At 56.8% G+C, this 57,671-nt stretch carries 52 protein-coding genes and 1 pseudogene (1 of these 53 running past the window's edge); 23 read left to right on the top strand and 30 right to left on the bottom strand.

Features of this window, described 5'->3' with window-relative positions:
• On the bottom strand, window positions 1-166 hold the start of the coding sequence (locus CIW50_RS27825; protein WP_149534399.1) for a DUF2130 domain-containing protein. 1,133 nt of this gene lie to the left of the window's left edge; only the first 166 of its 1,299 coding nucleotides appear in the window; the start codon lies at window positions 164-166; its stop codon lies off the left edge, out of view.
• Window positions 167-428: 262 nt separating this feature from the next.
• Window positions 429-674: a DUF2188 domain-containing protein gene (locus CIW50_RS27820; protein ID WP_149534398.1), complete on the bottom strand. Its 246-nt coding sequence runs from the start codon at window positions 672-674 to the stop codon at window positions 429-431.
• A gap of 183 nt (window positions 675-857) precedes the next feature.
• On the opposite strand from CIW50_RS27820, the gene CIW50_RS27815 reads away from it, so the two are divergent.
• The gene (locus CIW50_RS27815) at window positions 858-2,051 is read left to right on the top strand and encodes an AAA family ATPase (RefSeq protein WP_149534397.1); all 1,194 of its coding nucleotides are present in this window, start codon (window positions 858-860) and stop codon (window positions 2,049-2,051) included.
• A complete protein-coding gene (locus CIW50_RS27810; RefSeq protein ID WP_149534396.1) occupies window positions 2,044-4,554 on the top strand; it encodes a S8 family peptidase in 2,511 nt (836 codons plus the stop codon). Before CIW50_RS27815 ends, CIW50_RS27810 begins: the two co-directional genes overlap by 8 nt.
• A gap of 364 nt (window positions 4,555-4,918) precedes the next feature.
• On the opposite strand, the gene CIW50_RS27805 is transcribed toward CIW50_RS27810, so the two are convergent.
• Window positions 4,919-5,203 (bottom strand): hypothetical protein, encoded by a 285-nt coding sequence (locus CIW50_RS27805; protein WP_149534395.1) that lies wholly within the window; start codon window positions 5,201-5,203, stop codon window positions 4,919-4,921.
• 217 nt (window positions 5,204-5,420) lie between these two features.
• Window positions 5,421-7,277, bottom strand: a complete 1,857-nt coding sequence (locus tag CIW50_RS27800) for a PAS domain-containing sensor histidine kinase (protein ID WP_172980493.1) — start codon at window positions 7,275-7,277, stop codon at window positions 5,421-5,423.
• A gap of 389 nt (window positions 7,278-7,666) precedes the next feature.
• Between CIW50_RS27800 and CIW50_RS27795 the strand changes: the two genes are divergently transcribed.
• Entirely contained in the window at window positions 7,667-8,632 is a 966-nt protein-coding gene (locus tag CIW50_RS27795) for an alpha/beta fold hydrolase (RefSeq protein WP_149534393.1), read from the top strand.
• Window positions 8,633-8,743: 111 nt separating this feature from the next.
• Here CIW50_RS27795 and CIW50_RS27790 read toward each other — a convergent pair whose 3' ends face one another.
• Window positions 8,744-9,274, bottom strand: coding sequence for a DUF302 domain-containing protein (locus CIW50_RS27790; protein ID WP_149534392.1), 531 nt, complete (start codon window positions 9,272-9,274; stop codon window positions 8,744-8,746).
• Between the two features lie 232 nt (window positions 9,275-9,506).
• Between CIW50_RS27790 and CIW50_RS27785 the strand changes: the two genes are divergently transcribed.
• Window positions 9,507-9,980 carry a hypothetical protein gene (locus CIW50_RS27785; protein ID WP_246664494.1) on the top strand — a complete coding sequence of 158 codons (474 nt, stop codon included), beginning with the start codon at window positions 9,507-9,509 and terminating at the stop codon, window positions 9,978-9,980.
• Window positions 9,981-10,111: 131 nt separating this feature from the next.
• On the opposite strand, the gene CIW50_RS27780 is transcribed toward CIW50_RS27785, so the two are convergent.
• Complete coding sequence (locus tag CIW50_RS27780) at window positions 10,112-10,750, bottom strand: response regulator transcription factor (protein WP_246664493.1); 639 nt, start codon at window positions 10,748-10,750, stop codon at window positions 10,112-10,114.
• Between the two features lie 85 nt (window positions 10,751-10,835).
• Between CIW50_RS27780 and CIW50_RS29260 the strand changes: the two genes are divergently transcribed.
• On the top strand, window positions 10,836-10,991 hold the full coding sequence (locus tag CIW50_RS29260; RefSeq protein WP_172980488.1) for a hypothetical protein: 156 nt from the start codon (window positions 10,836-10,838) through the stop codon (window positions 10,989-10,991).
• A gap of 87 nt (window positions 10,992-11,078) precedes the next feature.
• Here CIW50_RS29260 and CIW50_RS27775 read toward each other — a convergent pair whose 3' ends face one another.
• The gene (locus tag CIW50_RS27775) at window positions 11,079-11,441 is read right to left on the bottom strand and encodes a response regulator transcription factor (RefSeq protein WP_149534390.1); all 363 of its coding nucleotides are present in this window, start codon (window positions 11,439-11,441) and stop codon (window positions 11,079-11,081) included.
• A 251-nt stretch (window positions 11,442-11,692) separates the two neighbouring features.
• On the opposite strand from CIW50_RS27775, the gene CIW50_RS27770 reads away from it, so the two are divergent.
• A complete protein-coding gene (locus tag CIW50_RS27770; RefSeq protein WP_246664492.1) occupies window positions 11,693-13,288 on the top strand; it encodes an MFS transporter in 1,596 nt (531 codons plus the stop codon).
• A 26-nt stretch (window positions 13,289-13,314) separates the two neighbouring features.
• Here CIW50_RS27770 and CIW50_RS27765 read toward each other — a convergent pair whose 3' ends face one another.
• Window positions 13,315-14,844 (bottom strand): DHA2 family efflux MFS transporter permease subunit, encoded by a 1,530-nt coding sequence (locus CIW50_RS27765; protein ID WP_172980495.1) that lies wholly within the window; start codon window positions 14,842-14,844, stop codon window positions 13,315-13,317.
• Between the two features lie 133 nt (window positions 14,845-14,977).
• Complete coding sequence (locus CIW50_RS27760) at window positions 14,978-16,153, bottom strand: HlyD family secretion protein (protein WP_246664491.1); 1,176 nt, start codon at window positions 16,151-16,153, stop codon at window positions 14,978-14,980.
• Between the two features lie 130 nt (window positions 16,154-16,283).
• Here CIW50_RS27760 and CIW50_RS27755 point away from each other — a divergent pair, with 130 nt between their 5' ends.
• Window positions 16,284-16,943: a TetR/AcrR family transcriptional regulator gene (locus CIW50_RS27755; RefSeq protein WP_349636762.1), complete on the top strand. Its 660-nt coding sequence runs from the start codon at window positions 16,284-16,286 to the stop codon at window positions 16,941-16,943.
• A gap of 33 nt (window positions 16,944-16,976) precedes the next feature.
• Here CIW50_RS27755 and CIW50_RS27750 read toward each other — a convergent pair whose 3' ends face one another.
• Both CIW50_RS27750 and CIW50_RS27745 read right to left on the bottom strand, forming a co-directional pair.
• Window positions 16,977-17,543, bottom strand: a complete 567-nt coding sequence (locus tag CIW50_RS27750) for a TetR/AcrR family transcriptional regulator (RefSeq protein WP_149534387.1) — start codon at window positions 17,541-17,543, stop codon at window positions 16,977-16,979.
• A gap of 174 nt (window positions 17,544-17,717) precedes the next feature.
• The gene (locus tag CIW50_RS27745; protein ID WP_172980492.1) at window positions 17,718-18,248 is read right to left on the bottom strand and encodes a MarR family winged helix-turn-helix transcriptional regulator; all 531 of its coding nucleotides are present in this window, start codon (window positions 18,246-18,248) and stop codon (window positions 17,718-17,720) included.
• A 411-nt stretch (window positions 18,249-18,659) separates the two neighbouring features.
• Here CIW50_RS27745 and CIW50_RS27740 point away from each other — a divergent pair, with 411 nt between their 5' ends.
• Window positions 18,660-20,207 (top strand): porin, encoded by a 1,548-nt coding sequence (locus CIW50_RS27740; protein ID WP_149534385.1) that lies wholly within the window; start codon window positions 18,660-18,662, stop codon window positions 20,205-20,207.
• 111 nt (window positions 20,208-20,318) lie between these two features.
• Here CIW50_RS27740 and CIW50_RS27735 read toward each other — a convergent pair whose 3' ends face one another.
• Window positions 20,319-20,909 carry a TetR/AcrR family transcriptional regulator C-terminal domain-containing protein gene (locus CIW50_RS27735; protein ID WP_149534384.1) on the bottom strand — a complete coding sequence of 197 codons (591 nt, stop codon included), beginning with the start codon at window positions 20,907-20,909 and terminating at the stop codon, window positions 20,319-20,321.
• 356 nt (window positions 20,910-21,265) lie between these two features.
• On the opposite strand from CIW50_RS27735, the gene CIW50_RS27725 reads away from it, so the two are divergent.
• The 6 genes from CIW50_RS27725 (at window position 21,266) to CIW50_RS27700 (ending at window position 26,548) form a co-directional block, all read left to right on the top strand.
• Window positions 21,266-21,784: a MarR family winged helix-turn-helix transcriptional regulator gene (locus CIW50_RS27725; protein ID WP_149534382.1), complete on the top strand. Its 519-nt coding sequence runs from the start codon at window positions 21,266-21,268 to the stop codon at window positions 21,782-21,784.
• Window positions 21,785-22,022: 238 nt separating this feature from the next.
• Entirely contained in the window at window positions 22,023-22,892 is an 870-nt protein-coding gene (locus tag CIW50_RS27720) for an alpha/beta fold hydrolase (protein ID WP_172980491.1), read from the top strand.
• The gene (locus tag CIW50_RS27715; RefSeq protein ID WP_246664490.1) at window positions 22,889-23,320 is read left to right on the top strand and encodes a hypothetical protein; all 432 of its coding nucleotides are present in this window, start codon (window positions 22,889-22,891) and stop codon (window positions 23,318-23,320) included. Before CIW50_RS27720 ends, CIW50_RS27715 begins: the two co-directional genes overlap by 4 nt.
• A 237-nt stretch (window positions 23,321-23,557) precedes the next feature.
• Window positions 23,558-24,406, top strand: a complete 849-nt coding sequence (locus tag CIW50_RS27710; protein WP_172980490.1) for an alpha/beta fold hydrolase — start codon at window positions 23,558-23,560, stop codon at window positions 24,404-24,406.
• 42 nt (window positions 24,407-24,448) lie between these two features.
• Window positions 24,449-24,997 (top strand): carbonic anhydrase, encoded by a 549-nt coding sequence (locus tag CIW50_RS27705; protein WP_149534379.1) that lies wholly within the window; start codon window positions 24,449-24,451, stop codon window positions 24,995-24,997.
• Window positions 24,998-26,548, top strand: a complete 1,551-nt coding sequence (locus CIW50_RS27700; RefSeq protein WP_349636761.1) for an MFS transporter — start codon at window positions 24,998-25,000, stop codon at window positions 26,546-26,548.
• A gap of 19 nt (window positions 26,549-26,567) precedes the next feature.
• Here CIW50_RS27700 and CIW50_RS27695 read toward each other — a convergent pair whose 3' ends face one another.
• Window positions 26,568-27,518, bottom strand: coding sequence for a GlxA family transcriptional regulator (locus CIW50_RS27695; RefSeq protein ID WP_149534377.1), 951 nt, complete (start codon window positions 27,516-27,518; stop codon window positions 26,568-26,570).
• A 384-nt stretch (window positions 27,519-27,902) separates the two neighbouring features.
• On the opposite strand from CIW50_RS27695, the gene CIW50_RS27690 reads away from it, so the two are divergent.
• The 3 genes from CIW50_RS27690 to CIW50_RS27680 all read left to right on the top strand — a co-directional run bounded on the left by CIW50_RS27690 (window position 27,903) and on the right by CIW50_RS27680 (window position 30,443).
• Complete coding sequence (locus tag CIW50_RS27690) at window positions 27,903-28,775, top strand: alpha/beta fold hydrolase (RefSeq protein WP_149534376.1); 873 nt, start codon at window positions 27,903-27,905, stop codon at window positions 28,773-28,775.
• A gap of 145 nt (window positions 28,776-28,920) precedes the next feature.
• A complete protein-coding gene (locus CIW50_RS27685; protein WP_149534375.1) occupies window positions 28,921-29,850 on the top strand; it encodes an NmrA family NAD(P)-binding protein in 930 nt (309 codons plus the stop codon).
• 248 nt (window positions 29,851-30,098) lie between these two features.
• Window positions 30,099-30,443 (top strand): hypothetical protein, encoded by a 345-nt coding sequence (locus CIW50_RS27680; protein ID WP_149534374.1) that lies wholly within the window; start codon window positions 30,099-30,101, stop codon window positions 30,441-30,443.
• Window positions 30,444-30,492: 49 nt separating this feature from the next.
• On the opposite strand, the gene CIW50_RS27675 is transcribed toward CIW50_RS27680, so the two are convergent.
• From CIW50_RS27675 to CIW50_RS27665, 3 genes are all read right to left on the bottom strand, one after another.
• The gene (locus CIW50_RS27675) at window positions 30,493-31,197 is read right to left on the bottom strand and encodes an ATP-binding protein (RefSeq protein WP_149534373.1); all 705 of its coding nucleotides are present in this window, start codon (window positions 31,195-31,197) and stop codon (window positions 30,493-30,495) included.
• Between the two features lie 440 nt (window positions 31,198-31,637).
• Window positions 31,638-32,330 carry a hypothetical protein gene (locus CIW50_RS27670; protein ID WP_149534372.1) on the bottom strand — a complete coding sequence of 231 codons (693 nt, stop codon included), beginning with the start codon at window positions 32,328-32,330 and terminating at the stop codon, window positions 31,638-31,640.
• Window positions 32,331-32,621: 291 nt separating this feature from the next.
• A complete protein-coding gene (locus tag CIW50_RS27665) occupies window positions 32,622-33,527 on the bottom strand; it encodes a hypothetical protein (protein ID WP_197738407.1) in 906 nt (301 codons plus the stop codon).
• Window positions 33,528-33,663: 136 nt separating this feature from the next.
• On the opposite strand from CIW50_RS27665, the gene CIW50_RS27660 reads away from it, so the two are divergent.
• Window positions 33,664-34,074 carry a hypothetical protein gene (locus CIW50_RS27660; RefSeq protein ID WP_149534371.1) on the top strand — a complete coding sequence of 137 codons (411 nt, stop codon included), beginning with the start codon at window positions 33,664-33,666 and terminating at the stop codon, window positions 34,072-34,074.
• A gap of 168 nt (window positions 34,075-34,242) precedes the next feature.
• Here the strand turns inward: CIW50_RS27660 and CIW50_RS27655 are convergent, their stop codons facing one another.
• The 6 genes from CIW50_RS27655 to CIW50_RS27625 form a co-directional block, all read right to left on the bottom strand.
• The gene (locus tag CIW50_RS27655) at window positions 34,243-35,571 is read right to left on the bottom strand and encodes a hypothetical protein (RefSeq protein WP_149534370.1); all 1,329 of its coding nucleotides are present in this window, start codon (window positions 35,569-35,571) and stop codon (window positions 34,243-34,245) included.
• Window positions 35,572-35,766: 195 nt separating this feature from the next.
• Window positions 35,767-36,276, bottom strand: coding sequence for a DUF8737 domain-containing protein (locus tag CIW50_RS27650; RefSeq protein WP_149534369.1), 510 nt, complete (start codon window positions 36,274-36,276; stop codon window positions 35,767-35,769).
• Window positions 36,277-36,339: 63 nt separating this feature from the next.
• Window positions 36,340-37,221, bottom strand: a complete 882-nt coding sequence (locus CIW50_RS27645) for an NmrA family NAD(P)-binding protein (protein WP_149534368.1) — start codon at window positions 37,219-37,221, stop codon at window positions 36,340-36,342.
• Window positions 37,222-37,406: 185 nt separating this feature from the next.
• The gene (locus tag CIW50_RS27640) at window positions 37,407-38,501 is read right to left on the bottom strand and encodes an NmrA family NAD(P)-binding protein (protein ID WP_149534367.1); all 1,095 of its coding nucleotides are present in this window, start codon (window positions 38,499-38,501) and stop codon (window positions 37,407-37,409) included.
• 137 nt (window positions 38,502-38,638) lie between these two features.
• Window positions 38,639-39,649: a nitrilase-related carbon-nitrogen hydrolase gene (locus CIW50_RS27635; protein ID WP_149534366.1), complete on the bottom strand. Its 1,011-nt coding sequence runs from the start codon at window positions 39,647-39,649 to the stop codon at window positions 38,639-38,641.
• A gap of 947 nt (window positions 39,650-40,596) precedes the next feature.
• Complete coding sequence (locus CIW50_RS27625; RefSeq protein WP_149534364.1) at window positions 40,597-41,349, bottom strand: hypothetical protein; 753 nt, start codon at window positions 41,347-41,349, stop codon at window positions 40,597-40,599.
• 410 nt (window positions 41,350-41,759) lie between these two features.
• On the opposite strand from CIW50_RS27625, the gene CIW50_RS27620 reads away from it, so the two are divergent.
• The 4 genes and pseudogenes from CIW50_RS27620 to CIW50_RS29915 form a co-directional block, all read left to right on the top strand.
• Window positions 41,760-42,776 carry a hypothetical protein gene (locus CIW50_RS27620; protein ID WP_149534363.1) on the top strand — a complete coding sequence of 339 codons (1,017 nt, stop codon included), beginning with the start codon at window positions 41,760-41,762 and terminating at the stop codon, window positions 42,774-42,776.
• Window positions 42,773-44,539 carry a type IV secretory system conjugative DNA transfer family protein gene (locus CIW50_RS27615; protein WP_149534362.1) on the top strand — a complete coding sequence of 589 codons (1,767 nt, stop codon included), beginning with the start codon at window positions 42,773-42,775 and terminating at the stop codon, window positions 44,537-44,539. Before CIW50_RS27620 ends, CIW50_RS27615 begins: the two co-directional genes overlap by 4 nt.
• Window positions 44,536-46,233: an SEL1-like repeat protein gene (locus tag CIW50_RS27610; protein WP_149534361.1), complete on the top strand. Its 1,698-nt coding sequence runs from the start codon at window positions 44,536-44,538 to the stop codon at window positions 46,231-46,233. Before CIW50_RS27615 ends, CIW50_RS27610 begins: the two co-directional genes overlap by 4 nt.
• Before the next feature lie 118 nt (window positions 46,234-46,351).
• Window positions 46,352-47,743, top strand: a pseudogene (locus CIW50_RS29915) (type IV secretory system conjugative DNA transfer family protein); the annotation flags it as partial.
• A 91-nt stretch (window positions 47,744-47,834) separates the two neighbouring features.
• Here CIW50_RS29915 and mobQ read toward each other — a convergent pair.
• The 6 genes from mobQ to CIW50_RS27575 form a co-directional block, all read right to left on the bottom strand.
• A complete protein-coding gene (mobQ, locus tag CIW50_RS29665) occupies window positions 47,835-49,184 on the bottom strand; it encodes a MobQ family relaxase (RefSeq protein WP_149534359.1) in 1,350 nt (449 codons plus the stop codon).
• A gap of 122 nt (window positions 49,185-49,306) precedes the next feature.
• Window positions 49,307-50,059 (bottom strand): hypothetical protein, encoded by a 753-nt coding sequence (locus CIW50_RS27595; protein WP_149534358.1) that lies wholly within the window; start codon window positions 50,057-50,059, stop codon window positions 49,307-49,309.
• Window positions 50,060-50,074: 15 nt separating this feature from the next.
• Entirely contained in the window at window positions 50,075-52,366 is a 2,292-nt protein-coding gene (locus CIW50_RS27590; RefSeq protein ID WP_149534357.1) for a T6SS phospholipase effector Tle1-like catalytic domain-containing protein, read from the bottom strand.
• A 118-nt stretch (window positions 52,367-52,484) separates the two neighbouring features.
• The gene (locus CIW50_RS27585; protein WP_149534356.1) at window positions 52,485-53,339 is read right to left on the bottom strand and encodes a hypothetical protein; all 855 of its coding nucleotides are present in this window, start codon (window positions 53,337-53,339) and stop codon (window positions 52,485-52,487) included.
• A gap of 767 nt (window positions 53,340-54,106) precedes the next feature.
• Complete coding sequence (locus tag CIW50_RS27580) at window positions 54,107-55,354, bottom strand: replication initiator protein A (RefSeq protein ID WP_149534355.1); 1,248 nt, start codon at window positions 55,352-55,354, stop codon at window positions 54,107-54,109.
• 172 nt (window positions 55,355-55,526) lie between these two features.
• Window positions 55,527-55,985 carry a hypothetical protein gene (locus CIW50_RS27575; RefSeq protein ID WP_149534354.1) on the bottom strand — a complete coding sequence of 153 codons (459 nt, stop codon included), beginning with the start codon at window positions 55,983-55,985 and terminating at the stop codon, window positions 55,527-55,529.
• Window positions 55,986-56,109: 124 nt separating this feature from the next.
• Here CIW50_RS27575 and CIW50_RS27570 point away from each other — a divergent pair, with 124 nt between their 5' ends.
• On the top strand, window positions 56,110-56,304 hold the full coding sequence (locus tag CIW50_RS27570; RefSeq protein WP_149534353.1) for a hypothetical protein: 195 nt from the start codon (window positions 56,110-56,112) through the stop codon (window positions 56,302-56,304).
• A 72-nt stretch (window positions 56,305-56,376) separates the two neighbouring features.
• Here the strand turns inward: CIW50_RS27570 and CIW50_RS27565 are convergent, their stop codons facing one another.
• Entirely contained in the window at window positions 56,377-56,781 is a 405-nt protein-coding gene (locus CIW50_RS27565) for a hypothetical protein (RefSeq protein WP_149534352.1), read from the bottom strand.
• 1 nt (window position 56,782) lies between these two features.
• Window positions 56,783-57,478 (bottom strand): AAA family ATPase, encoded by a 696-nt coding sequence (locus CIW50_RS27560; protein ID WP_246664489.1) that lies wholly within the window; start codon window positions 57,476-57,478, stop codon window positions 56,783-56,785.
• Window positions 57,479-57,671: the final 193 nt, after the last annotated feature.

The following is a 57,671-nucleotide window of genomic DNA, read 5'->3' as shown; positions in this document are numbered from 1 at the left end:
TCTTGCCCATCTCGATGGTGCGATCGGCGAGGAGGGCTTCGTAAGTTCGCTTGGTTTTCTCAAGCAAGGGTCCGGCGAGTGACTCGGTCAGCCGGATCTCGTTGCGGCAATGGGGACATTGCAACGTCGGCTCATGCGCCGCCGATTGCTGTTGTTCTCTACTCATCGCTGGCTTCCCACGATTGTTCCCCGTTTGTTCAGTTTGGCCTATCTGCAGATGAGGGTCAATCGAGTTCAGGCCCCGCTAGCTTTGGCGAGCGCAGGTCATCTGCCAACGGGATGGCTGTGGTCGATCATTATCTCGCCGCGGGTCAGCCATGACGAGGTGAAATTCCCCGACTAGTGGTCCGGCATGTCGGCGACCTGCCACCAGTCATCGGGGATCTCGAAGGCACCGTGCTGCCTTAACAACTGGAACGGCATTCGCCTCAGCCCTTGGACGAGCGAGGGTCTGCGCTGCGCGGGAAGGTGCGCTCTTCCTGGAAAACGCCGTCCATCTTCTTGATCTTCACCGACCCCCCATGCTGGCCGATCGCGGCCGACAGGCTGCCCCCGGCGGTTGCATCGGCCTTGTGATCGAAAGATTCGACCAGCCTATGGGACTTGTCGCGGCGCAGCTCCCACTGATCGCGGCGCTCGTTATGGCTAAGCGTGTATTTCGGAAGATTACCCATTCGTTTTCTCCTTGAATGCGAACTGTTAGCGGCTTCGGCGCAAAAGCGGGCGGTGCCATTAATGCAACGACGACGGGTTATCATGCAACAAGTTGAGAAAATATGCAACATTGGCCTTGTCAGCGGATTTTTCTTGCTCTATTTTGCAACTATAACCACTTATAACTAAACTGGAATCCCGGAATGCATCACTTCGCCCTTATCCAATCTCTGTGCCGAGTGGCGATGTCGAACCCAAACCCGGCGCTGACCAAGCAGGTCGAGCGCCTGCGCGACGCCATGAAAGAGGCCGGCGAGGTTAAGGAAGCCGCGGCGCTTTCAGCCATCCTGACTAGCGCGGAACGGGCAGAGGATATGACGCCCAGCAAGCTCACCCGCTCCCTTGTGATGACCGGCGGCGAGACGTTAACCCGCAACACAGTCGTCCCTGTTGACCGCGAAACGTCGACCCCCCTGGCGCAGGTCATCTTCCAGCAGCAGATCCCCGACGGCGCGCCGATTTTCAGCGGCGACGTCAGTGGCGCGATCAAGTCTTTGCTCGAGGAATGGTCTCACCTGGAAGCATTCGATGCGGCCGGTATCAAGCCCAGCAAGACCTGCCTGATCTACGGCGCACCTGGCACCGGTAAGACGCGTCTTGCGATGTGGATGGCCAAACAGCTCGACCTTCCCGTGGTGGTCGCTAGGCTCGACAGCCTGGTGTCATCGTTCCTCGGGACGTCGTCGCGCAACATCGGCTCTCTGTTCAACTTCGTAAACCGCTTTCGCTGCGTGCTGCTGCTCGATGAGTTCGATGCTCTAGCCAAACTCAGGGACGATCCTCAGGAAGTCGGTGAGATCAAACGCATCGTCAACGCGCTGTTGCAGAACCTGGATGCGCGCGAGCCACTTGGTTTCACGATCGGTATTACCAACCATCCACAGCTACTCGACCCAGCGGTCTGGCGACGCTTCGAAGTGCAGCTGCAGATCCCCAATCCTGATACACAGCTTCGCCTCGATATGGCCCGTCACTTCATGAGGCCGACTGAGGCGCCGGATTCGCACCTCAAGCTATTCGCCTGGTTCACCGAGGGCGCTACAGGCGCCGAACTTGAAGCCGTTGTGCGCAGCTACAAGAAACTGAGAGCGGTGAGGGGCGACAAACCATATGAGCTGCTCGAGCTGTTCAGGCAGTTCGCAACGCTCAACAGCGGCCGCCTTACGGCCGACCGTCGGCATCTGCTCAAGGATCCCGCGGACCTGCTTGAGACGCTACATCGAGACACCGAACTGTCATTCTCCTTGGCGGAGCTGGGAGAGATCATTGGTAAAGACAAGTCCACCGTGAGCCGGATGCTGAGTCCACGTAACAAGTTGGTGAGAAGCCATGGCTAGTCCTGTCCAGATCGTTCTCAACCCCAATAATTTCTCGGAAGACCGCGATAAACCGGGCGGCGGCGGTCCTAAGACCGATTTCTTCCTAGATGATGACATCGGCTTCGTCGCGCATCGCCAAAACGTCCTGCAGCAACTCGCAGACGTCACGGCGAGTCTACAGCGTCAGGCGCCGGCGTTTGGCCCGGTCGGCTTTGTGAAGGTTATCCTTCGACGCAAGGCCTGGGCGAAGAGCCATCGTCCGTTGCACGCGCTATTTTCCGAGCGCCGCACGCGCCTGGTCGGCAACCTTGATCTGGGCGAGCTCATAGTGGAGGCCACCCCGCAGGCCCTTGCCGAGATCGCCGGCGAAGTCGGGAGGGCTGAAGATCACACTCAGAAGCGCTTCAATGAGCGCACCAGGAAAATCGAAGCGGTACCAACACCGCGCCGCAGTGAGACCGGTGCGATCGAACGTCTTGAACTCTACGGGGCAGGGGACCGCCGTCAGTTCGATCTCGACCAAGCGGTTGTGTGGTTGTCCAATCCCAAGACCGGCGGTCAGTATGAGGTCGAGCTGTTCGAGATCCCGCCAGTGCCGGCGAACTACGATATTGCCGGCTTCCGGCGCCAGCTCTTCGAATCCTTTACGGCCGGACTGCAGCAGATCGGCACGGGCCTTGATGTCCACGCGCTGCCCCGCCGTACGGGTGGCGAGCAGCCGACCTATGCCGTCCGCCTCGAGCAATCAGCGCAGCCGCCAATCGTGCGCATGTTACCGTCGGTCGGCGAGCGCGGGCGTGATATTGCGCCATTTGATCCGAACCGCGATCGTCATGCGCGTCTTGTCAAATTTCTGGAATCCCACCCGCTGGTCAAAAAAATTGAACTGCCCGGCATCGTTATCCGTAGCGACGGCGTTGTCCGTACGCGACCGCAGACAGCAACGATCCAGCAGCGCGATCGCGCAAAGGCTTGGCCCCGTGTTGGTGTGATCGATGGCGGCATCAGCGACGCGGCGCTTGGCGATTGGGTGGTTGGTCGATGGGACCCGCTTGCCGCGCAGGACATGGATCCGGGTCACGGCACCTTCATCGGCGGCATTCTTGTGGCAGGCAGTGCGCTGAACGGACCGCAGACCAGCACCGATGCCGACGGTGTCGAACTCTACGATATCGCGGTTTACCCGAATTCTGACACCGCGTTCGCGACGTACTATCGCGATCTGACCGGCTTCCTTGATGAGGTCGAGAACGCTGTCGCCGAAGCCAAGGCCCAGCACGGCGTGCGGGTCTTCAATTTCAGCATGAACGTCCAGGTGTTGGTGTCCGCGGGTCACTACAGCAAGGTCGCGTCCAGGCTCGATCATATCGCTGACACACATGACGTCCTGATCTTCATCTCAGCTGGTAACCTGAATCCAAATGCGGGTCGCCCGGAATGGCCGGCTACACCGGATTTGGCGCTGCAGCTGATGGCAGCCTCACAAAACGATGGAATCCAGGTGCCGGCCGAGAGCGCGCGCAACATTGCGGTTGGCGCTTTGAACCCTGCGGGTCTTGGAGCGCACAGCGTTGACCACGCGCCGGCGCGGTACTCGCGTCGCGGGCCTGGCCTGCGTGCGTTGGTCAAGCCCGACTTTGCTTTCGTCGGCGGTTCTGGCAGTCCAACCTTGCCGGCCGGGCATGGGTTGTATTCAGTGGCACCGAACGGCTCTCTCGCTGACGCCTGCGGCACAAGCTACGCCGCGCCGTTTGTCGCCAAGCAGGCAGCCATTCTCGATGCAGAGATTGAAGGCGACGTTTCGCGGGAGACCCTGATCGCACTGTTGGCGCATCATGCGCAAACACCGCTCCCGCTGAGCGATAAGATGCTCAATGTGATTGCACGACAACTGTGCGGACACGGCATGACCGCACCGGTCGCCAGCGTGCTGGAAGGTGGCGACCATCAGATCACGCTGGTGTTCGCGACACGCTTGGAGAAAGACCGACAGATGAATTTTCGGTTCTCCTGGCCGTCGTGCCTGGTTGGCGCGGGAGATGCGTGCCGCGGCTCTGCCCGGCTAACGCTGGTCTCAAGCCCGCCACTGGACCAGCGCTTCGGCGCCGAGTTTACGCGGATCAATGTTGAGGCCGCGCTACAGCAGGAACAGATATCGAGGGACGGGGAGGTAAGCTGGAAGGGACAGCTCAAGCCGCTTTACCTGCCGCCCAGCGGGACAGAACATCCTTACGAAGCCGAGCGCGTGGAACACGGCATGAAGTGGAGCCCCGTGAAGACCAGCGGCACTACCATGCCAAAAGGACGAGGCGTCTCGACCAACTGGCGCCTCGTCGTAAGTTACCTGTCACGCACTGACAACGACGAGATGCCTGAGGAAGGCGTGCCGTTTACAGGTATCCTGACGATTTCGGATCCGAAAAAGGAGCAGCCTGTATTCCAAGTGATGCGCCAGCAGCTTCTGCAGAGCGTCCAGATTGCTGACATCCGAACAGCAGCCCGGGTCGTCTCGCGCGTTTAAGTTGATCAAGTCGTGTGATCAGGCGGGGACTAGCCGCAGGAGAGCACGGATCCCTCCGACAGCACTTTGCGAGGTCCGGATGGCCGGCATATTCGACGTCTTCTAGCGTCGATACCGTACCCTTCTAGACGAAAGGCGAACCACGCGACATCTGAAAAGCATCGATGGGTGGGTCACGGGAGACACTCCGCGGGAGAGACTGAAGCCCGTCCATCATAATGCCGCGGAACAGTCAGCTTCTGCTACGGACCCGCTCAGTAGATTGTCACTCTCAGGCGCCTGCCAAAGTGTGCGCCGGACAGAGCCGCGGAGGTTGGTAACATTTCGGCGCATGACGGCGGCCTCTCCCGGAATCCGCCTTCCTTCATTCACGCGGGGGCAGGCGCGTCTGTTCATCATCCGCTTCGACTCGAAACTCGGGCGAGGCCGTTTCGTCATAGCCGCTCCGGCTGCTGTAGAACATCAGCGCCATTAACCCGCATCCAATGATCAGAGAGAGGCTGGTCCCCAATCCAAGTGCTATCCAGCCGTGTACGGACATTTCGACGTCCGTCGAAGTCCACGCCAAGGACGCCCAAATAATCGCGAACAATAGCATCGCAAACAGGGCCATAAGGAGGAGAGCTTGACCCAGATTGAAGTTCTTCATGGGGATAGCCACTTACTTAGAGAGTTCAGGGAACAGATGAGAGCCCACGTATGGCCCTAAAGCAGCGTTCGTACGCGTGCACAGGCAAAGCTCCTGCGCCTCATTCCTTCTAAGAATCTGCTCGACCCTCACGCTGAGCATAGCGTTCATTCCTGCAAAGCGCCTCATCCGCGGCCGGGTCAACCTGGCAGCGGTGACCACGTCGTGATGTCGCCGGTCATGAGCGGATTCCACTTTGAAGAGGAATATCAATTATGAAAACAACGCCGCGATTGTGATTGGTATCTACTGATATTCGACCGCCCTGGCGCGCAATGATTGTCGCACAGATCGAAAGCCCTAAACCCATACCACCAACCTTCGTGGTACTAAACGGCATGAACAGTCTGCCACGGACGGTTGGATCAATGCCTGGTCCTGTGTCCGACACCTTAATTGTAGCGAACCCAGCATCAATATACGACGTGACCTGAACATGTCTCTGACCGTCGTACGGGTCTGACATCGCTTGGATCGCATTCATAACAAGATTAATAATAACCTGTTGGAGTTGAGTACGTTCGACGAGCACACTCGGCTGCGGATCAGCCAAGTCCAGCGAGAGCTCGACACCTGCTGCCGATAGCTCTCCATCAAGTATGGGAAGACTCTCCCTTATGAGGTCGTTCAGACCGAGCATCACCTTCGTCGGCGGCTCATTACGGGCGAGCGACTGTATTCCATTGATGATGTCTGCGGCACGCTTCGCGTCAGCGATGAGTTTCTCGAAAGATAGCCCGGCAGCGGCAATTTCTGGTTTGTCACGGCGTAACCATCTCAGGCCCGCTTGCCCATTGGCCAAGATACCGGCGAGCGGCTGGTTCACTTCGTGGGCAATGGACGCCGTGAGGGCGCCCAGGCTGGACAGACGGCTAGCGTTTGCGAGCTCAATCTGCAGGGACCGGAGAGCCGCGTGCGCCCGGTTTAGCTCTGTGATATCCACCATAGAGAGGAAGATCGTATCTTGCGTGTCAGCGCCAACCGGGTGCGCGGTGGAAAATGCAAGTTCTATGGTGCGCCCGTCGATAGTCCGGAGGATCGCTTCACTTTCAAAGCGTGACCGTGTGGTGCAGCTAGCAATCATCGCCTCTGCAAACGTTCGTTCGCTTTCGGCGGGCCATATTCTGTTAAGGGCGGTGAATAGCTCGGCCTTCGTGTTAGCACCGAAAAGCCGAACGCTTGCTTCATTAACATCTACAATCTTTATCAGCCGGATAGCGTCCCGTACCACTTCAGGGTGTTCTTTTAGATGTGTTTTGAGATCCGTCTGGGTATTTGCCAAGGAAGCCGACAATTGCTGTTTTACTCCCGACAAATCGCATTCCCAAATCGACACGCCAGTTGTCTCAAAAATGGTTCGATACCGTACTTCGCTTCGCCGGGTCGCTTCATCGGCCTCTTTGCGAAGCGTAATATCGTTAGAAGTTTCAAGGATAGAGACGGGATGCCCACTATCGTCCCGCATCAGGGACCAACGGCTATCGACGACGATCCGCCTTCCGTCCTTAGAAATGTTTACCAGTTCGCCGTTCCACGTACCGCGGTCGGCGAGCTCCTCAAGCAAAAGATGTCGACCGAGTGGAAAGTGGGTGAGTAGAACATCGTGTGTTATCGATCCCACGACTTCAGTGCTTGACCACCCATAAAGTTGTTCGGCGCCTTTGTTCCAAGAAGTTATCCGTCCGTCTAAATCGTATGTAGATATGCTGTCATGCGTTTGGTCTAGGAGCTGGGCTTGTTCTACAAGCCGCTTTGACGCGGTAGTATTGCGAAGCGTGAGGGCTGTCACAATCAGAATTGCAGTGATGCGAACGACGCAGCGTGGGCCATCACCTTGGTTGATAAAGTTGCTCAGCAGCAAGAAACTTACAGCGAGTGCAGAGGTTCGGATGATCCATTCTCGACGGCCGGAGTTTGCGGCCAAGAGGAGAGGAATAACATAGACGACGCCGATAGGGCGCGGAGTAACCGTGTCGAAGAGGAATACCGATATTGAAATTGCGATAATGAGGGCCGCGAGTATGGGGTCGCTCATCCGGATGCTGCTGGCCGCCACTGCAAGCGAGCGGAGCGTTTCTCTCCACAAGTGGCGGGATCCCCGTGCCAAAACGATAGATCGAGTAGTCACGATCGGACTCCCAAAACGACTGTGATGCGAGCTGCTTGGCATTGGTATTCACGTTTCCGCGTCGGAAGTTTAATCTATTGAGTTGCAGGGTTACCGGGCGGCGGTCAATTATACATTCATATCGTCGCAGGCGTCCTACAGCTAGTGGCCATTTCACGATCGAGTCCGCGGCAAGGGGGCCGCGCTTCCGCCGCCCGTGCCGACGTTCAGTCGTACACCTCCGTATAATGGTTCGCAGCCAAAAAATCGGTCGAATTGCTGTTTGCGACGCTGTGGTCGCCAGCAAGGAATATGTCATGAAACAAGATACGCACACCCCGGCGGGCAATACTTCCCGCCGAAAGATTCTGCTCGCGGCTGGCGGAGCCGCAGTGGCAGTAAGTATTCCGAAAACGTCCCTGGCCGCGAAGAGCGCTAGAGCTGCGCCAAGTCGCACAGTCGGGTCAACGATCTCCGCGAAGGACGGCGCTAAGCTGTTTTACAAAGACTGGGGCAACGGCAGGCCGGTCATTTTCTCACACGGGTGGCCGCTCACGAGCGATGCATGGGACAGTCAAATGCTCTTTTTGTCTTCCAACGGATACCGGGTGATTGCGCACGACCGCCGTGGGCATGGACGCTCGGACCAGCCCTCCGGGGGCAACGACATGAATACTTACGCGGACGATCTGGCAGCGGTCATCGAGTCCCTTGATCTTGATGGAGTAACCCTGGTTGGTCATTCGGCGGGAGGCGGGGAAGTTGCCCGCTATGTCGGCCGCCATGGCGTTGGACGGGTCAGCAAGATTGTATTAATTTCTTCCGTTCCACCTCGCATGCTCAAAGCGGCAGACAATCCAGAAGCCGCCCCGATCGAAGCATTTGATGGCCTTCGGGCGGGACTGAGCGCAGACCGCTCATCGTTTTTCAAAGGACTCGCTATGCCGTTCTTTGGCTTCAATAGGCCAAATGCAAAGGTGCAGCAGGGCATGATTGATGCCTTCTGGGCGCAAGGCATGCAGGGGAGTATCAGGGCTCAGTTCGAGTGCATCAAAGCGTTCTCAGAAACCGATTTCACGGCTGATCTTAAGAAAATGAGCGTGCCCACACTCATCGTTCATGGAGACGACGACCAGATCGTGCCAATAGGTATTTCTTCGACGAAGTCAGCAAAACTCGCCCCTAAGGTGACCTTCAAAGTCTATCAGGGAGCCCCTCACGGGCTTTGCGTAACCATGGCAGACAGGCTTAACGCCGATTTGCTGGCGTTCCTCAAAGGGTAGCCATAAAACCGTCTGGATCTGCGCCGCCGCCATTCGATGGCGGCGGTTATGGTGCCGTTCAGGCCATCAGTCAGCCGGTGCTGTCATCCGTAAGACAGCGTCTGTGTTACCTCACGAGCCCGGGCGGGAGGTGAGCTCTGCAGCAACCCCCGACATCTTCTCGTCCAGAGCTTTTCCGATTTCGGTAAGCGCCGGATTATCGAGCGAACCGAGGAAGGAAGACGGCGCATCGTAAGAGAGGATTCCGCCCTGACCGTCTTCGTATAATTCCACCCTAAATGGGACCAGCATGCCAGCGCGAATGTCCACCTGAAGAATAGTTGTCGCTATTAGGGGGTTGCCAACGAGGTAGATGACTGATGACCGCGGCGTTCCCGCCAACGACGCAATCTCTCCCTGATTGATCTTCGAGAATATCATTAGGCCACGCGGCCCGGCCATTGCGCCTATGCTTATCTTTGCTTCCTGCCAGGACACTTGATCACGTACCAGCGCGTCACCAACGTGCGGCTCCCAACGGCCTAAAGAGGACTCGAAGGCGTCGATGAGCTCAGTAAATGAGAGAGACGTGATTACGTCGATGCGCTCGATTGAGCTGGTTGCCAATGCACGCGATACGCGGTGCGGAAGTCGGTCAGCCATGATCTCTCTATTCATTGTCAGTGCGCGAGCGGTCATGTTGAAGGCTGTGCGGATGGCTTGCGAGGACCGCTCGGCAAGAGGCAGCGTCAGGTATTCACCGTGCAGTGGCCGCGGAAGTTGAGCAACTATACGTAGGTGTCATCAACATCGGGCCGCGAACCAGCTAGGATCACGAGATCAGAAGCCGTCGCCCTAAAGTCAGTAAAACATTGGATAAAACGTTATGCTAGGAATGAGTCTGGGCACGTTCACGTTACTTCATGTGCTGATCAGTCTGGTTGCCATTGGAAGCGGCTTATACACGATAGGCGGAATGATCGTGGGGCGCTCGTGGCCCACGATCACAGTGATTTTCTTGCTAACGACGGCCATCACTAGCCTGAGCGGATATGTATTCCCTGCCAACGGCCTGCTTCCCTCGCACGTCGTCGGCGCAATTTCTCTTGTTTGTCTGACGGTCGCGATTCTTGCGCTATATCCCAAACGGCTGCTGGGCATCTGGAGATCGGTATACGTCGTTTCCGCGGCGCTTTCGCTCTACTTCAACGTCGTTGTCCTCATCATTCAGGGCTTCCTAAAATGGGAGCCGCTCCGCGCTCTCGCGCCGACCCAATCAGAGCCGCCGTTTATTATATTCCAAGGCGCCGGCCTGCTCTTACTTGTGATCGCAACGATTTTAGCGCTCCGTCGGTTTAAGCCGGTTTAAGCAAGCCGCCGCCGGGAGCCATCGAAAATGCCCCACGGTCAAACCGGAACATTCGATGGTGGCTGTGCCTACGGGTAGAGACGGCGTGCCCCCGTAAGCGATGGATTTGCCATCTTGTGCGAAGGGGGCAGTTAACGAGAACGTCGAGTAGAATTCAGGCTGACGTCAGCCAACAACCGCATTTCAATCAGACGCTCGGACGCACGGACTAAGTCTGCCAAAGTCCGGAGATCCATCTTGCGCATCATCGAGCCGCGATGAACCTTGACGGTGATCTCGCTTAAGTTCATAGCAGCAGCCACTTGTTTATTCATTAGGCCACGGACAACAAGAGAGAAGACTTGCTGCTCGCGCAAAGTGAGGGTCGCGAACCGGTCGACCAAGTTCGCTTGATCTCGCTCCCGGCGCACACGCGAAGCGTCTTGTTCGAAAGCATCGGCTATCGCGCTGAGCAGATGCCCATCATCATAAGGCTTCAATAGGAAGTCAATCGCGCCAGCCTTCAGCCCCCTAACCGAGGACTCAATGTCGGCAAAGCCGGTTACCAGAATAACTGGTAGCGCGATGCCGCGCTCGTTCATTTGAAGCTGAAAATCGAGGCCGCTTTCGTCTGGAAAACGAATGTCAAGTATCACGCAGCCGCTGTCGGTCGGACTCCAAGCACGAAGAAACTCCTGAGGTGACGCGTAGGATGCAGACGCCATTCCTTCCGATGCCAAAAGGTTCGCGAGTCCCTCGCGTGCCCCTTCATCGTCATCAATGATGTACACCGCGGGAGCGAGCAGTCCTCGAGGTATTGGCTTGGTAGCGTCGTGTCCTCTCGGGGCAGCTTGGACGGAATCCGCCGATCTTGACATGGCTGAAACACTCTCAACAGCATTGTTCGTCGGACTGACGGAAACCGGGATCGGCAGCACGCACGCTTTGATTAAGCGCACGCTACCGCTGAGAGTCCCCATTACGAAGGGCGTATATCCCTCCTTTCCGGACATTCCGCTGTTTCTGGCATGATAACGCGAACCGACAGGCGAGATACGACTAAGAGTTGCGCGTCCACCCGATCATACTGAGCCTTGGCGTACTGCGTTCGCACTCTTCCTATGAGAGAGCAGACCGAATTGCAGCGATCAACTCTTCATCGTTGAACGGCTTTCCAAGACATGTAATCGCGCCGGCCAGCGTCGCCTGAGCGACGATGTCGTCGTTCAGAACAGCTGTTATGAAGATCACCGGCAAAGTAATTCCGCGTTCATTGAGTACAGCCTTTAGATCCAACCCCGATAAATCGTACATGCGAATATCGCTGACCAAGACGCTGGCACCCGTCGACAAACCTTCGAGGAATGCCTCGCCTGAAGCGAAGAGCTGCGTCTCAAATCCGGCTGCTCGCAAGAGATTGTCTATCGCGTCGCGCAATGGCGCGTCGTCGTCAATGATCGCGATTACAGGCTTCTTGTTCATGCGGCGTACCGATGTAGGCAAACGACGATCCCCGAGAACGACGGGGTCTGATACTATACGGAAGTATCGTTGCGGCTGGCCCGTTCTTATTAAAGATCAGCCAGCTGAGGCTAAGCGACAGCATAACGCTGGTCCTACGATCTGCATTATGTCCGACCGAAGAAGGCGACAGATCAGCGTGCGAGATCAGCGCGGGTCCGGGTTCTTCCTCGTACAAACAGACCCTCCAACGAGGGGTAGGCGGCAGACTCATGGGCACCGCGATGCCAGCCGGAAGCGGCAGCGATAGCCGCCCGACGAATACCGGAGCACTCTCACAACGTCCATTGTTTGCGGTCGGAGCCGTCCTCGTCGGTTCCTTTCTAGCAAACTTTGATACACGGTTGTTTTCAGTCGCGCTGGGAGACCTACGAGGGGCATACTCCCTCGGTTATGACGAAGGCACGTGGCTTAGCACAGCGACGACGGCTTCACAGATTGCTGTCGCGCCCGCAGTTGCGTGGCTTGCAACTGTTTTTGGCCTGCGGCGCGTGCTCGGGTGGCCAAGCATTCTGTATGCCGTTCTTTCTCTCCTGCTGCCGCTGGTGCACGATTTCGACCTTTTGATCACACTTGGTATCCTCCGGGGATTATTGCTGGGAACGTTCGTTCCCGCGGCGCTTCTGATCATATTTCGCAATCTTCCAATGCGGTGGTGGATCCTGGCGCTGGCAATCTACTCCGCAAGGGTAGGGCTGTCGCTCAACACAGTCACGGCCGTGGTTGGCTTTTATGTGGATCGCGTCGGATGGCAATGGATGTTCTGGCAGGACGCGTTGGTCGCGCCATTAATGGCGCTCTGCGCCTTTCTAGGCACTCCCCCGGAACGGATAAACGTAGAGTTACTGGCTAAGGCGGACTGGGGAGGAATTGTCCTTCTCGGGGCTGGCATGGCCATGGTGTACGCCGGCTTGGATCAAGGAAACAGGCTGGACTGGCTTCAATCCGGAACCGTAGTGTCGCTTCTGCTCGGCGGCGCTGCACTTGTCAGCGGGTTTTTCGTCAATGAAGTGCTGGTTGAACATCCTTGGGCGGAGGTCGACGTTATTATGTCACGGAATATCGGCCTCGCGCTGATCGCGATCGTACTTTATGCGCTGACAAGTCTATCGAACGCAGCGCTCGCGCCAAACTTCCTCGCAGTGGTTGGCCAACTCAGGCCGGAACAATCGGGAAGTGTATTCGCGGCCTATACAGCGGTTCCTATGCTCATACTGCTTCCAGCAACAGTCTATCTTATCAAATTCTATGACGCGAGACTGACTGTGCTCTGCGGGTTCTCCGCATTTGCTGCGGCGGGCCTGCTTGGCACTCGGCTGACCCACGCGTGGTCCATCGACGATTTCGTACCGATGCTCCTCTTGCAGTCGATTGGCCAATCGTTTTGCCTGCTGCCATTAATGATGATCGCTCTCGCGAGCTCAAATCTGGCTCGCTCAACGGCATTTGCGGCATACGTTCAGGTAGTGAGGCTGGGAGGCTCCGAGTTTGGAGCGGCATTAATGGCGACATGGCTCAGAGTGCGGGAGCAACAGCACTCAAATAGCCTCGGCCAACACCTTCTAGACGGGGACGCCAATTTGTCCGAGCGAATTGCGAAGCTTGCAAGCAGTTTGGCGAAAGCCGATGCGGCAACCGCGTCTGAACGCGCAGTAAGCGTGATCGCTGCGACGGTAAAGCGCGAAGCGAATACCTTATCGTTTATCGACGGCTTCTGGCTGGCGTTCTTCGCCGCTATAGCTGGCATCGCATGCATTGCGTTCATGTCCAAGCCGCCGCCTGGTCCCTTCACGCCAAAACCCAGGTGATCCTAGCACGCTTGCCTGCACCGCGCTTAGTGCGCCGGGGCTCCGCGACTCGTCACCTTGCGCGTCAGCATCACTGCCGCTGCTGCGAGAGCGAGGACAAAACCGAGCACAGCGAAGGTGTCGCTAAATGCCATAACAAGAGCCTGGTGTTTCACAGCTTTGCCCAGGGCAATTAGAGACTGGGCGCGGGCCGCGCTTGGATCTGGGACGCCGTGGGCGATAAAGTACTCAGTCAACTGACTTACTCGGCTGTGAACTTCCTCGCGACCCAGCGTGACGGATTGGCCTATGATGTTAGAATGGAATTGCTCCCGTTTCGTGATTACGGTCGCCAGGACCGCTGTGCCAATCGCACCGCCGAGATTACGCAGCATGTTGCTAATGCCGGACGCGGCGGCGACATCCTCTGGAGCGATATCTCCGGTCGTCACGGATGTGAGGGGGGTTAATACCATCGCCTGACCTATCGCGCGCACGATATTCGGAATCCACAGCTGGTCACCTGCATAATCGGGCGACATTGCGGTATTCATAAAACAGCTATAGGCGAAGATCATTAGACCTATGACGGCGATGTATCGAGTATCGAAGCGCTTCATTAGCTGCGGAACTAAGGGAATGAGAATCAGCTGTGGAAGGCCTGTCCACGCCATTACTGAGCCAATTTGTTCGGCGTTATAACCCTGCGCTTGGCCAAGATAAGCCGGGAGTATGTAAACGGAGCCGAATAGCGCAAAGCCGAGCAGGGTCATCGCGATGGTGCCGACACCAAAGTTTCGCCCCATCAACAAACGCAGGCGAATCAGCGGCTTTTCGACCGTGAGCTCTATCCACACGAAGGTCGCTAAGCTGATCAAGGCCACTCCGGCCAACCGCAGAATGAATTGCGATGCGAACCAGTCGTCCTTATTGCCTTCTTCAAGGATAGTCTGCAGAGCTGACAGGCCTATCGCCATGGTAACAATGCCGCCCCAGTCGCCCTCCTTCAGAAGACCGAGCCGCATCGGCGTCTTTTCTAACGTGAGCGCCAATGCCGTGACCATGACGATGGTCGGAAGTACGTTTACGAAGAAGATCGTCTGCCAGCCATAGGTCTCGGTAAGATATCCTCCGATGGTCGGTCCGATTGCTGGAGCAAATGTCACAGACAGTGCGAAGATCGCGAGCCCGATGGGCTGCTGCGCTTTGGGCAACTTAGTCAATACCAGCGTGAACGCCATCGGGATGAGTACGCCGCCGGCGAAACCCTGGAGACCGCGCATCGCAATCATGGACGCCAAATCATGCGTAAAGGCGCACGCAACCGAGAAGATTGCAAACGCTACTGCGCTGGCTAGCATATAGAGTCGGAAGGAAAAAACGCGACTGAGGTAGTCGGTGAGAGGAATTACGATGATCTCACCGATCAGATACGAGGTGGATATCCACGAACCGTTATCGACGCCAGTGCCAATTCCGCCTTCGATGTTAAGAAGTGACGCGTTGGTAATCTGTATGTTCAGGATTGCCATGAATGAGCCTATCATGGCCGCAAGCACGGATATCCACGTGGACATACTGGCCCGGTCAAATCGACCACTTGCAGTATTTTGGGAGCTGTCGCCGGAGGCGACTCCTAAGTTCGTCGCGGCGAAACGTCCTTGGCTAGACATGGCACGTCACTCCCTGAGCCTCGTTGCTTGAGCTTGTTTAGCGTGACGGAATGGTAGGGAATGCGGTATGGGTCTCGATTGTGGGGATCACGGACATGCCCGGACGCAGCTGGATAAGCGAACTATTGCCGTCGTCCAATGTGATTTTTACCGGTATCCGCTGAACGACTTTCGTGAAGTTGCCCGTGGCATTATCCGGCGGGAGCAGTGCGAACTCCTGGCCGCTTGCAGGCGCAATGCTGTCAACATGACCATGCACAGTCTGGCCAGGAAACATGTCTACCTCGAGGGAGACTGTCTGCCCCTTTCGGACCTCTGTGAGCTGCGTTTCCTTGTAGTTTGCTACGACATAAGCTCCGTGTAGCGGGACCACGGACATTAGTTGCGTCCCGGCCTGAACATATTGGCCGGATCGCAGCGATCTATTGCCGACCGTGCCATCGACAGGCGCAACAATGGACGTGTAGCTTAGATTGAGCAGCGCCTGTTCGTGCGAAGCTACTGCGCGCGCGTGGGTGGCATTGGCCTGCGCTATTTCGGCTCTGAGCAGGTCTACCTGCTTTTCGGCTGAAACGAGGTTGGCGGCGTCCCGTGCCATGACGGCTTGTGCGCTCGCGATGCGTGACTGAGCCTGCTGGGCATTCTGCAGGCTACCAGACCCAGTCGTGGCGAGATCGCTGTACCGCTTGCTGTCCTGCGCCGCGAAGGTCAGCGTTGCCCGATCTACGTCGAGCGTCGCTTGAGCCGCGTTGATCACCGCTTCCTGAACGTCAAGCTGCGCTTGCTTGGCAGCGATCGCCGCCCGCGCACCCACCATATCGGCAGCTGCTTGGTCCACAGCGACCTTAAAGTCGCGATCGTCGATCCGGGCCAGCAATTGACCAAGTTTTACGTGTTCGTTATCGCCGACAAACACCTCACTCAGGTAACCTGAGACCTTGGGGGACACCGTCGTGTTGTCCGATTTCACGTATGCATCGTCTGTCGAAATTAAAAAACGTCCAGTGGTCCAGTAATCCCAGCCATAAAGCGAAATTCCCCCGACCACAGCGAGCGCCGCACCCGCCAGCATAATCCTGCGGATAGTGCCCTGACGCTGCTCAGTTCCTTTTCCTGCTGCGGCTTCTGCCGCACCAGTGCCCGGGAGGGCGCCCCGCGTGGTCGCCGGAGAAAGCGGACTCCCCACGGGGAGAGAGGGGGATTGGATATTCATTATACGCTCCTGTTGACGCTCGCTCTCATAAGGGCCGAGAGGCGATTTAGGAAACTTGATATTTTCCAAATTAGGCCCCATACTCAAACTGTCAATGGAATGACAGGCATCATCTAAAGGCATGGCTCCGATGGACCCCTCCCAAGATCGTCGCGACCGAGGGCGACCGCAGCTTCGGCCGGATGAAGAGACGCGCGCACTTATCTTCGAAGCTGCCCGGCACGTTTTTGCTGAGGCCGGGTTCGCGGCCGCCAGCATGGGAATGGTGGCGCGGCGCGCTGGCGTTTCAACGAAGACCCTTTATCGGCTGGTTCCGAGCAAAGCTGCACTGTTTGAAGGTACCGTATCAGATCGGTTGGATCGCCTTCTGTTTGACGTCCAGCTGAGGGTCGCCGAACACAACGACATCGAAGACGCGTTGCATGCCGTCCTCATGACGTGTGGGGGCCTAGCATTGGATCCAGAGGTCGTGGCCATGCAACGCATGGTGCTCCAAGAAGCCGGTCAATTTTCAGATATCGCGGGCGCGTTTTACCGTAACGGCATGCAACGCACGGCAGCGGCGCTGTCCGGTTGGCTGCAAATTCAGCAGGATCGCGGTTTAGTTGAAGTCGAAAGTGCCGACGAGGCCGCTGGCATGCTTATGGGCATGTTAGTGTCAGCGCCACAACGCGCAGCGATCTTCGGCGGAGAGCCACTGCCTTCCCGCAAAACGTTCGACAAACGGGCCCGCACTTGCGCCGCTCTCTTTCTCCGCGGGTGCGCAAGGGATGCCCACGCCGGACCCTAGTTCGTCGAGACTACCATCGGCGATGTCCTCGGGCTACAAGCCATAGTTCAAAGAGATCGAAGCGCGGGCCTCGGCCAGAATACGGTTCGATAATTGCCGATCGCCCTTTGTAGCCCGAGCTAGCACCAGGCTGCCAACCATCACCGAGAGAATCGCGGCAGCATGTCGTCTTTTGATGTTAGTGCTACCCTCGAATGGCAACGCTTTTGCAATCCGTTCTGTGAACGCAAAAACTCCGGCGCTAAATTGCTTCCGGATGCTTGGACTTTGTCCGCTTATATGTGCCGCCAATGACGCGATAGGGCATCCTCGTCCGGGATTGTCTCGATGAGACACCGATAGGTATAGATCGACGTACTTGGACAATGAGGGAGTTTTGTCCCATTGCTTGGCACGAGCCTCGAAAGCTGTCCGACACGCCTCAACACAAAGGGCGTCCTTTGAAGCGAAATGACCGTAAAACGCCCCCTGTGTAAGGCCGGCTTCGCTCATTATCTCGGCCACGCCCACGCCATCGAAACCCCGCTCACGAATCATCCTGGATCCGGCTGAGATGATAGCTTCATGGTGTTGAGCAGCTTTTTCCTTACTAACCTTCAATTTATTTCCCACGGTCATACGAAGGGGCGGCGAGGGGCTAAACATTACGCCCGACATCAATAGCAGCCTCTATAACAGCGTGCAATCCGATCCCAACGCACTATCCGCGGCACGGGACCTCCGTAAGCGCATCCGCGGTTTAGACGCCTGTAGCGGACCGAGAAACGGTCGCCATTACAGATCTTCATTAATCCTCTGCGTCGCGATCTTGCTCCGCTTCTTCAACAGTTCCAACTTGAGCTTTACGTCTCGCCATGCGGACGCGTCAAAGTCCGAGAACATAAACTCATGAAGTGCGTCCCAACGCTCGGACATCTCCGTCAGCTTCTTGCGTGCTTCATCCGATAACGACATCAGGACGACACGGGCATCGGTCGGCGAACCTACGCGTCGCAGGAAACCCATTCGCTCGAGAATCTTAGTGTTTTTGGTCACGAAGGTAGGCACAGCGTGCACCTTTCCAGAGACCTCGACGACCGATACGCCTGCCCCTTGATCTAGCTCTGAGATTGCCATGAGAATGAGCCACTGCGGGCCGCTGATCCCGAATAATCTCGCCCAGCATCGGCGCATCTCTTCGAGATGATTGCTGATCGAGACCAAGTCCCAAACGATCTGCTGGCACACTGCATAGCTATTCTGGCTGCCTGCTCTTGATCGCGGGGTGCTTGCTAGAGGGGCTCCGGATTTTGCCGCGTTCTTCATGTCTCTCTTACTCGCTGCAGGCATTGAAGATCCTTTTATCGAACAAAATTCCGAGCTGATGCGAGGAAATCTCTGACTTCATTCCAGACGCACTGTGGTCCCCAGTCCCGCAGCATATTGGAAAGCCTACATTATTTGAGCATCAACGTCATGATGACGACGCCGTAATCGAAAGCTGCTCAGGCGCCGTGTTGCCAAGATATCACATATTCGCAAATCCCAATACTGAACTTAGTTCGCTTCTTTTATTCGCGATCTGAGTGCTGTATTCGAGAATTGCGGCTGGGGCTTTCCAAGTCGCCTCGCCTGGCCGGCCGGCTGTTCATTGTGCCGGTCAGACGAACTCACAGCGGTCCATCGGGCGCTCATCCCGTTGGTGACCAATAGGCAACAGAGCTTGGAGATATCGGAATGAAGAACGTGAAACGCGCGTTGCTTTTGGGAGCAACGACCCTCGCGCTCGCCCACTCGGCGCAGGCGGCCGACTTGCCCGTGAAAGCAAAGGCAGTTGAGTACGTTAAAGTGTGCTCGCTCTATGGGGCTGGCTTTTACTACATCCCAGGGACCGACACATGCGTGAAGATCGGCGGCCAGATCCGCGTAGCGACTTCATTCAATGCCGGCACCTACAATCTTCCTTATTATCAGTCAGGGGCCGGCTCCTCCGAACTGAACACGAAAAACTATTTTCAGACACGTGAACGCTTCGGGCTCAACGTTGATACCCGCACGGCTACCGAATACGGCGTTGTCCGGACGTTTTCGGCCGTGTTGTTCGACTTCGCCCAGGGTCGTGAGAACATCTCAGGCGGCTTCGCCGAGGTGGACTATGCGTTCCTGCAGTTTGCAGGCTTCACGTTCGGTAAAGCGGTATCCCAGTTTGATTCCCAGTGGGTCCTTAGCAAGCCCTTGATTGGGACAACCGGGTTCCTTTCTGGCTCCTTTGACGCGACCGGCATCGCGCAGGCAGCTTATACGAAAGAGTTCGGTAACGGCGTATCAGCAACCGTCGCTCTGGAAGACGGCACTCCGTATCGCAATGCTGGCGTGTACAACACCGCGAATTTCTTAATTGCGCCCGGACAATCAACATACCTCGGCACCACGTTCGCCGGTGTCAATGGCACAAATACGTTCCTTGGAAACTCCTCCGGAGGCGACCACATTCCCGAAATCGTCGGCAATGTTCGTTGGGACCAAGCCTGGGGCTCGCTGCATTTCTCTGCGGCCGGTCACAATATTCAGACTGGCTATTACGGCTCCAACGAAACTACCGGGCATCCGGATGACACTTGGGGCTACGCCGTCAGTGGCGCATTTGAGCTCAAGACCCTGCCGACAGGCGCGGGTGACTCTCTCAAAGTTGAAGGCAGCTTCGCAAATGGCGCAGCCAAGTACATCTTTGGCGGCACCTATGACACCGCGGGCGGCGGCCGTTTCGCTAAGTTCAGCGGACAGAGCCTCGCATTCGGCTACGTTCTCGACGGCGTCTTTTCTCCGGGCGGACAGATCCAGAAGTCCGACGCGTGGAATGTCAGCGCCTATTTCGAACATTACTGGAATCCGAACTGGCGCACTTCGCTCTTTGGCTCGTATAGCCACGTCAAGTATAATTCGGATGCGAATGCCGCTCTGTTTGCCGCGTTTGGCGCTGGTGGGCGTCTCGGCGTAAACGGCAACGGCAGCTCGGGCGTCAACGCAGGTGTGCTCAACGCTACTGGCGACTTTAGCTTTGGCGTCGCGCAGATCGGAACCCGCACCGCTTGGACTCCCGTTAAGGATCTCACCCTCGCCGCCGAGTTCATGTACACCCGCCTCGATCAGAACCTGAACGGCACATATACAGGCGCAGTCGCAGGCAAGGCCGGTACTGCTGGCACTCCCGCCAGCTACCAAACCTACCAGTTGACCGACCAGAATATCTACTCTGGATCGATTCAGATCCTTCGCAGCTTCTGAGGCCAAGAGCAAAGGAGACCATCGTTCGTTAGACCTCCAAGAGCCTCCGGCGGTGCCCCGCCGGAGGCTTCTCTCATCTACCAGGCCCCACGCCGACCGCGCACTCTCCCGCTACTTTTTCAAGCAGCCTCGCAGAAACAACGATGCGCATTGCCTCGCTCGCAGCATGGAATCGTCGTTAGCGATCTCTGCTTGCAGGCCACCAGCGGCCACGAGCCTCAGCTCGGCTGTCATCATCCCGACGAGCATCCATGCGGCCGATTTCGGATCCTCCAGCGCGATTAAGTCGCTGCGCCTTAAATGAGACAGCCACAGGTCCAGGGCGATTGGCAGTCGGTCGATAGATTCCTCATAGAATCCGCTCGCCACCTCCGGATACTGTTCCTGCTCGGCCACCGCTCGCGCACCAATGTTCCGCAAATCACTGTCGTAGGCGAGGCGACCACACTCAAAGAGCATTATCTCCAGCGTCGCCTGGATGTCTCTTCCGCCCACAGCGATCGCTGCCGCGTCGAGAAATCGCTCAAGCTTGACGGAGACCGACCGACGGAAGAGGGCGAGGGGGGACGGGGTGAGTGCAAGTGCTTCGTTGAGCGGCACACCAGCTCGCATGCCGACCGATTCGACAGAAAGGCCGCGGAAACCATTCTCGATGTACACTCTACGCGCCGTCGCCAGCAGTATCGTGAGCGTGTTTTGCATCGCTTTCGCTTTCTTAGACGTAGATCTGGTTTGTCCGCGGGCATTGTTACTCACGCAACAGCCTCCTCCAATACGTTGCGCCGCTACTGCGCCCACCATGCCGTCCGCCGGCAGACAATTAAGTAATGTCGCCGGGCATGTCGATGGCAAGAGCTACGCATCGCCGCGATGTTTCGCAAGGCCATCGCACTCATGCACCCCACCCCGTAATCATTATTACCGTACTGATTATTGCGTTTTTTGTGTCATTATAGGTGGGTATCGTTTATAACACGGATAACAGCGAAGGATTTCCTCATGACGCGATCGCCGGGTTGGTGTCAGCAACGACTGCTCGCGTGTAACAGGGGTTGACATTGACTAAGATCGATATCGCCGCCCGGGTCGAGGCTCGCGTAGTACGCCAGTTCAGCTGGGATATTGCTACGATACAAGCGCACTTGGATCAGATCCGACAGCATTGGGCATCGCTCGTGGGCGTCAGTGTGCCGCAGTGGATGATACTCGCTGCTTTACACGACACCGATGTTGGCGGCGGCGTACCGGTGAAGGACGTCTCATCAAAGATGTTTGTGGACCCATCCTTCATCACGACGCAGTCGAAAATACTTGAGGGCAGGGGGCTTGTTCTGCGAAAGCAGTCAGCGTCGGATGGGCGGATCATTCTTATGTCACTGACAGAGCTCGCTCGGACGCAATTCGTCCGCCTGGCCGACAGCCGCGAAGCCGTGCAGGCGGTGTTGTTTGCCGACTTTGACAGCCATACTCTTGAGGGCTTCATGCACCTAGTCGGTGACGTGAAATCAAAATGTGAGCGGGCCTCCCGATTGGTCGCTGTGAGTGACATCGTAGGCCTTTCCATTTCAAAGCCGTAGATTCATGCGCGAGGGGCCTGGAACGAGGCTAGCGGAACGCCAATGGCCTGCGAATTCAGGTATCGCAACTGCCACGTGCAATGCTGGACGATCCTCCGTCCATGTGCGTTCACACATCGGTCTTGCGAGGCACCTGATCTCCGGTTCGATACGCACGTATAGTTTTGTTGTTGGTTTCGCGGATTTAAGCTCTGCCCAAGCTCGTGAGCTCGAGCAAACTGCAGACGAGAGGTTCGCCATGACCAAGGCCGTTGCCTACAGGGAGCACCAGATAGCCCGCACACAGGGCAACGTGTACGCGCGCGACTACGGCGGCGCTGGACCAGCATTCGTCCTTATGCACGGATTTCCAGACAATCTCGGGATCTATGATGCGCTAGTACCGGAGTTGGTCGCCAGCGGTCGCCGTGTAGTGACCTTTGATTTCCTGGGATTTGGTCGGTCGGCGAAGCCCGCCAACGGAATTTACACATTTGAAAACCAGCTCGGTGACCTGGATGCTGTGGTAAGCCAGCTTGATCTGGGAAAGTTTGTGCCTGTTGCGCACGATTCGTCCGGCCCCACCGCGATAAATTACGCGCTGGCACATCCAGATCTGATCGCTGAATTGATGATCCTCAATTCCGGCTACGACGACAACTTTCCGATTTTGTGGCCTGAAATGGTCACGCTTTTTGCAAGCGAGAGTCTGGCCGCCTTAGCGGGATCGTTTGCGCAGAGCCCAGAACAGTTAGGCTGGCTTCTGGGCTGGCAAAAAAGCAGGTTCAGCGATCCACAACCCGCCGAGCAGCGAGATCGGTTTAATCAAGGCGTCGGGCAGCTTATCGCTGACAATTTCACTCAACAACCAAGCAGCGGTCCAGCCTTCATGCAGCTGGCGTCCCATTTTTTCGCAGAGCTCGCCCGCAACACGAAGCGCCTACCGGAGTTGAAGCGCCTGGACGTCCCGGTCAAGGTCATCTGGGGCGAGTTCGATCCATATATGACAACCCAAGTGGGCCGCAATCGTGCGTCCCATTTCAAACACGCATCGTTTCACCCGATCCAGGCTGGCCATTGGCTCCAAGCAGATGCGCCAGCCCTCGTGGCAAAGGAGATGTTGGCATGACGCAAACTCCGATTAAACGCGCCCAGGCCGTTCTCGTGTACGCCGGCTTGATGGCTCTCGTGTTCGCCCCTCCCAGCATCGCCCAGACGGCGGCCAAGGCGCCAGATATGTCTCAGCGGCCGGTCACCCGGGTACTGGCGATCGGCACGTTAACGTCAAAGGCAACCGCGGCAGCATTGCCGGCCATCCTTGCGCGGGAAGTACCAGCAACCCTCAAGCTCTACCTGGACGGTAAGATTTCTGATTGGTATGCCAAGCCCGATCAGACAGGCGTCGTGTTTCTGCTGAATGTAACGACCGTAGACGCTGCTAAGGCGGTTCTTGATCCTCTGCCGCTCGGACAAGCTGGGATGATGACGTTCGAACTCACCCCGCTCGGTCCGCTTCAGCCGCTTGGGGCATTATTGACGCCCTCCCAAAAACAATAGTGGCTCGCGACCGGTCCTTGAACGGCAGGTTGGAATAGACGCCCGAGAACGATGCTCGGGAGTGGAGGCTTCTGTATGATTGTCCACCGACAAAGTTCCCGCCGAAAATTCTTGCAGAGCGGATTGGCTGGTGCCGCGGCCCTCGCATATGCAACCGCACCGGTTCGCCTGACGGCGGCTACCGGAACGGCGGCAGATGCGCCTCACGATAATGCATTGGGGTTTCGGGAACGATATGTGTCGCGTCCCGATGGGCATCGTTTGTACGTCCGGGATTATCCGGGCGACGGAATTCCGTTTGTGATGGTGCACGGCTTCCCCGACAACTGTCAGATTTATAGCACTCTCGGCTCGTTGTTATCGGCAGCAGGCAGACGGGCTATTGCCTTCGACTTCCTCGGCTTCGGCTCCTCGGACAAGCCGGCTGGCTACGCATATAGCTTTGAGCAGCAACTCACCGACTTGAAAGCAGTGGTTGCCGACCTTGGACTCGAAACGGTAGTTCCAGTCGCTCACGACGCCGGCGGTCCGGCCGCGATCAACTTCGCACTCGATCACGCCAGCCGCGTGTCGTCGCTTGTTCTTCTGAACTGCTATTACGCAAGCTCGCCGGTGCTCCGCTTCCCTGAGTTTATCGAGCTATGCGCCAATCCGCAGCTGACGGCGTTGTCCCGCGCTTTAATGACTGATCCTAAGCAAGCGGCATGGTTGCTGCAATTTCAGCAGAGCCGCTTCCTGGAGGGCGCTCCTGCTGCCCTGCGTGCCCGTTTCGACTCTGTTCTCCAGCCGATCATCAACGATAACTTCGCAAAACCGCCAAGTTCTGTGCCCGCGTTTCTGAGTATGGCCGCTGACGCGCGCTCGAATCTGGCGTTCAATAGTCGGCGCACTGCTTCGTTGAGGCAGTTCACGTCGCCGGTTCATCTTGTCTGGGGCACTCAGGATCCGTACCTCAACAAAGCGGTCGCCGATGACATCGCCGCTCATTTTCCGAAGGCGGTGCTTACCGGACTCGAAGCGAACCATTGGCCGCAGATAGACGCCCCTGAGGTCGTTGCACGAGCGATGCTAAGCGCTGCGAGATAACGCAGCAGCGGTCTGCCCAAGAAACCCTGAAGGAGAATGACGTTGGAATTTCTGGAAACCCTATCAGAGCGTAATACGCACTTTGCTTCGAACGGCTTCGCAAACGATCTGAAGATGCTACCGTCAATGCGGACTGTAATCATTGGTTGCGTCGACGGTCGTGTGGATCCGGCCGACATCTTCGAGCTAAAGCCCGGGGAAGCTGTCGTTGTCCGGAATGTGGGCGGGCGCATCAATCGAGCCTTGCTCGAGACCCTAATGATCTTGCAAACCGTAGCAAACGGCGCAGGTAAACCGATAGGGGAGGGATGGAATCTCATCGTTCTTCATCATACCGACTGCGGCATCATTCCATGCTATAAACATGCGCCGGAGCTCCTCGCAAAGCATCTAGACGTCACAAACGCGCAGCTCGATAAGATGGCTGTGACAGACCCCTACGAGGCCGTCCAGTTGGACGTTGCTGCGCTTAAGGCAAATCCCGTACTGCCCGCAGGCTTCATGATCTCAGGAGTTGTCTATGACGTGGCTAACGGCACGATTTCTACTGTGGTGCCGCCGTCCCGTCTGCGCGAAGAAGCCGCGACGTAGATGCACTGGCGCCGGTCTGTTCGAATGACGGGGGAGGGCCGCGACAGAACGTTTCTGCTGCTACTATGCGTTTCGGTACCGTCATTCATGATCAACCTCGACGGCAATATTGTTGCCGTCTCCCTTCCGTCCATCGTCCAAACGCTGAATGCCGACTTTGCGTCCATCGAGTGGGTGATTAGCGCTTATACGCTGACATTCGCCGCGCTGATAATGCCGGCGGGTGCGCTTGCGGATCGCTTCGGCCGCAAGCGAGTACTCATAATCGGTCTCTCCCTTTTCACCCTGGCGTCATTACTATGTGGCGCGTCCCCAAACGTTACGATTCTTAACGCCGCCCGCGCAGCTCAAGGCGTTGGGGCGGCATTGCTGCTTAGCGCCGCGCTGGCGCTTCTTTCCAAGGAATTCCAAGGAGCAAGCCGAGCGCCGGCGTTCGCGTTTTGGGGATCAGTCATAGGCATCGCAATGACCCTCGGGCCTTTGGCCGGCGGCGTCATAACCCAAACGCTAGGTTGGGAGTGGGCATTCTACGTGAACGTGCCCGTTGGCGTTTTAATGATCGGTTTGAGTATCTACGCGGTTGATGAGTCTCGTGACCCGGACAGTGCGACGATCGATATTGCCGGATCCACGACGCTCGCACTTGCCTTGTTCATGCTGACATTTGTGCTCATATCCGGCAATCACCGCGGATGGACGGACGGTCTGTTGATAGGCTCTCTTGCGGCTTCGCTAGCTTTCTTCGTATCCTTTGTTGTCGTCGAGGCCAAGCAACGACGCCCTATGCTGGATCTTCGTTTTTTTCGCCAGCCTATATATATCGGCGCAAACATTGCAGGTCTTGCGTATGCAGCATCGCTGCTAACAATGCTCACGTATATCCCTTTGTACTTTCAGGGCGGGATGGGCGCCTCGCCGATATCGGCCGGTTTGTTAATGCTCCCTTTGGCAATGCCGCTCTTCGTTGTCCCTCGGATCGTGGCCAGACATTTTTCCCACTGGGTATCTGGTCGCACGTTACTGACAGTTGGTCTGGTCATGGTGAGCGTTGGATTGCTTACGTTGGCTTGCCTGGCTCCCAGCTTCAATGTCCCTATGATAATGGTGGGAATGGCTGTCGCAGGAACGGGCGCAGGCATCTTGAATGGCGAAACAGCCAGAGTTGGCTTAAGCGTTATTCCGCCCAATCGAGCTGGAATGGCCGCGGGCGTCGGGGGCACAGTCCGATTTGCTGGCGTTGTAATCGGCTTCGCAGGCCTCGGAGCCATTTTGTATCAGCGCATCGCCAGTGAGCTTTCGCAGTCGACGCTTGTCGACCAGGCGAGCCTAAAATTGGCGAGTGAGGCTATTGCTTCTGGTTATCTTACCGTCGCAGGCCGATCGTACGGCCTTCCTGCGAATGTCGTGCTGGGAAGCTTCACTGCAGGATACCAGATGCTCTTCGCTGCCGCCGGCCTCGTCGCTGCAGGTGGCGCCCTTGGTAGCTGGGTTTTAGTGACGCCGACGGTACAAGATTCCCGTATTCCGGAAGTCATCCCAGAATACGAATAGGCTCCGAGCGAGCATGCTGCTAGGCACGCACCTCAACTTTAGCCTTCTTCCGCAGCGCACGAGGTGAAGACGCGAAGTTGCGGCGAAACGCGCGGCGCATGCGTTCTGGATCTCCGAAGCCAACCTCGCGCGCAACTGCATTGACCGGATGTTGCCCTTCCTCAATCATAAACTGAGCCGCTTCCATTCTCAGCGTCTCAACGACTTTTGCCGGCGTCTGACCGATCTCCATCGCAAATACGCGGCGGAATTGGCGGGGACTAAGGTTGGCAACCTCGGCAAGTTCGTCGACAGACAGGTCTTTTTTTAGGTTTTGGCGAATATATGCGATTACCTCGTCAATTCGCTCAGTCTTTGCCACCATCTCGAGTAAAACCGACTGCTGCTTTCGACCGCCCCGCCGCCGCTCGTTTATAACGAGGATCTTGGCGACTTCTTTAGCGTGCTGAGTACCCAAGTCGTTCTCGATCATGGCGAGTACCATGTCTATACCCGCGGACATTCCAGCCGACGTCCAAACAGGGCCATCGTTGATATAGATCCGCTCTTGCTCCATTCTAATGCGCGGAAATCGCGTCCTAAAGCTCGCGGCGTGAAACCAATGCGTTGTTGCCCGTCGCCCATCGAGAATACCCGCTTCCGCGAGATAGAACGCTCCGGTGCAGATCGAGGCGGAGCGCCTCGCGCTTTCCGACGCCCGCTGGATGCGTTTGATCAGGCGCTGGGACGGAACAGGCGGCTCCAGAGACGTGATAGATCCCAAAATCATTGTATCGAAGCGCTGATCAGCGAGTTTTGTGGTGTTTACGCTGAACCCGCCTGACGATCGCACAGGGCCACCCTTCTCAGACAGCACAGTGACGCGGTAATGCGGCTTCGGCGATGGCAAATTTGCCACCTCGAACGCCGTCATGGCCGCGAGGCTCATCAATTGGAAGTTGGGAGGCACCACAAAGCCGACCCGATGCATATTATCACCTATTATGACTGGCGGCCGCGACCGCGGTAGAGTTAGACGCCAAGGCCTAGACACCGGCGTTCAGAGGCATACGTTTCGCCGAATATGCGCTTAAATCCACCTCGTTCAAGGGGAGGCGGCCTGATCTCATGCGCCAACATCATCGCTCGCATCCGTTTAGCGCCGTGGCCGGATTGGTTGCAACAATGACCTAGCCCGTCAAGAGCGACCTTGCTAACCGTGAGCCTCCCGGCCACACCCGCCACCTCTTTAGTCACTCTTTGCCCCGCCGATTATACTTCAAGATACTGGTCCGCCCGACACGGCAGTGCGTAACTTCCCTGCCTATTTGCCCTGTTCGTTAAGCAAGCGGTCTCCGGCCGCGAAGGAGGACTCATGGCTATCAGTCTGCCGTCTTTTTCTGAGCACCGAATCCCAACTGCGCAAGGACGTCTCTACGTCAGAGATTATGCCGGAAAGGGTGACGCGATGGTGGTAATGCATGGTTTCCCAGATAACCAGCGCGTTTACGATAGCCTGATCCCGTACCTCGTAGACGCCGGACGGAGAGTTATCGCATTCGACTTTCTGGGCTATGGCGATTCAGACCGCCCAACTGGCGCTGTCTACAGTTTCGCTCAGCAGCTTGCCGATCTTGAAGCCGTTGCGGACGGACTTCAGCTCGATTCATTCGTTCCAGTCGCGCACGATGCGTCCGGCCCAGCAGCACTTAACTATGCGCTCGCTCATCCCGCACGCGTCTCCGCCATCACTCTGCTCAATTGCCTCTATGCGGCAGGCCCCAGCATTCGTGTTCCCGAGCTCATTATGCTGTTTGCCACTGATAGCCTAAAGGCCCTCAGCTCCGCGTTACTGCATGATCAAGCCCAGATGCGCTGGCTCCTCGAGTTTCAGCAAAAGAAGTTCTCGGATGCCCTACCAGAACACTTGCGGACCCGCTTTCAGACAACGGTCGCCCCGGTCATCAACGAGAACTTCTCCGGTGTCCGCAACTCCTCAGACGCCTTTGCGCAGATGACTGCTCTGCTTCTGCCAGAGGTTGCTGCAAATACGGCACGCTTAGGGTCGCTCTCCACGATAAATGTCCCGGTGAAGGTCATATGGGGGGATCATGATCCATACCTGACTAGCGGCGTTGCTCGTGAGCTCGCCGGTTACATCAGTCACGCAAGTTTAAATTTCCTACCGGCTGGCCATTGGCTTCAGTTGGACATGCCGGAGGAGACCGCGAGACTTATGCTTGCGTGATAAAGGCACGACGCTCTAATCGGCAAGCGCAATGAACGGGTCAAGGTGGCGCGGACGACACAACCAACAAGGTGATTGTGCGCTCGGAAGGTTTTTCTGGCGCAAAATGAACGCGTCTTCAGTTAGAATCTAAAACGGTGAAACTATGAACACGCACGCATATGATCTTCCGATCTTGGTAACCGGCGCGGCTGGGCGCATTGGCTCCGTCGGACGAACGGTCACGGATTTACTCTTGAGGGGAGGATTTAAAGTTCGGGCTCACGTTCGGGTCGACGACGATCGTGCTGCCAGCTTACGGGATCTTGGCGCCGAAGTAGTCGTTGGTGATCTGCTCGACCTCATGGCTGTACACCGTGCCATGGAGGGCTGCGAGCGGATCTGCTTCACAATGGCGGTTTCGCCAAGTTATCTCGAAGCTGCCACTAACGTAGCTGTGGTTGCCAAACACCACCAAGTGAAGGCATTCGTCAATCTGTCTCAAATGACAGTGAAAGAGATGGATATCTTCAATACAACAGCGAGCCCACAACAGAAACAACATTGGCTCGCTGAGCAGATCCTCACCTGGTCGGGTTTGCCGGTTGTAGAGGTAAGGCCGACGGCCTTTATGGAAGGTCTTTTCTTGCAGAGCACGAAAACGGTTTCGCTGCAGGATAAGATCATGGCACCGTTCGGTACCGGAAAGAACTCCGCTATCGCCGCAGTGGACGTGGCACGTACCATTGCTGCCATACTGAGCGATCCGGCGGCGCATATCGGAAAGACTTATCATCTCACGGGCCCGGTTTCGCAGGACATGAAAGCGGTCGCGCGTGAATTCTCTGAAGCGCTCGGCCGCACAATTTCGTTTGTAGACGTGCCTCTCGAAGCCATGAAGCAGCAGCTCACGACCTTCGGCATGCCGCCACATGTGATTTCGCACGTAGCGACGATGGCTCAGCTGCATCAGGACAATCGGTACGATCGCCATAGCGACGACGTTGAACGTCTAACTGGCATTTCCCCGATGTCAGTGAAAGAATTCGTAAAGCGAAACGCCGCTGCGTTCGCGGCCCCGCTTCCTTCGTCCTAACCGGGGCCCCTCTGACGGAGCGCGAGCCCTACCGGCGAGATCGTCGCCCGAGTCGACTGATTGCGGGCACTTAGACGAGCGGCGCCTCTGTTTGACCGCACTCCGCCCCCAGTCGCCACGACCTCCATAGAGCTTGCGCTCAGGTCGCCAGAGGTGATTACTCAATACACGCGTATAGTTGCCGGGTAACGGACTCGGTCATACTCTTGGTCGGTACACTTCGTGTTCTATAACTCGCGAGATCAGATATGGCCGCAACAGACGACTTGAATCGCACCGGCACCGCGCGGACTTCGGCTATCTCCACCACGAAGATCCTGGCTATCGGGACCGTTACCAGCCGGGGCGACGGAGCTGCACGGGCTTCAACGATGCCGCTTGAGATACGCGAAACCGTTCGCCTCCATCTCGAGGGTTATATCGAGCAGTGGTTCTCCCAAACTAACGCCGCCGGCGTGGTTTTCATCCTGAATATGTCTGATTTAGAAACGGCGCGGGCGCTGTTGACGAAACTTCCGTTGGGAAGGGCGGGTATGATGGAATTTCAGCTTATCCCCATGGGACCACTTACACCGTTAAAGCTATTGCTGTGACCGAGCGCCGGTGAACCAGGCGCGAGAGCTCCACTCTTCACAATGGGGGCTACTCTTGAAGCGGCAGCAAGAGCTCCGCTGATGTACCCTCGTTCACGATGCTACGCAGCACTATCTCTCCCTGCAAGTCGCTCACAAAGTCTCTTACCGACCATAGCCCCAAGCCGCGCCCGGCTTGGCTGTGCTTCGTTGTATAGGAGAAGTCGAGCGCTCGCGCGAGGATCGCCGCAGCCATCCCGCAACCGTTATCAATAATCCTAAGGCTGGCATACGATGAACACTGGCGTTTCCCGTCTTGCACCAGTCCCGTCTGAATGATCAGCTTTCCGCCGTTGGGCATGGCGTCCCGTGCATTCAGAACTAGATTTATTATAGCGCTTTCCAATCGATGCAGATCAGCGGAGATCCAGAGATCTTCCTCTGAGATCGACATGCTCAGTTCGATGCAGGACCCCAGCAGGGACGCAAGCTGAGAGTTAAGGCCAGAAATACATCGGTTTAGATGAACTAGAGGAGGGGAGCGACTTTGCCCGTTTTGGGCTAATCCCCTGGCCTGCTCGCCGACTCGGTCCAACGCGCGATGCCCGGCTTCAATGAGGTCATCCACGCCGCCGTCAATGCCGCCATTTACTCTTTGCTGCAGGAGTTCGAGCATGCTGATGATGCTCTGGATCGAGTTGTTGTAATCATGCTTTAGCGCGGCCGTTTTGAGCAATGCGTCTTCGCCGCACCCCGGCTTGTACTTTATGACCATGACACGTACGTCTCCGCATGAACGGACGAAGGGTTGAGCGCGCTCAGGGGCGTTGCCCGTAATCCTTCGCGAAGAACAGCGTCATCAAATGGGAGCCTTGGATATCGAAATGAGCCCACTTTCCCCGTCCCTGGTGGCGTCGCATTCGCCGGCCCGGCCATGGAACGCCCAGTGCAAGCTCTTCGACCCGGATTGAACAAAAAAGCTGACGTTCTCGTCCGTGCTTCGGCGCTCGACACAGCATCCAAACAGTTTCACCATACCAGCTACGACCTAGGCCTCTTTATCGACTATCAATCCTTTGACGAACATTATACGGAAGTGTCAGAGTGTAGCGTAAGCGCGCCCACAATGGGTTGCCGGAATATATTCCATAATGTAAGTTATGCGAATCTGAGCAGGTTCTGTGCCTGGCAGTTTTCTGCCAGGCACAGCGGCGATCACGCGGCTTCTTGCAGGTCGTCAACCACGTTCGAATTCGCAGGCTTGCTGTCGCTGACCGAGCCTTTGAGTTCGTCCCTCTCGTCCTTGTCATCCTTGTCGGCGTCGATACCTGTCGTGACGAGCAGCAGGGCGACGATGAGCGCGCCGAACCGTGCCATGTCCATCAGAACAGCGTCGCCATCATGGACGGCATATTGCGGAACGATGATCATGGCCCATGCACCAGCCATGAGCGCCATGCGCCAGAGACCGGTTTGGCGGGACCAAGCGACAACGCCCGCTGCGGCCAAGGTCGCTGCGGCGGTAGACGCCACCTCATCCAACGGCTTCGAAGCATGTTGCACGAGATAATAGAAGCCGCCTCCGCTACCGGTCAGTGCCGCAATGGCATAGGTGACCAAGTTGTCCGTGTTGACGCGGAACAACAAAAGAACCGGCACCGCCGCCCAGGCGATGCTGCTCATCACGGTCAAGATCATCGACACTTCATCACCCAGCATGCCGCGCCGGGTTTCCCAAAGTAGCGCGACGAAACAGACCATGCTGCCAGCAGCCAATGCCATGAAGGCGAGCTGCGCGCGCTTGCCGCCATGGATCGCGCGCGCCAGCGCCATCGTTGCCAGCAACGGCGAAGCCGACCATTTGAGGACGGTCTCGATGGAGGGATGGGAAGCGATGTAGCTCCGCACGTCATCTACCGCGGGAATGTCATGCGTCGGAATTTGTGAAGCGTAATATTGTAACGTGGCCCAAAGCGAACTGGGGTCAAACAACGTCGAGAACGACATGATGCAGGCTCCGATGATCAGAGTGACGTTCGACTTAACGCTGCACGCGGCAATGCGGACAGCGCACGCATAACCTTACATCTGGCGCGGCCGTTCCAAACGCAAGACGCTATCAATTAGAATAAATCAGTATCTCGAACACGCGGGTCCGCGCTTTGTTCATCGTCCATTCAGGAATGATGGGCTGATGACTTATGTCACCTTCGAAAAAAAGACTTGGCGGCTCGCATCGTCGTGCAAATCGTGCGTTGCGAAATGCTTGTGCTTGGCTTCGACTGAATCGCTGCAAAGCTCATATGGGAGTTCGTCGAAGCCGACCTCTGCAATGACAGCTGCGAAGTCCTTGTCGTAGCACTCTTTCAATAGCTTCATGTTCGTGGACGGAAAGCTGTCCTTGAATTTCGAATTGTAGGGCGGCTTAAAGTACCGGATAAGCGCGGCCTCATATAGCGAGATCCGTTCCTTCTCGGTCGTGTCGAACAGTTTATCTAGACCGGCAGCGATTCGATCCGCGCCGTCCGCCTTGTTCTCTGCTTTTGGATTGAAGAGCGTGATCACCCGATTGCCGGCTACAGGTTCAAGAAGCAGAACTTCCAGGCGATATCCTGCTTTGACACCCTCAAGAGAAATCTTCTGCAACGTCTCATGTTTCTTGAGACGCTCGAAGGCTGTTCGGGATCCTTCATCGCCATAGGCTTGCCCGATGTACTGCACGTCGAAATTCACGTTGATGCCCGACTGCCGGAGCGCCTTGAACAGCTCCTCGTTTTTGAATTCGTATTTTCCCCCCTCGGGCGACTGCAGGTGGTAGGCACCCTCCTCCTGCTCCAGTGTCCAGCCATCCGGCATTTGCCAGGTTAATATGTGCCCTTGGCCGGCTACGGATATGGCCGCCTTCAGGTCGTGGCCTTCCATCTTGAGCCCGTCAAGCCTGGCGATGGGCACCAGACCGATCATGTAGATGTGGCACTTATCGATGATGGCCTTTTGGCTGGCCAACGCCTGCTCATCGTAAAGCGCCGCTGCCGGGAAAGTGGCAAAGCTATCTGGATACATCGACAGCGCATGCTCCACGTCGAACTTCTTTCCTTCCAGCACGGCGTTCTCCCTGATCTATCTGGCTCTCCTTTAGATTGTGAGCCACGGCCATTCAACGGCATAGTTTCGACTGTGACCGTCCGGATACAACATTACGCAAACTGCTGTCATCGGGATGCCACGGCGGGGAGAATTCATGCGCGACCTGTCGCCGAGCGCCTTTTCCGGCACGGCCGCCGCGCTAGACTCGGCTCGGAGGTGCGCCATGGGATCTCTCGAATACCCGGCTGAATTGATCTTTTCGATCAACGCCAAGACTTTCCGGCAATCAGTCATCACGATCAAATGTGATGGCACCGTTGTTCTGCGGGGCATCTTCCCGCCCCGCAATGTCACGGTCTTGATCGAGCAGGAGGACGATGAAAGCGTCGATATCAGCGACTTGCAGTATCGGGCGATGCAGCGGCTGATCGATTACGGCATGTATATGAACCCCTGCATGGAGATTCACTTTACCGAATGCGCCACCCTGTGGGGCAAACGCCCCAAAAACTTTGACGGAATGTCGTTTGAAGAGGCAATGGAGGCGCCGAGCCATGAGAGCTGAGACGAGCTGAACCGATTCACGCTTTGGCAATACCGCCTGGTGCGCCGCATCATCCCGCGCAATCCGCGCCGATACACCATGGCCGAGATCGAGCTCAGGCTTAAAGAGCTGCAGATCCCTCTGTTCGCTTTATAAGCCTAGCGGCCACGATTTCGAATGCGGTTCTGTTCAACCCATACCTTCAGCTCCCGCAGCCGGGTACTCCTGTTCGTCGACACGCGTTGTCGCAGCCTGGAAGAACTGCCCCATTTCCCTGATCTCCCGGCCCTGCTGCATCTGTTCCTCGGTCCAGTCGGCGGTATCCATCAGAATAAAGTCTTCGGAACTGCCTCTCACGCCCCTCGCGTCGAGCGCCAGGCCGAGAACCAGATTTCGATCGGGGCACGCGGCTTTTGCCGCGAGGCAGCGCGCAACAAGCTCTTTTTTCCGCCTGTCGCGGTAAAGCGCGTGATCCCCGCCCCCGTCGCCCGGGCCTATAAATAGGACATAAACGACGTCGGCCCGCGGCGATGGAAACATACTTCCTACATAGCCATCCCTGGCGCGATCAGCGCGATCCAGAATCCATTTGCTCAGTAACCGCCGGGTGAAGCGGGTTTCGCCCGCCATCAATCGGACCATCCGCTCGTGATCGGTGACCTCATGCTCGTTGCCGGTTTCGAGTTCTTCTTCCATGTAGAGGCCCGTCAGATATTCGATCAGACGGTCCCAGAAGGCGCTAATCCTGTTTTGCTCGCGACCCGCGAGGAACTGGGCATCAGCTTCTACGATCTGCCAGAGGCCGGGATCGGTCCCGAAGTCGCCGTCATGGTCCGGAAAGCTGCGATCATGCCAAAGAAAATAAGCCATCAGATCAAGCTCGGAGAAGCTCCGCTTGTACCTGCCACCGTCGTACAGGGCCTCTTTCTTTCGGAGATAATCGAGGAAGTCAGCGACCGTGGAGAGCTCTCGAAGCACAACCGGAAGCGTTGCTTCATCAAACACATGCACCCAGCCGCGAGCGGTGCTGATACGTCCGACAGCGAAAGGCTTTCCGTCGTCTAGCGTGTCGGGTGACAATTCGAGTGTTGGATAACCCGTTGCCGCCTCGCACCGCTCAGCGGCGTTCAAGGCGATGCACACCCGATAAATCCTCATGCGGTCGGGTGGTGGCAAGGGAAGGGGCAACACCGTGGTGGCTCGGGCGTCGAGATAGACTTCCTTGGGGACGCGCCTGATCCAATCCTCAGCCAGGCAGATCTGATGCGCCGACTTCCCGAGCGATTTACGAAACCAGCGCTTCCAGTCAACCGTCGCATCGCCGGAAGCGGGGAAGGCACAGGACTTGTCCGAGAACAGGATCACATCGTCGCCGAACACGACCAGAAGGTCGGTCAGCTCCTTGCCTGCCTTCTTGTAGAGGTTTGGATAACTCCAGAGCGACAGGAATGATTGTTCACAGAGATCTGCAAGCATCTGCTCGGATGCCGTCAATCCTTTCGCCTTGGTAAACCGCATATCGCATCCTGCTGCCGGGCAGCACTGGTATCAAGCGGAACACCTGCTTGTCCATTTATCAATAACTTAGCTACGCATAATCTTCGTTATGTTAAATCGCAAACCCGTAAAGCGCTACAGGTGCGCCCTATGGCCCTACCCGCCCAACGCGGCGCCGGTGACCCGCCAAACCTGGTACAGGTCGAGGATTGGCGCCTAAACCAGCCGCGAGCGGCCTGCTCCTTGGTTGCGTATCGCTTTTACGAGAAGCATGAACATCATGACATGCGTGCACATTAAGAATGGCACGCCTACGGTCGGGATATAAAACGTCGCTCCCAGTGCTGCCGGGTGGAAGGCGGGATCGAAGATACCCCCATAGAATGCATACAAGAGATCAATCGCTCCCCACACATTGAAGATCCATAGGGCAGCAACCGACACGTTGGTACGCAGCAGGGCCAACGCGATCCAGGCCAACGCCACAGCTATCAGGTCGCCGTACGCACCGGGTGCAGCAAAGGCGTGGGGCAGTCCTGGGCCAGCGACGCCCGGAATGAGAAACGATGCGCCGACAAACCGGAAGAGATGGAAGTACAGTAAGGGCGAGCAAGCGTCCGAAAGCCCCTCTCCCCTAATACGTGGCCAAATGTAGCGACGGCAGACCGCTCCCCACGCCGCCAAGCTTAGAGTTACGCTGAGTCCAAACAGGATAAATTCTGCCATGTGCGGTCTTTTTCATTCACTGTAGCGGTTTCGGCTCACATGCGCTCCACGCGCCGACAACCTTCATGCGAAGGCTGCCCTATTTACCTGTACGAAGTCTTTGAGGGTTGTTGGCGATGCGCCACCAACCCTCTCCACTTCGGAGGTCGGGGTATAATTGAGTTTTCCGAGTCGCCCCTTTTCGTAGAGTTTTCCTAGGTGCGCCACGACGTGCGCAGGAATGCCCATATTGCTCGCCATCTTCTCCCAGACGTTCGGATCGACGTTTTGATAGGTGACTTTCCTCCCAATGACGTCGGTCATAACGACGGCAACGTCCTCTAGCGAATAGTTCTCTGCGCCGGTCAATTGATAACCGCCAGGTCCAAAATGCTCCGGCTGCAACGCTATTGCAGCTGCGACGCGACTAACATCCGACGCCGCCACCATAGAGGCCTTCTCTTGATTAAACGGAGCAACCAGCATTCCTTTCTGGCGCACACTATCGCCAAATATTACGACGAGTTGCTCCATAAACATCGCCGGTCGCAGATGTGAGGTCGGCACTCCTGACCAGTCGAGGATCGCTTCGCCAAACCTGTGAAGCCGTGTCGCGGGGCTAAGGATCGGATCAATGGTGCCCCACTGAGAGAGGTTGATAATCCGAGAGACCGCACAATCTCGTGCGCAAAGCGCAAAAACCGTCGTGGCATGCAGTAACACATCGAATACGGGCGGGCAGAAATAGGCCGTGCTTATGCCTTCCATTGCGCGCCGGACAGCCTCTTCGTCGAGGAAGTCTGCAGACACAACCTCTGCGCCGGCGTCGCGGAGTGCCTGCGAGCGAGCGTCTTCTTTGCGCACCATTGCTCTCACCGCTGCTCCACGATCCAAAAGCAGCTTCACGAGATGTCTACCGGTACCACCCACGGTTCCCGTGGCCCCCGACACTAAAATCGGCTTCATTTAATCGCTTTCCCGCATTGTGGTCCGTATGTCTTGTCGGCCCCGCAGCCAAGGGCGGGATATATCCCCCCTGTTCATCTGGTGGTCATCACGTCCACCTCGGCACGCTCCGCAACTTGATAATCACGTCAGGGTGTTGGCGCTCCGGCGCGCTATGGACGGGCCGTTTGCCATTCGCTTCGCGTTCAGAGCTTGCCTTTTCTCCGGTCTTCATTGCTCTTCAAGATGGGAGCCTGCTTACTTGCATTCTCCGGCTGAACCCTGTCCCAAAGCGACCCCTTTCCCAGCTTTCGGCCTAGCTCTTCTTCTTTGCGCAACCACTGTTCAACCGTCTTGATACGGTTCGGATGGATCTCGTCCAACAGGGCGTAGTCCCGTTTCACAATCCCGTACTTCCAGAGATTCCAAAAGCCCGTGAAATTATCTCGGAAGTTCATGGTGCTTTTATCGGCCGGGTCGGCGTTGTAGCCCGCGGGGGCATTGGCGATGAACGCGAGTGGACCATTCCAGTAGGCCATCAAGTCGGTATCGATGTATCGCGCCAGATGCCCCGTCACCCTCTCAAATGCAGACGCTAGGTCCGCATACTTGACGTGCTCGATGGCAACTTCCAGATCCATACCATTCGACCGGTCTGGATTATCGAACAACCAGCGAACGTAATATCCACAATCATCACTTGCAGCATGCACAACGGCGCCGTCTCCAAGAGGAACGCGCCATGTCACAACTCCATCTTCGACAGTCGGCGTCATGGGCATCATCGGCTGAATCGTCATCTCAATGTAAGGTCCCGACGTAAACAGCGCCGCTCCCATCCGGTTGCGGTTTGCCTGGTTCTGAAACAGAATCCATTCGCCCATCCGACCTTTGCCGTCGTAGTGTCCACTCCGGAACCGCGAGTCATAGCCGGACTTCTTGAGGCCGTAATCGAGATTTCCGTAGACAAAGAACTTTATTCCTTCTTCGAGCGCGATCTCGTACGCTCGCAACGCCCAATAGGTCTCCGTTTTCTCTCCCGTATTGAAGCCGTCGATATTGATGAATGCCCCGTCGCAGCCGCGAAATCCTTCACGCAGGATTGCTTCATCAGCAAATGACCCCTCAAGAAGGGTCACGTTGCCGAGGGCGAGGAGGCGTTTAGCTCTGGGTGACTCTGGATCACGTGTCAGGGCCCGAACAGAGTATTTGTTGTCGGAGACCAAGTCTCGGATCACCGGAATACCCTGCGCTCCGGTACCGCCGATGACAAAGATTTTTGATGTTAGATGAGACGTCATGACTAAGCCTTGCATCTATAATACGTGATGACCAACACTTTGCGGCTGGCGGTTCTTTTAGCGGGCACTTTTCTCAGGCCGATGGCGCTCCGTCGCCACATGAACCGAGATTTTCAAGCGAAACCTTCACCGTGAAATCATGAACATGCTTGGTCCGTCTGAGGGGCGTCTACTTCCAAGAGCCGCTCCGAACGGTCGATTGGATCTGGCACTGCTCGGCTTCCGCGCTCGTAAATATGAAGCCTCGGGGTACGATCAATCAGGAGGCTAAGTAATTCCGGCCGACTGTAATGCCCGCGAGAATCCATCATACGCTTGCGCTTGTCGATTGCTCCAAAGTCAAGGTCAGCAATGACTTCCCCTTCCCCCGATCTGAGGGGAGCCCCCATCAGCCCGCCTTCCGGTGAGATAATCGCGGTGAAGCACCCGCTCGATATGGGCTCGATGCTGCAGCCCGTGTCTTTCATGATCTGTGCCTGCTGATCAGCATCCAGCCAGGCGGTTGCATTGACGACGAAACATGCAGCTTCAAGAGCGTGCTGGCGAATATTCACCGCAATCTGCTCTGAGAAGCCGTCGCCTGCGAACGATCCCGGATACATCGCCGAGTGGATCTGCTCGCCATCCGCCATCAACGCGTAACGAGCAAGGGGGTTATAGTGTTCCCAGCACGCTAATTGACCGATCCGTCCCACGGCACTGTCTACGCAGCGCAATCCAGAGCCATCGCCTTGGCCCCACACCATCCTCTCATGGTAGGTCGGAGATATCTTCCGCCGGCGCTGAATGAGCGTGCCATCCGCATCAAATAGAAGCTGTGTATTATAGATTGTCCCTCCATCTCGTTCGTTAACGCCGATGGATACAACCATGCCAGCCCGCCTTGCAGCCTCGCCAATGGCCCGGGTGGCATCCGATGGCACGGTCACAGACTGGTTCAGCAGTTTGTAGTGCTCCGCCCCCATCTGATATGGCGCCTCGACAAACGAAAAGTACGGATAATAAGGGACGATCGTCTCCGGGAAGGTCGCGAACTGAACACCCTGCTGCCCGAGCTCCAATATCTTCTCGACGACTTTGGCCACAGTGCCTTCGCGGCTATAAAGAACTGGACTAATTTGAACAGCGGCCGCTTTGACAGTACGCATCAGATCAACTCCTTAGGCAACGTTATGTGTCAGCCCCGCCGCGCGATTGCCCCAATTCACACGGAGCGCTCAACTCGCGAACGGAATGGAAATCAGCGTTCCGCAGACTTTGCTTCCTTCGCGCTAGGGCGACGGCTACTGCGTCCGGCTGAGAGCACGTTTTATGGCTCGGAACTTAGCCGCCCTGGCGACTCATCCGTGAGGTCATTCTTGCCACCAATCTGGCCATGTGGCCGCATTCCGAGACGCATCTGCAACCGGTGCCCGTTCGACTCGTTTAAGATTGGCGGCGGCCGGGCATTAACGCAAAACGGCCCCCGGACGGGGACCGTTACGTTTTTGCGAGCAGAAGAAACGCCGCCTGAAGAACTTCCTCGGAGCCGGCGACCTCTATAGCATCTTCGATATTGAGGCGGTCGCTCAACGCGGCGACGGTCAACGCGCCTATCGCGCGGCGAATACGGTCTCTCTCCCAGTCAACCAGACCATATGACCTCAGACTCAGCAGAACCCTGTTTAAAGCTGTTTCATAGTCCTCAATAGGGATGACGCTACCAGGCCTTCATGTAGTCGCGGATTTTCGACTGGAAGAGGCAACCCGCAGTACGATCTTCCCACTGACTGATAGCCCTGGCACAAGGCTCACATTGAAGCCCTTCTGGTCTTCGTGCTGCCACGCAGCACCAACCTTGGTCCACTGGGCCCCCTCGCCTTCCCCACTCACCACAAATGCTTCATGACTCGGCTTGACGCTCTTCGCCATCGCAATTCTCCAAATGTTTGAGATATGCAGTACGCCTGCAATCTCAGTATGGAGTGTTCGACAAGACGTCGGAATCCCTGCGCTAAGACAGTTGCCGCTCCTGTATGCAACTATTCATCGACCTCATTGACCCTAAATCCCGTCTTACCGCAGGCAAAACCCTTAGCGCACAAGGGCTGAAGACCTAACGCTCGCGGTCTAACTCTTCTACGCGAGAGAGACTTGGCAGTGCCCTGTCACGCTCGAGGCTATTTGCAACCTCAGCACCCCGCTTTTGCTCCTTGGCAGGCTCTACCGGCTTTACGAGAGGCTTCGTGCGCGAGTTGGCCATGTCATCAAGGATCCTGCGCAAAGCAGACTGGCTGTGTTCGGCATACCGATATGTGGGCACCAGCACGTTTCGATCGATGCGCGGGTCTCTCTCTGACGTTTTCACGGCCCCGATCGACGCAGTGTCACCCGGCCCCCCTCTGGCCGGGCCATAGCGCACTTCGCGGGCATGAAAATTCGAGTAATAGTAATCCCGGTCTGTGCGCAGGTTGACTGTCTCTGCCTCCCGCTCACGTCCCCTTAGCGTTTCGACGTGCGCAGCACGGGCGCTGAAGTCGTCAAATTCCTTTAAGCTTTGAAAGCGGTCCAGCCGCCTTTCGACGGCGACAATGAGAAATGCCATCGCCCCCGCATCTCGGATCGGGCCAAGCTGTCGCGGTTTAGATTGAAGGAAACTAAGCAACTGCCTCGTGTCCGCCAAGTTTTCCCCGCTAATGGTGCTCTCGATGGAGCGCGCTACTTTCTCTCGTCCGTAAACCTGGCGTGCCTCATCGACGATCTCGCGCACAGATGCTCTAAGCAGGGTTCTGATTTCCCTGACCTTCTCGCGGGCATCAAGTCGAAACTGCGCTGCTTGCCACCCCTGAGTATTGACTTTTTCGCTCATCTGACTCACCTTCTAGGAATGAAGTCCGATCGACGCGCCCCCTTGCCGAAGGAGACCTGGTCCTTCCTGCTGGTTTGGTGGATCCAGCACCTCGCCTACAAACTCTACCTTCTGGTCGTTCACATGCTATTGTATCCACGCGTTTGGTACATTTACAAATGGCGGGGCGTCCCATTCGTCAGAATGCCCGACGAAATGCAGATCGCGTGGTGGCAATTCCATGGTTGGCCCGCTGACTACCCGACGGAGCTCGAGCCCGAGTTTATCCGTCGCGTGCGCGGTAACCTCGCCTTTCATGACGCGCGCCGCCCCGACAAGCTGAACGGTTAGACCCCCACCAGAAGCAGCAGCGTGCTCTTGACGAGACCCATGCCGCCCGTCGAAAGTACCGTGGGGTTGGGGATTTCCATATGGACTGGCTGGTTTGGATGTTAGTGGGCGCCATCGTTTTTGGCGCCTTGGTGTTTTTCGGTGTCCGTAAGCTGGTCCCGGATGACGTGAAGAGACAAGAGCTGCTAACTATCTTGTTGGCCAGCTTTCGCACGTCTCCGCCAATTCCCCCGGCAGCTGCACCGACAGAACCTATCCCTGAGCTCGACATTTTGCAGGGCAACGTCCGGCCCGTACTGGACGAGTGGGATAACGACGAACTCAAAAAGCCAGATCTCGAACATGCATTTATCTTCCCCAATAAGCGCGCAGAGCCGGTCACTCGCTTTGAGGACCTAAACCGACGCCTGATTGTATTCACGCCCGGATCCAAACCTTTACGGAACGAAAAACTTCCCCCGCGCAACATTGACGACTATCCGATGAAGGTGGCTTGCACCCCGCAATCCATGCAGGAAATCATCGCTGCGCAGCTCAGGTGTGCCTATCCAGTTATCATCGATCGCAGCGGCCACTTCGCCGAAGCATCAAGAACGTTGGAGCATAACCCCGCTCATGTTACCCCGCTGTTGAAACATTACTTACGTATCTCGGAGGATCAGCGTCCGGTAATCATCTCATATGCAAAAACGGACAATAACAACGCTTCGGCGGGACTTACGCTCATCCGCTACGGGTTCGAACCGCTCTATGTGCCATTTACGTCGTTAAACCTCTATGTCGACGATAACCTAACGTTCCTACTTGAGGCATTCCTGGGCGAGCCGGATCCTTGGATGTGGTTCTCTATCGCGCGTATGCGAGCGAACAGCTACGATAAGAATAAGCCTCTCGAAGAAGCGAAGGCGGAGCTGGCCACGTTCCTTCACCGCAACAGATTCGTCAGGCTGTGGGGATTGAGGGACACCTCAGACGATCAGGCAAAGCTAGAGGATCCCGAGAATTCGCAGGGGCCTAGTGGCGCGCCATCCCCCGATGAAGCGCCAACGGCCTCTGAGACACCGACAGTCGAGGAAACTGAGGGTCAGCCCGCATGAGCGGATCACTTCTGAAGGAAGGCGCCGACGCCGAGGAACTACAACCACTTTGGCGCGGCTACTGGGCTCATTCCTGGGATCGCATGCCGGACTGGATCCGGCCGCGGCTCGACGGGTTCATGCGTGCCGACGACGGCCGCAAGGACGAGTATTTCCCGCTTATAGACCCGACGGACCCTGACGAAGAGACAAGGCTTAATCGCCCCTCGATCGTGAGAGACTATCCGGACGGCCGCGGCCCATTGATTGGGGCCATCACACATCCGAAAGAGAGCAGCGGGATCATCCAGTTCCGCGAACCAGGACACCTCCTCACCGTTGCACCGACCAGGACCGGTAAGGGCACCGGCCATATCGTGCCCAACCTTCTACTGTATGCAGGCAGTGCAGTTGTGATCGACATCAAAGGCGAGAACTTCGCCAAGACAGCAGCAAGCCGCAGAGAAATGTTCGAGAATGCCGCTGTCTTTCGATTTGCGCCGTTCGAGGAGGACACTCACCGGTACAATCCGCTCGATTTCGTGCGCTCTGTCGAGCTTGGCGGCCCATCGGCCGACACGTTCGACGACGCGCGCCTATTGGCTGAAATGCTCATACCAGGCGGCAAGAGCAACGAACCCTATTGGGACATTGAAGCCCGCAGCGTCGCCACCATGCTCGTGATGTACGTTGCGATCAGCAAGCCTCGCGGCTCGCCCACACGAAATATGGCGGAAGTTTCCAGACTACTGTTCGGCAACGACGTCGGTGATGCTGAAGAAGGAGACAAGGACGGATTTTCCGCGACTCTCAATGAGATCTCCGCCTATGCACAGCGCGAACGATACGCTCCGCTGATGTCGCTGGTAAGCGGGTTTCGCGATCATGAGCGTAAGCTGAGGGCGAGTATTCTCTCTTCATGCCGCGCTGACTTAAGAATTTGGACGTCTCCGCGTCTTCAAAATGCTACGACGGTGAGCGATTTCCAATTCGACGAACTCAAGGCATCGATGTGCAGGCCTGTGAGCGATGCTCCTGCGCCCACGACGCTGTACATCGTCATTCCACCAGAATATCTGCAATCATATCGCAGCGTCTTGCGAACTTTTATCGGCCTTGCCGTCATACAGCTAACCCGAGAAGCTGATTGGAAGTTTGCCGCTGACCTCGGCTGGCGGGAAAGACCCCCCTGCCCCGTCATGTTTCTACTCGATGAGTTACCCGCGCTCGGACGGATGGATCCTATTGTGAATGGGCTCAGCTACTTGGCGGGCTACGATGTCCAGTTATGGAGCTTCGTTCAGAACCTCGGCCAGCTCAAGGAGCTCTATGGCGACGCCTGGCACAACTTCCCGGCCAATGCTGCGGTAACTTCCTTCTTCGGCGTTAACGATCAGGACACGGCGGAGTACGTCTCCAGGCAACTAGGAATGTCGGAAGAATTCGAGAAGCGGGTCGTCAACAGAAGTGCGACCGCAAGCCAATCAATCGGCCGCTCGTACACGGACGGTTCGAGCTATAGCGGTTTTGGCTTGAGCGGCGGCAGCAGCACAAGCTCTACCAGCGGGTTCAATTCAGGAGAGTCCGAGTCCACGGGTCTGTCGGAGAGCCGTCAACTGGCGCGTGAAACACTGGCGTCGCCGGCCGATGTAAGAGCCACTCACAAGGATCTCCAGTACGTTTTCATACGAAATCGGCCACCAATCCTATCTACTCGGATCGACTATTTTAATTTCCCGCTGTTCGAGAACCTGTACGGGCGTTGGCGCGAGGGTGATCAATGAAAGTCACCATTATCCCCGCTGACGGTGAGCGGATGAGCGTCGTCTTCAATCTTGAAACGAGAATTCCCACGCGTATGGGCGCCGCCTTCACCCTGCAGGATCGCACAACCGCAAGGTATCTCACCGATACCGGCTGGTCCGACAACAAGGCGCTCCTCAAGCCAACTATCACGGTCGGACAAGTCACGGAACTGACGGTGCTTGTAGCCCATACCGACTTGCCTTCTGTGGACACGGAAGTCGAGTTGAGGATCCCGGCTGCCAATTTTGCCGATCAGCTCAATTGGCCATCATCAGAGCCGCTGCCTACATCGCTTGAGGCCACGGAAGATAAATCCGCAGCACGGTCGAAGCAGTCGCTTCAAAAAGTGCTTGAAACTCTCGGCATAGAAGACGCCGGCGACGGTAGCACTTCACAACCTACGGCAGAGATCGACACGGCACCTTCAGACGTCGTGCCGCTCTCTCAATGCGCACCTGTCGTCCAGCGATGGTCTATGGATCGCAAACCTCAGATAGCCGTCACTTTAGCAGCGCTCGTATTTCTCTTGGGCATCGCGGCCGTAATTTACGCATCCGTGTCGATTCGTGAGATGGCATCGCGCGAGCAGCAGTTGGCCTCAGCGCAAGAGCAACTTGGGCATGAGCGTGACTCCGTCGCCAAGGCCCGCTCGGCCCTTTCGCTCGCCCAGGAGCGATTGATAAAGGAACAAGGTCAGGTCACGGAAGTGCAGAGAGCGCAGGCCGCTGAAAGCGAGCGGCTCAAAAGGGAAAATGGTCAGCTCGATTCGGCAAAGACGTCCTTGGCCGCAGGCCAAGCGAATCTCAAGAACGGCCTGGAGCGCCTTGCCGCTGACCAAAAAGCACTGGACAATTCCAAGGCAACTCAATCGCTTCCCTCGTCGTCAAGCGAAAGCGAACGGTTGAAGAGCGAGCGGTCCGCCTTGCTGACCGGGCAGGCCGAACTTCAGAACGGCATCGAACGGCTGGCGGCAGAGCGGAAGGCATTCGAGGACTCCAAATCGGCCCAGTTGGCCTCCCCTCTCGGTAATCCCGCTGCGCCGGTAGCAACCATTCCAAAAGACACGCTAGCAGCCATCGCACCGTCTGCCGTCACTAAATCCCAGGCAGACCTTGTGGCGGCCTGCGATCAGTTGGCGGCCAACCCAACGAACCGCGACAAAGGCTCAAGCTCAGAAGGAGTAACATGGGGGCAGCTGGACACCGCCGCCGCAATAGCGGCCTGCGAGAAGGCCGCAGACGCTGTGCCGGCGAACCGACGCGTTGCATATCAGCTGGGACGCGCATTGCATCGCGGCGGCTTTGAAGACAGAGCCCGCGTCGTTTTTGGGAAACTGGTCGAGCAGCAGTATCCTTCGGCATTCGATAACGCCGGCGCCCTGGAAAAGGATTTTCAACGCTCGGTGTGGCTATTCCGAAAGGGGTCCCAGCTCGGGGATCCCGACTCGATGGACAGCTTGGCGTCACTTCTACTGAAAGGCCAGGCAACGGAATCCTATGCCGGCGAAACCTACGCTCTGCTCACCAAGGCCTCCGAGCTCGGTAGCGCCGCCGCCAGGAAGCGCCTCGATCAACTCAATTCGCAGGCCGCTCAAAACGCCAGGAACGCTCAAGGAGCCAACGTGGCTTATTGGACTCTGATGTCGTTACAGCGTGCCATCAGGGATCGCTAACGGCACCGTTGCGTTTGCGCTACACCACTCGCGGAATTGATTTGGAACGATCAGTGACTGATGCCTGCACAAGCAGTCGGGCTGGCATTCCTCACCGTTGCTATGTCAGCTTTGGTGAATGCCTATCATATGGCTGCTCTTCAAGGTGCTCTGGTTCATCATACGATGGACCTGGCGCCTAGCGTTCTGGCTTTTAAAGAGAGTGGCGCGCGTAAGCCGGACTGCCCGACCGAACGGTGCGCATGGCACCGCCCGATTTGCGACGTTCCTCGAACTGATATGGCGTAAGGCTCTCTCTGGTGCGGGGCCGGTTATCGGCAAGACGTCATGGGATCGCCTTGTGCGTTTCACGAAGGATGGCATCGTGATGGTTTTCGCGGCAACGGGTGCCGGAAAAGGCCTGGGCGTGGTCATACCAACACTGCTCGATTATCCGGGCTCCATCCTAGTCACCGACCCCAAAGGGGAGAACTACGCCGTCACGCATCGGCATCGCGGCCGCGTAGGGAAGGTCAGGATGCTGAACCCGACAGATTTAAGCCGATCCGAACGCTTCAATCCGATGGATATGATTCGCATAGGCACCTCCCTCGAAACAGACGACGCCACAGCGTTGGCAAAACTCATGGTCCGCCCGGATGCGCGGGAGGCCCACTGGGACGACAAGGCTATTTCGCTTCTCACCGCGCTCATACTTCACGTTCTCCATGAGCCACCCGAGACGAGGACGCTTTCCAGCGTCAGATCCATCTCGGTCGGGGCGCCAGAGACCTTCTTTGAAACCCTGAGCGAGATCTCTCAGACCTCACGATCGCTCCATGCAGCCGAAATCGCGGCGGGCTTTTTGAGCCAAGCCTCAACTAGCTACGGTGACGCGACCCCCGAATTTAAAAGTATCCTGTCAAACGTCCATAAAGCCACGGAGCAATGGTCGGCTGGATCGCCCGCCGGCCAGCTTGCTGCCTATTCAACCTTCTCCCTCGATGAACTGATTGATGACGTTACGACCCTTTACCTCTGTGTCGATGAGGAGTTGCTCGCCACTTACGAACGTTGGTTGCGCGTGATGACGGGATGCGTGCTGAATGCACTAACACGTGGTAAAACACGGCCGCGACCGCGCCATAAGGTTCTTCTCCTCCTGGACGAAGTTGCGGTTCTCGGAGCTCTGGAACCGCTGGAGAGACAGTCAGGCCTCTTGCGCGCCTACTGTACCCCCGTCCTGATCTGGCAGAATCTCCCTCAAGTTATGGCCGTTTACGGCGCGAGAGCCGCCGCCTTCCTTGCAAACGCCTCATGCAGAGTCTTTTTTGGCGTCAACGACAATGAGACCGCCACATACGTAGCGAACATGTTGGGCCACACGACGTCCTTCTCGCAGTCACACGGCACTTCACACAGCAGCGACGCGTGGTTGAGACACCACGAACAGCAAGGCGAGACTGAAAGCGGCTACTGGCTGCTTGACCCGTCTGAAGTCCAAAGACTGCCGGTGACCCAGCTCGTCGCCAAATTTCGCGACATTCCCTTCCCTGTCCGCCTTAGTCGAATAGACTATCGGAATCGGCCAGGGTGGTGGGGACGATGGGACAAATGGCGACCTACTCTCGTGTCCGCCCATCTGACTGGCGACCGCCAAGCGCCCGATCAACGGCCACAGCTAACCGATCCTGCCAGCGGTACAGTGCCTTCCGACGGGTCAGGACGCCTTCCCTTCCCCCACGTAAACCAACCAGGACATTCTCCAGCTGCGCGATGATCTCGCGAATCTGCTTCTTGCGCTTTTCGGCATGCTGCTTGCGAGCACGCTCCTGGCTCGCCGTCATTGCGCGATGATACCGGAACTTCTTTCCCTTGATAGCGCCCTCGACGCGCCAGCTGAACCCTCGCTCCCAGTAATCCAGTCGGCGCCGGAAGCGCGCCGTCTGGCGGTCAATCCTCTCGATGCGTTCCTTTGCACGCTCGTTGTTGCCAAGCATCAGGTTGGTCAACCAGTCCACGCGGCTACCTCTGTCGATCGCCGGATAATTGATGGCGCGTCCGGCCCGTTGCGGGCCGGTTTGCTTACTCTGCTGGTTTGGTAGCCCGAAAACCCAGCCGGGCCTGGTGACGAATCCCGGGGCCCGCACTGGTAACTTCTGCTCCCTTGCGGGCTGCTGCCTGACGCCCACCACTCGCTGCTTGCTGGCCGGTTTGTAGCCACGCCGGCTCGCCGCTCTTGCGCGGACCCCAACGTGGATCTCTGGTTCGCGATCAAGCAGCGCCATGAGGCGACGATCGCCGTTCCGGGCAGCTTCGTCTCGCTGGACACGCAGCGAACGGTGATCAACCCGGCTACGGTGCCCAGCACGCTCAAGGTAAGCGTTTTGAATTTCTGCCCAGCTTTTGCGCCAACCAGAGAGCAACTCGCTGCTATTCCATTCGCGGCTCTTCTTGGCGGCGAGACCTTCGGAGGTGGCCTTCCTCATGGTCAGCAACACGTGAGCATGGTGGTTGCGGGGGTCGTCACCCTTCTCTGTTACAGGCTCGTGGATGGCGACGTCTGCCACCATACCGCGATCCACAAACTCCTTCTGAACGAATTCCCGAATCAGTTTCAACCGTTCTTCCGGCTTCAGCTCGTGGGGCAAAGCCAAATTGACCTCGCGAGCAAGTTGCGCGTCCTCGCGCTTCTCGAGCTGCTCGGCATGATTCCAAAGCTTTTCCCGGTCCTTCAACCATGGTGCTGCGTTTTCGGGTGCCATGACCTCTTCGTGCGCTACTCCTCGGCGCTTCGAGTAGTCACGGACAGCATCGTTTCGCTCGTCCTTCAGAGCTTGGCCACTGCGATAGGCCGCCATGGCAACAACCGAACGACCTGCCGAGCGTTTCACCACCTGCACCGAAATATGGAACGAGGCCAAGGCTGAATACTTCCTTTGTTTTCCGCCCAAAGTGGCGGAAAACACCACATTGATTAATCAATGTATAAGTGCGCCCTTAGTCTAAGTCAACTTGAGCCTCCCAAGATCGCTCCCAGACTGACCTGCCAATCAGGTAATCAGCGTCCCACTGTGATGAAACGGCCGCAGGCTCAACGAGCGAAATTGCCATCACGCATCAACGCGCGGCTGTTTCCAGGCGCCATCAGCGGCGCCATCCCCTCTAAATGGGTCGGCGGACGATTACCCAGGGTACAGCCGCTTGGTAGCTTGGATACAGGGGCCTGGGACGGCAACGCCGTCATGCGTTGCGATACGTTATCAATCCCCCAAGCGTGCTCAGTAGCCAGCCTGAGTTCGTCAGCGAGACACTCGACGGCCCATCGCAGATCGCGACGGTCGCGAGACGGCTCGTATTCCATCTCCACGATCTGCTGTCCTACCCGCCGGGCGGCATCTCTCACCCCCGGATCACCAACCATCTCGAGTTCACCCCAGCGCAACTGCCAAAACCTGTTTGCGGCGTCCTGCCATTTAAGCGATTTGGGCTCAAGATCGTTGTCAGTAAGCTTGCCGGCCGCCTGGATCGCTTCAAAGAATGTGTCAAGCTTTCGCTTTAAAAAGGGCTGCTGACTCTCAACACGGCGGCTGAGAGCCGCCTCTTCACGCGCCTCTTTCCTGGCGAGGTCAGCTTCGGCTTGGGCAACAGCTCTCCCCTTCGCCTCCTTGTCTGCTGCGGCTTCAGCTGCAACGACCCGCTGATGCGCCTCATAAATTTGCCATCCCGCAGAAGCTGCCGCGGTGAGTACCGTCCAAACAGCCAAAGCGTACGGGGACAACGGCAGCAGACGTCGCCACCATCTAGCTTTGACGAGCGTGGGCTTCGGACGGTCGGGTTCGCTCATGAGTGCCTCCCCTTGCTACAACAGTTTGACCGTAACCTTTGCAGTCCCGCGATTGTTGTTAGGGCCGTAGAAGATCGAATGGATCCACGGCAGACCGACCACGGCATCATTTACATACAAGAACAGCTCTCCGTCGCGAGCCGCCGTGAGCTTGGCTCTGTATTGTGAGGGCTCACTGCCCTTCATCCGGATCGGATCCAGGAAATGTTCGTCGACGCCGGTTTCGCCAATACGCGCGATGAGTCGGAACCACGGCCTGAAAAGAACTCTGCGGAGCAGGATGGCGCTACGAAAAGCCCATTGCTGCGTCCCATCAAGCGACGATGTTCTGAAGCCTAACGGCGTGGTGGTGATCGAACTGTCTGCCCACGGCATATCGATCGTGATCATGATCTCGTAGTCGTGGCCCGCCCTTAAAGTTAGGCCCGTTGGGGCGCACAGCGCATCGGTCGAGAAGTCGTTCGCTTGTTGAGGAACACCGAGATTGACAGGTTTCGGCCTCTGTTCGGGAGGGCTGCTTGGTGCCGTACCGTTACAGAAGGCGCCGGCCGAGTCAGCTATATTAAATAGCAGATGGCTCAGCGCAGTCGCCGCTATCCAGACCGTCAATAGGGCCAGGAGAAGCGGCAGGACGTGCCGCTTCCCTAACCAGATTATGGACCTGTATATCCAGAGATTGCGAAACCAATAAATAACGTCATGACCGAAGCCTGGCGGTACGGCGGCCTGACCGCCCCGCGAATGCCAGACCACTCGCATACCGTCGGTAATCCACCCACTCAGCATCGAGCCGATGCCTATGAAAAGCGCCACAAGCGCTATTCCACCCAGAAACCACTCTGGATTCGCTGCGTACCAATCCGTCCACCAGTGGAAGGATCTCGGCAGAAATGACTCGATAAAGCGCACGGTTTCGGAAACGAGACGAAACCTCGAGGCGAATTCATGCGCTGGCTGACGGTCGTGAAACAACCAAAACGCCGCGAGGTGAAAAGAAGCCGCAAGCGTTGCAAAGTATGCGAGGCGTCGCATCCAAACATAATTCCACAACCGTTCCTGCCGGGCGTGCCTTGCGACGGCCTGGGCTGGTGTCTCAAAGGTGTTATCGCCCAGCCTTTCGACCGTCCCATCGCTACGAAGGATCACATAGTTGGATGGAAGACCGATCGGCGCATAAGCGTTGGCGCCGCTGTCGATTCGTCCGAAGACACTTTCATGAATCATCGGCATCGGAACACTGACACCTACCGATGGGTCATTGCAGAGATCTTCAACTTTTCGGGGGCCATACCGATAGTAGGCTCCAACGCCGGCACGGGAATCGTAAAGGCGGCCATCTTTATCTTGTGATGATTCTATTGCCCTGACCGCGTCTGGATCGGCGAAAGGCGCCTCTTTGAATGTCAAACCGTGTTTCTGCGCCTCCTTAACTAACCAAAACAGAGGGACATAGGCGAGCGCGTCGTCGGGATAGCCGCCACCAACGTTGGCGTGCATACCGACAAACCACGCTTGCACCAGCCGCTCTGCGCTGACGGTCGTTGGGACCTTTGGCGCTGGCTCGCCGGCCACTTGCTCAGTCCAAAGAACCGGGTGGAACGTCGTTCGTTCGTCATCAAGCGCCAGGGCGTGGCGCGCGAACTTGACCTTAGGGCTTAGAACGCGGTTCGGAAGCTCAAGCGGCCATACCCAATTGCTGATGCCGCGGGTCATCTCATCCAACGGCAGCCCATAGGCGGCAACGGTGTCCCATAGCCCAATGAACTCGATCGACGGGACGGATGTATACTTGATCTCGGAGTAAGACTTGCGCCCGCCAAACCTATCCGCGATCGGTACCAAAACGTAGTCGCGGATCGCTCGAAAGATGACCTCGATCCGCCAAATCGAGTGATATCCTTTAGCGCGGTAGGCCCTATATGCTTTGACCGCACCATTATTCAGCTCGGCCTCTGTATCAGCGATCACCAGGCCTTGATCGAGAACCAGCGCCGCTAACACTCTTGCGGTAAAGGCGCCCCGGCTGAAGCCGAACAGATAGATCTGTGACGGTGCAACGGAGTCGTAGTTGCGGCAGATAAATTTGTATGCGTCCAGAACGTTGCGTTTCAGACCCCAGCCGAACACACCCCCAAGGATAGCCAACGGCACGAATGATGAGGTGCCTACACCATCATCATACTTGGCCGCCTGCTTGTTACTTCGCAGGTCGAGCGCCTGAAAGACGCGCCAAACGTTCGTGCGCCAGACGCTCGACGCCGCATTTCCCGTCCCATCGGACAAGATTACAATTTTATCTGCTGACACTTCCGCCCCCGCGACCCCGCGCCGACATATCTCATCGCCAGGCTCGTTGTAACATGAACGTCATGCAATCAAAAATAGAGCGCTCAGTTTGACGCTCCGCTGCCTTTGCGACGGACTGTCACTGCTGCAGGAAAATCGGCGACTTACTGTTGATTTCGTTGCGAATGATAGGGTCCTGCAACACCCGATTGCGAGGCGTATCCAGCCGGCGGCCTGAAGATGAACGTCCCCCTCGCCTATCTTGGTCAATCACAAGCACAGGAGGATTTGGCGTCCGATTCAAGAAAAACGTCGTGCCGCCCGGTTTGCCGCCTCCAGGAACGGGATCCGTGGTGATCGCCGGCGCCATAGTCACCGACTTTGGCCAATTGGTCACCGCGACTTTCAGCGGCTTTGCCGGTTCGGCCGGCGGAGTGAGTGCGATCGTGAACCTGTTTGTATAGTCGCGGTAGGTCGAGAAACCCGCGGCGGTATCAATTGTGTTCGTCACAGGGACCAGCGTGTAACCAAAACGGACGCCGCCGTTTACGACGATGTTGAACTGCTTTGTGAAGCTTATGGTCACGAGATCGTCTGCGTCGATGGCTGCCAACGTTCCTTGGATCCAGTTGGACAATCCCATATTGGTTTCGGAAGGATCGTCGCCAGAGCAGTCATTGCCGTAATGATCGACAGCTGTCGTGACGGATGTCGCAAACTTGAGGGTGTTGATCCGCATGTCGGTGTCAGTTCCACCAATCTTCGGCGTTACTCCCAGTCCGCCGGGGCCGACTGGCACCCCAACCGTAACTACGCCGTCTGCCGAGACGCTGCGTTCCAATGTAATATTGAGATCGGTGAGGACGTTCCAAGCTTTGAGGTGCCGCTTTCTCCCTGCCGGGGATAAGGCGGCCGCAGCCAGCTCACACTCGATCGATTTGACGAATGCCTTGAGATCGAGCCGAGTTCTTTCCGCTGACTCCGGAAAGGTCATGCATGCCGACAAGCTCAAGCACAGCGGTGCCCAAATCCATGGACGCATTGAAGTCCCCCCACCCATTGGCACAGTAGGTGGTTGCATCGATCGCCGTCAATGCTTTGGGTTGTGCGCCGGTTGATCATCTGCCCTGGGACTCAACCTGGAGCAAAGATGACGTCGATCTGGAATTTTGCCAAGCGGAGAAACGGAGTGATGTACGGCGGAGCCCTCTTCTTCAAATCCAAATTTCAATTCTGTCAGCCGTAGGCGTTTTAAAAATCTGTTTTAATAGTTTTATCTACAGTTTTAGGAACAAAAAGCCGAGCCGCTACAGTAGGTTAAGCCACCATTTTGGACCGAAGTACGGTGATGACGGATTGATGTACGCGTTTGGCGGAATGAAGTACGGATTTCGCGGATCGAAGTACGGCGCATTTCGACTTATCCACAGCCCTCCGATGCCTCCATTTTTGTCAAAAAAAGGCGGACCGAAATACGGTCGGGTTGACAAAAACGGATCGACCCCGCCGCGGCGAGATCCTTTATGGCAATCTGAGTCGGAGCGAAGTACGGCGTTTTTGTCATTCCAGCGCGGACCGATGTACGGTCGTTCTGACAAAAGGCTGCGGAGTGAAGTACGGCCGCTTTTGTCAAAACGATACGGATCGAAGTACGGCAGTCATGCCAAATCCGATCTAAGTTCCCGGTATTTTTGGCAAAAAGGCGCGGATCGATGTACGGAATCCATGCCAAATCCGCCGGACCGAAGTACGGTGATTTTGTCAGAGTACCGCTGAGTGCAGGACCGTCGAGCTGTCAGAGATGTTCGGCTTTTCTTTGCCGTCGCGGTATCGCATCCGCAGGAGTTCGGACTTCTCGCCCTGCTCGATGACCAGGTCGTAATCGGGCAGAGGATTGTCCTTCGCCGCGGCAACGATCTCATGGATCGCTTGGCGAAACTTGTGGGCGGGAAGCTTTGATCCGCTGCGGCGGTGAAGCTCCGGGAAGCCATACACGGCGACGGTCGAACCAGCAGCCTTTCGGGCAAGCCGATAGATAAACTTGGCGATCGGCCTGGCGATCAGGAAGTAGTCCGGATGCAGCGTAAGGATCGACGGCGCCGACCGATCTGCTTTCACAACCCCTTCGTATACCCACTGCGGAATTTCGATCTCAACCTGATCAATCCTGTCCTGGGTGGTGCGGCTGACGACCTTGTAGCGTCCGATCAACGGGAAGGATTGAACCTCCCGGCGCTTGCCGCCCTTGCCATTACCCTGATCGAGGTTGGTGATCTTGATGCGCGTCGCCTGCAGGCGATCGAGAGCACGCTCAAGGTCTTCATACTGCTTACCGCCGAGCTCGCGTCGGCAGAATTTCAGGATCTCGGATGCATTCGGGCTATAAAGCCGCGCTGGAAGCCCAGGCCGGAGGCCCTTCTTGTCATCGATGTGGAAGTTTCGCATGGCCGCAGCCAGGTGCGAGACCATATTGATGAAGATGTCGTAGTCGTACGCCGTCGCAAGCCCGACGCTGGCTCCGCCCTCTACGGTGATGATGGAGTCCTTCAGCTCGTAGCGAATGACCCCCTCCCCTGACGTCTTGGAAAGCGCGAAGGGCGCGATGTCCATCAGGTTGAGGTCATCCTTGACCGGTGCATCGTGGACGCTCGGCACAAAGAACATCATCTGCGCGTCGTCGACGGGCGCTTGCCGCACGATCGGCCGCGGTGTGCTGGGGACTTCGTGCTGCACGTATTTCTGGATTTCCTCAGACCGAATGGCCTCTGCCAGCCGCAAAAGCGCCGCGCCGAGCGGATCGTTCTTATCGGGAGCTTTGAGATCAGCCATGCTTCGACGGGCGTAGAAGCGACGGAGCCGGGCGAGGGAATCCTTATCTAGCGGCTTGGGCTCTTCGTCGCGAGCCCGGGACACCTGGGCGGCCACTTCCTGCAGGTAGGCGTTCTTCTCGTGCAAAGACAGGTCCGCGAATTCTTCGCGCGTCTTCAATGAGAGTTTCTGCCGGGCCATGTCTCACCTTATCGCGAAACACCGAGTCGGGGGAAATCTTCGACACTTTTTTGCTTTAGCTGTGCGCAATTTAGGCAACGCCCAACTGCATAGTCTCAGCGTAAAAAAGGCCTGGCGTTTGCGCCAGGCCTTTTCAAAACTACTCGCGTCACATCTCGCTCAAAACAATTAGTCACATCCCGCTCGATCCGCCCCAGATCGCCGCCCAAATCCAGCTCGCCAGCAAGCTGCCGATCACCCCCATGATCAACGTTTCCCAGCGGCTCATATACCCGGAACCCCTGCTTGGAGGCCGGTCTTCATTCTCAGGCTCCTTTTCAACTTCGAGATACTCTAGCTCCGGGCAGCCGAACCGCCGCCGGAGGTCTTCTAGCGTGACGTCGCGTATATCCTCATCCGAACCCATTGGTGACTCCTGGCTTTGGGTTGTCTGCTGAATGTCTTCGTCATGGTCTTCTCCAATTGGGTGGTAAGGAAATAATCCGCCCTTGATCGGGCTTGAAAACCGTATACGAAGGCTCAGCCATATGTCAACTGAAAGCACACTCAGTGTGTCGATAATGGTTGCGTCGGCACAAAAATGCCTGTATTTCGGTGCTTGGTAACAACTGGCGAATTCGGATTCGCACACTCAGTGTGTTTCCGGGGCCAAATCTCGTTTAGAAAGGCTGATAATGGCAACCAAAACGGCGGATGCGTCTGAATCCGCAGGTGGGGCGCCAGCCCGGAATTCTCGGTCCGTGGCAAGACTTCACGTGACCGTGCCTGACGGACTTCAAAGGAAGATCGATGAGCTGGTGGAAGCATCGCACGCCACCAGCACTGCGGAAGTGTTCCGTAATGCCCTGACCGCTTATGCGGCCCTCCTGGAAGCCCACAAGAGTGGGCGCCAGGTCATCATTCAGAATCCCGACGGTTCAGATCGGGAGCGACTCAGGCTCTTCCTCTGACTCAAACGAAAAGCCCCGCATTTGCGGGGCTTTTCTTTTGTCCATCGAGTATGCTGGTGTCACAGCATACTGTTATCCAGTCATGTCCATTAGTTCACGGATCGAAGGTGCACCTCGCTTTTTAAGCAATAGGTCGACGCCTTCGAGGATTAACTGGTGCATCTTGACGCGCTCTACGTGAGCAATCTCGCGGATCTGATCGTAAACCGGTTCTTCCAAGTAGAGCGATAGCTGCCGCGCTCGCTCCCGGATCGTCCCCTCCCCTTTCCGCACCACGGGAGTGGGCTTACGGGCAGGCCTTCTTGGAGCGAGTGAAACGACCCTCTGCCGCGCCGGCGCAGGGGCGGCCGGAGCCTCCTCTACCGCAGAAACCGAGGCCTCGACGTTTACCTCCGGCTCTGATGGCGCGGCTTCAACTTCAATAGCAGGACGCTGCACCGAGACGACCTCGGCCGCGATCAGGTCCTTAAGATTCATCCTAGGCTGCTTTGACATGCGGGATGGCTTTCGTTCGGTTGTCGATCCAGGCCCAGAGCTTGCGAATTTCTTCGGCCGCTGGTCCCGTAGGATTGAATTCGGTGACCCCCTCCCCTTTGCCCATGGCGTCCTGGTGATCGTTGCGCATGACGATGTTTACATCCGCCAGGACACCAAGACTGCTGAGGCCTTCCGCGGTTTCCTTGATGCGGATGCCCTTCGGCGGGGTTTGGTTGAGAACGAAGGCGAAGTCTTTCTCGAGGCGGAAGATGGCGCCGAGCGTCGGTGCCACGCCTTTAAGGTCAGCCGGCGTCGGCCGGCAAGGCACCAAACACAGGTCTGATGCGGCGATCGCAAGGTTGGTTCCGGGGCTATCGATGCCAGGCGTATCCAGGAAAACGTATTCGCAGTCGACTGTGCGCAGCTTGGTCAAAGCCCCATCTAGCTTGTCCGCCGAGATCTGCGCGACCTCCGGATCCATGCCGTGTCGCTGCTTAGCCCACTGCGTCACCGTAGCTTGCCTATCCATTTCCAGAATGCACACCGAGTGCCCCGCTTCGTGTGCCGCGACCGCGAGAGATACGCAGAGGGTACTCTTTCCGCTTCCCCCCTTCTGGGTGACAAGTGTTATCACCTTCATATCTAACCCCTTTTCTAAATTTAATCCAAGAATGCTGGTATGCTGTTGCGCACTCATATTTCAGGTCGCTTTATGACAGCATGCTGTGAGACTTTGATGCCGTCGTTCTGTGATCCTTGATTCCCAGCATAGGAGTATGCGGTCATACTGTTAATCCCCCGTTAGCAAAAGGATCAAGGTATTGTGTGATCCTTGCATCACAGAATGCTGGTAAGCTGGTAAGCTGGTAAGCTGGTAAGCTGGTAAGCTG

This window comes from Tardiphaga sp. P9-11, assembly GCF_008329525.1.
Lineage (GTDB): Bacteria > Pseudomonadota > Alphaproteobacteria > Rhizobiales > Xanthobacteraceae > Tardiphaga.
Note: the sequence above shows the minus strand (reverse complement) of the source record. Positions and strands in the feature narration are given on the sequence as shown.

Excerpts from the sequence above, each read along its gene's own strand:
- CIW50_RS27820 (WP_149534398.1), bottom strand. The coding sequence starts at position 674 with ATGGGTAATCTTCCGAAATACACGCTTAGCCATAACGAGCGCCGCGAT.
- CIW50_RS27815 (WP_149534397.1), top strand. The coding sequence starts at position 858 with ATGCATCACTTCGCCCTTATCCAATCTCTGTGCCGAGTGGCGATGTCG.
- CIW50_RS27810 (WP_149534396.1), top strand. The coding sequence starts at position 2,044 with ATGGCTAGTCCTGTCCAGATCGTTCTCAACCCCAATAATTTCTCGGAA.
- CIW50_RS27805 (WP_149534395.1), bottom strand. The coding sequence starts at position 5,203 with ATGAAGAACTTCAATCTGGGTCAAGCTCTCCTCCTTATGGCCCTGTTT.
- CIW50_RS27800 (WP_172980493.1), bottom strand. The coding sequence starts at position 7,277 with ATGAGCGACCCCATACTCGCGGCCCTCATTATCGCAATTTCAATATCG.
- CIW50_RS27795 (WP_149534393.1), top strand. The coding sequence starts at position 7,667 with ATGAAACAAGATACGCACACCCCGGCGGGCAATACTTCCCGCCGAAAG.
- CIW50_RS27790 (WP_149534392.1), bottom strand. The coding sequence starts at position 9,274 with ATGGCTGACCGACTTCCGCACCGCGTATCGCGTGCATTGGCAACCAGC.
- CIW50_RS27785 (WP_246664494.1), top strand. The coding sequence starts at position 9,507 with ATGAGTCTGGGCACGTTCACGTTACTTCATGTGCTGATCAGTCTGGTT.
- CIW50_RS29260 (WP_172980488.1), top strand. The coding sequence starts at position 10,836 with ATGGCTGAAACACTCTCAACAGCATTGTTCGTCGGACTGACGGAAACC.
- CIW50_RS27775 (WP_149534390.1), bottom strand. The coding sequence starts at position 11,441 with ATGAACAAGAAGCCTGTAATCGCGATCATTGACGACGACGCGCCATTG.
- CIW50_RS27770 (WP_246664492.1), top strand. The coding sequence starts at position 11,693 with ATGGGCACCGCGATGCCAGCCGGAAGCGGCAGCGATAGCCGCCCGACG.
- CIW50_RS27765 (WP_172980495.1), bottom strand. The coding sequence starts at position 14,844 with ATGTCCACGTGGATATCCGTGCTTGCGGCCATGATAGGCTCATTCATG.
- CIW50_RS27760 (WP_246664491.1), bottom strand. The coding sequence starts at position 16,153 with ATGAATATCCAATCCCCCTCTCTCCCCGTGGGGAGTCCGCTTTCTCCG.
- CIW50_RS27755 (WP_349636762.1), top strand. The coding sequence starts at position 16,284 with ATGGACCCCTCCCAAGATCGTCGCGACCGAGGGCGACCGCAGCTTCGG.
- CIW50_RS27745 (WP_172980492.1), bottom strand. The coding sequence starts at position 18,248 with ATGAAGAACGCGGCAAAATCCGGAGCCCCTCTAGCAAGCACCCCGCGA.
- CIW50_RS27740 (WP_149534385.1), top strand. The coding sequence starts at position 18,660 with ATGAAGAACGTGAAACGCGCGTTGCTTTTGGGAGCAACGACCCTCGCG.
- CIW50_RS27735 (WP_149534384.1), bottom strand. The coding sequence starts at position 20,909 with ATGCAAAACACGCTCACGATACTGCTGGCGACGGCGCGTAGAGTGTAC.
- CIW50_RS27720 (WP_172980491.1), top strand. The coding sequence starts at position 22,023 with ATGACCAAGGCCGTTGCCTACAGGGAGCACCAGATAGCCCGCACACAG.
- CIW50_RS27715 (WP_246664490.1), top strand. The coding sequence starts at position 22,889 with ATGACGCAAACTCCGATTAAACGCGCCCAGGCCGTTCTCGTGTACGCC.
- CIW50_RS27700 (WP_349636761.1), top strand. The coding sequence starts at position 24,998 with ATGCACTGGCGCCGGTCTGTTCGAATGACGGGGGAGGGCCGCGACAGA.
- CIW50_RS27695 (WP_149534377.1), bottom strand. The coding sequence starts at position 27,518 with ATGCATCGGGTCGGCTTTGTGGTGCCTCCCAACTTCCAATTGATGAGC.
- CIW50_RS27690 (WP_149534376.1), top strand. The coding sequence starts at position 27,903 with ATGGCTATCAGTCTGCCGTCTTTTTCTGAGCACCGAATCCCAACTGCG.
- CIW50_RS27685 (WP_149534375.1), top strand. The coding sequence starts at position 28,921 with ATGAACACGCACGCATATGATCTTCCGATCTTGGTAACCGGCGCGGCT.
- CIW50_RS27680 (WP_149534374.1), top strand. The coding sequence starts at position 30,099 with ATGGCCGCAACAGACGACTTGAATCGCACCGGCACCGCGCGGACTTCG.
- CIW50_RS27675 (WP_149534373.1), bottom strand. The coding sequence starts at position 31,197 with ATGGTCATAAAGTACAAGCCGGGGTGCGGCGAAGACGCATTGCTCAAA.
- CIW50_RS27660 (WP_149534371.1), top strand. The coding sequence starts at position 33,664 with ATGCGCGACCTGTCGCCGAGCGCCTTTTCCGGCACGGCCGCCGCGCTA.
- CIW50_RS27655 (WP_149534370.1), bottom strand. The coding sequence starts at position 35,571 with ATGCGGTTTACCAAGGCGAAAGGATTGACGGCATCCGAGCAGATGCTT.
- CIW50_RS27650 (WP_149534369.1), bottom strand. The coding sequence starts at position 36,276 with ATGGCAGAATTTATCCTGTTTGGACTCAGCGTAACTCTAAGCTTGGCG.
- CIW50_RS27645 (WP_149534368.1), bottom strand. The coding sequence starts at position 37,221 with ATGAAGCCGATTTTAGTGTCGGGGGCCACGGGAACCGTGGGTGGTACC.
- CIW50_RS27640 (WP_149534367.1), bottom strand. The coding sequence starts at position 38,501 with ATGACGTCTCATCTAACATCAAAAATCTTTGTCATCGGCGGTACCGGA.
- CIW50_RS27635 (WP_149534366.1), bottom strand. The coding sequence starts at position 39,649 with ATGCGTACTGTCAAAGCGGCCGCTGTTCAAATTAGTCCAGTTCTTTAT.
- CIW50_RS27625 (WP_149534364.1), bottom strand. The coding sequence starts at position 41,349 with ATGAGCGAAAAAGTCAATACTCAGGGGTGGCAAGCAGCGCAGTTTCGA.
- CIW50_RS27620 (WP_149534363.1), top strand. The coding sequence starts at position 41,760 with ATGGACTGGCTGGTTTGGATGTTAGTGGGCGCCATCGTTTTTGGCGCC.
- CIW50_RS27615 (WP_149534362.1), top strand. The coding sequence starts at position 42,773 with ATGAGCGGATCACTTCTGAAGGAAGGCGCCGACGCCGAGGAACTACAA.
- CIW50_RS27610 (WP_149534361.1), top strand. The coding sequence starts at position 44,536 with ATGAAAGTCACCATTATCCCCGCTGACGGTGAGCGGATGAGCGTCGTC.
- CIW50_RS27595 (WP_149534358.1), bottom strand. The coding sequence starts at position 50,059 with ATGAGCGAACCCGACCGTCCGAAGCCCACGCTCGTCAAAGCTAGATGG.
- CIW50_RS27585 (WP_149534356.1), bottom strand. The coding sequence starts at position 53,339 with ATGACCTTTCCGGAGTCAGCGGAAAGAACTCGGCTCGATCTCAAGGCA.
- CIW50_RS27580 (WP_149534355.1), bottom strand. The coding sequence starts at position 55,354 with ATGGCCCGGCAGAAACTCTCATTGAAGACGCGCGAAGAATTCGCGGAC.
- CIW50_RS27565 (WP_149534352.1), bottom strand. The coding sequence starts at position 56,781 with ATGAATCTTAAGGACCTGATCGCGGCCGAGGTCGTCTCGGTGCAGCGT.
- CIW50_RS27560 (WP_246664489.1), bottom strand. The coding sequence starts at position 57,478 with ATGAGTGCGCAACAGCATACCAGCATTCTTGGATTAAATTTAGAAAAG.